This is a genomic window from Erythrobacter sp. BLCC-B19 (assembly GCF_028621955.1).
GTDB lineage: Bacteria > Pseudomonadota > Alphaproteobacteria > Sphingomonadales > Sphingomonadaceae > Erythrobacter.
This window is the reverse complement of record NZ_CP117516.1, coordinates 2,210,632-2,265,878: the sequence shown is the minus strand read 5'-3', so window position 1 is coordinate 2,265,878 and position 55,247 is coordinate 2,210,632. Positions and strand designations below refer to the sequence as shown.

The 55,247-nt window shown below is 67.9% G+C and carries 59 protein-coding genes, 1 tRNA gene and 1 riboswitch (2 of these 61 only partly in view); of the genes, 21 read left to right on the top strand and 39 right to left on the bottom strand.

Annotation, left to right across the window (positions count from 1 at the left end; all coding sequences use genetic code 11):
- Window positions 1–606, top strand: the 3' portion of a protein-coding gene (locus PS060_RS10455; protein WP_273983008.1) for a putative bifunctional diguanylate cyclase/phosphodiesterase. The gene continues 1,578 nt to the left of window position 1, outside the view; 606 of the gene's 2,184 nt are visible here — the last part of the coding sequence; its start codon lies beyond the left edge, outside the window; it ends in the stop codon at window positions 604–606.
- Between the two features lie 109 nt (window positions 607–715).
- Here the strand turns inward: PS060_RS10455 and queF are convergent, their stop codons facing one another.
- Window positions 716–1,189 (bottom strand): preQ(1) synthase, encoded by a 474-nt coding sequence (queF, locus tag PS060_RS10450; protein WP_273983007.1) that lies wholly within the window; start codon window positions 1,187–1,189, stop codon window positions 716–718.
- A gap of 157 nt (window positions 1,190–1,346) precedes the next feature.
- Between queF and PS060_RS10445 the strand changes: the two genes are divergently transcribed.
- The 11 genes from PS060_RS10445 (at window position 1,347) to PS060_RS10395 (ending at window position 10,597) form a co-directional block, all read left to right on the top strand.
- Complete coding sequence (locus PS060_RS10445) at window positions 1,347–2,486, top strand: hypothetical protein (RefSeq protein WP_273983005.1); 1,140 nt, start codon at window positions 1,347–1,349, stop codon at window positions 2,484–2,486.
- 59 nt (window positions 2,487–2,545) lie between these two features.
- Window positions 2,546–3,403: a sulfurtransferase gene (locus PS060_RS10440; protein WP_273983004.1), complete on the top strand. Its 858-nt coding sequence runs from the start codon at window positions 2,546–2,548 to the stop codon at window positions 3,401–3,403.
- Window positions 3,400–4,587 (top strand): cystathionine beta-lyase, encoded by a 1,188-nt coding sequence (metC, locus tag PS060_RS10435; RefSeq protein ID WP_273983003.1) that lies wholly within the window; start codon window positions 3,400–3,402, stop codon window positions 4,585–4,587. The genes PS060_RS10440 and metC overlap by 4 nt, the downstream gene beginning before the upstream one ends.
- Window positions 4,588–4,592: 5 nt before the next feature.
- Window positions 4,593–5,564 carry a mechanosensitive ion channel family protein gene (locus tag PS060_RS10430; protein ID WP_273983001.1) on the top strand — a complete coding sequence of 324 codons (972 nt, stop codon included), beginning with the start codon at window positions 4,593–4,595 and terminating at the stop codon, window positions 5,562–5,564.
- Window positions 5,565–5,631: 67 nt separating this feature from the next.
- A complete protein-coding gene (gene cobA, locus PS060_RS10425) occupies window positions 5,632–6,390 on the top strand; it encodes a uroporphyrinogen-III C-methyltransferase (protein WP_273982999.1) in 759 nt (252 codons plus the stop codon).
- On the top strand, window positions 6,387–6,686 hold the full coding sequence (locus tag PS060_RS10420; RefSeq protein WP_273982998.1) for a DUF2849 domain-containing protein: 300 nt from the start codon (window positions 6,387–6,389) through the stop codon (window positions 6,684–6,686). Before cobA ends, PS060_RS10420 begins: the two co-directional genes overlap by 4 nt.
- On the top strand, window positions 6,686–7,144 hold the full coding sequence (locus PS060_RS10415; RefSeq protein ID WP_273982996.1) for a hypothetical protein: 459 nt from the start codon (window positions 6,686–6,688) through the stop codon (window positions 7,142–7,144). The genes PS060_RS10420 and PS060_RS10415 overlap by 1 nt, the downstream gene beginning before the upstream one ends.
- Window positions 7,144–8,772 carry a nitrite/sulfite reductase gene (locus PS060_RS10410; RefSeq protein WP_273982995.1) on the top strand — a complete coding sequence of 543 codons (1,629 nt, stop codon included), beginning with the start codon at window positions 7,144–7,146 and terminating at the stop codon, window positions 8,770–8,772. The genes PS060_RS10415 and PS060_RS10410 overlap by 1 nt, the downstream gene beginning before the upstream one ends.
- A complete protein-coding gene (locus tag PS060_RS10405; protein WP_273982993.1) occupies window positions 8,765–9,220 on the top strand; it encodes a DUF934 domain-containing protein in 456 nt (151 codons plus the stop codon). The genes PS060_RS10410 and PS060_RS10405 overlap by 8 nt, the downstream gene beginning before the upstream one ends.
- Window positions 9,210–9,986 (top strand): phosphoadenylyl-sulfate reductase, encoded by a 777-nt coding sequence (locus PS060_RS10400; RefSeq protein ID WP_273982992.1) that lies wholly within the window; start codon window positions 9,210–9,212, stop codon window positions 9,984–9,986. The genes PS060_RS10405 and PS060_RS10400 overlap by 11 nt, the downstream gene beginning before the upstream one ends.
- A gap of 41 nt (window positions 9,987–10,027) precedes the next feature.
- Window positions 10,028–10,597: a hypothetical protein gene (locus PS060_RS10395; protein WP_273982990.1), complete on the top strand. Its 570-nt coding sequence runs from the start codon at window positions 10,028–10,030 to the stop codon at window positions 10,595–10,597.
- Here the strand turns inward: PS060_RS10395 and PS060_RS10390 are convergent.
- The 33 genes from PS060_RS10390 to PS060_RS10230 all read right to left on the bottom strand — a co-directional run bounded on the left by PS060_RS10390 (window position 10,594) and on the right by PS060_RS10230 (window position 45,312).
- Entirely contained in the window at window positions 10,594–11,511 is a 918-nt protein-coding gene (locus PS060_RS10390) for an NAD-dependent epimerase/dehydratase family protein (RefSeq protein ID WP_273982988.1), read from the bottom strand. The genes PS060_RS10395 and PS060_RS10390 overlap by 4 nt on opposite strands.
- Complete coding sequence (gene proB / locus PS060_RS10385; RefSeq protein WP_273982987.1) at window positions 11,508–12,626, bottom strand: glutamate 5-kinase; 1,119 nt, start codon at window positions 12,624–12,626, stop codon at window positions 11,508–11,510. The genes PS060_RS10390 and proB overlap by 4 nt, the downstream gene beginning before the upstream one ends.
- A 7-nt stretch (window positions 12,627–12,633) precedes the next feature.
- The gene (cgtA, locus tag PS060_RS10380; protein WP_273982986.1) at window positions 12,634–13,710 is read right to left on the bottom strand and encodes an Obg family GTPase CgtA; all 1,077 of its coding nucleotides are present in this window, start codon (window positions 13,708–13,710) and stop codon (window positions 12,634–12,636) included.
- 48 nt (window positions 13,711–13,758) lie between these two features.
- A complete protein-coding gene (locus tag PS060_RS10375; protein WP_273982985.1) occupies window positions 13,759–14,673 on the bottom strand; it encodes a cobalamin-binding protein in 915 nt (304 codons plus the stop codon).
- Window positions 14,670–15,179: a hypothetical protein gene (locus tag PS060_RS10370; protein WP_273982983.1), complete on the bottom strand. Its 510-nt coding sequence runs from the start codon at window positions 15,177–15,179 to the stop codon at window positions 14,670–14,672. The genes PS060_RS10375 and PS060_RS10370 overlap by 4 nt, the downstream gene beginning before the upstream one ends.
- A gap of 13 nt (window positions 15,180–15,192) precedes the next feature.
- A complete protein-coding gene (locus PS060_RS10365) occupies window positions 15,193–17,130 on the bottom strand; it encodes a TonB-dependent receptor plug domain-containing protein (RefSeq protein ID WP_273982981.1) in 1,938 nt (645 codons plus the stop codon).
- Between the two features lie 117 nt (window positions 17,131–17,247).
- Window positions 17,248–17,439: riboswitch (cobalamin riboswitch) on the bottom strand.
- Window positions 17,440–17,639: 200 nt separating this feature from the next.
- Window positions 17,640–17,715 (bottom strand) — tRNA-Ala (locus tag PS060_RS10360).
- 116 nt (window positions 17,716–17,831) lie between these two features.
- Complete coding sequence (locus PS060_RS10355) at window positions 17,832–18,749, bottom strand: hypothetical protein (protein ID WP_273982980.1); 918 nt, start codon at window positions 18,747–18,749, stop codon at window positions 17,832–17,834.
- A gap of 190 nt (window positions 18,750–18,939) precedes the next feature.
- Entirely contained in the window at window positions 18,940–19,683 is a 744-nt protein-coding gene (locus PS060_RS10350; protein ID WP_273982978.1) for a Bax inhibitor-1/YccA family protein, read from the bottom strand.
- Window positions 19,684–19,825: 142 nt separating this feature from the next.
- Window positions 19,826–20,617: a pyrroline-5-carboxylate reductase family protein gene (locus PS060_RS10345; RefSeq protein WP_273982976.1), complete on the bottom strand. Its 792-nt coding sequence runs from the start codon at window positions 20,615–20,617 to the stop codon at window positions 19,826–19,828.
- A 13-nt stretch (window positions 20,618–20,630) separates the two neighbouring features.
- Window positions 20,631–21,137 (bottom strand): YbjN domain-containing protein, encoded by a 507-nt coding sequence (locus PS060_RS10340; protein WP_273982975.1) that lies wholly within the window; start codon window positions 21,135–21,137, stop codon window positions 20,631–20,633.
- Between the two features lie 158 nt (window positions 21,138–21,295).
- A complete protein-coding gene (locus PS060_RS10335; RefSeq protein ID WP_273986902.1) occupies window positions 21,296–22,711 on the bottom strand; it encodes an SPOR domain-containing protein in 1,416 nt (471 codons plus the stop codon).
- Between the two features lie 93 nt (window positions 22,712–22,804).
- On the bottom strand, window positions 22,805–24,523 hold the full coding sequence (gene ftsZ / locus PS060_RS10330) for a cell division protein FtsZ (RefSeq protein ID WP_273982974.1): 1,719 nt from the start codon (window positions 24,521–24,523) through the stop codon (window positions 22,805–22,807).
- A 155-nt stretch (window positions 24,524–24,678) separates the two neighbouring features.
- Window positions 24,679–26,013, bottom strand: a complete 1,335-nt coding sequence (gene ftsA, locus PS060_RS10325) for a cell division protein FtsA (protein WP_273982972.1) — start codon at window positions 26,011–26,013, stop codon at window positions 24,679–24,681.
- Window positions 26,013–26,939: a cell division protein FtsQ/DivIB gene (locus PS060_RS10320; protein WP_273982970.1), complete on the bottom strand. Its 927-nt coding sequence runs from the start codon at window positions 26,937–26,939 to the stop codon at window positions 26,013–26,015. The genes ftsA and PS060_RS10320 overlap by 1 nt, the downstream gene beginning before the upstream one ends.
- A complete protein-coding gene (locus PS060_RS10315; protein ID WP_273982969.1) occupies window positions 26,917–27,909 on the bottom strand; it encodes a D-alanine--D-alanine ligase in 993 nt (330 codons plus the stop codon). Before PS060_RS10315 ends, PS060_RS10320 begins: the two co-directional genes overlap by 23 nt.
- On the bottom strand, window positions 27,906–28,871 hold the full coding sequence (murB, locus tag PS060_RS10310) for a UDP-N-acetylmuramate dehydrogenase (protein ID WP_273982967.1): 966 nt from the start codon (window positions 28,869–28,871) through the stop codon (window positions 27,906–27,908). Before murB ends, PS060_RS10315 begins: the two co-directional genes overlap by 4 nt.
- A complete protein-coding gene (gene murC / locus PS060_RS10305) occupies window positions 28,868–30,301 on the bottom strand; it encodes a UDP-N-acetylmuramate--L-alanine ligase (protein WP_273982965.1) in 1,434 nt (477 codons plus the stop codon). Before murC ends, murB begins: the two co-directional genes overlap by 4 nt.
- Window positions 30,298–31,530, bottom strand: coding sequence for an undecaprenyldiphospho-muramoylpentapeptide beta-N-acetylglucosaminyltransferase (murG, locus tag PS060_RS10300; RefSeq protein ID WP_273982963.1), 1,233 nt, complete (start codon window positions 31,528–31,530; stop codon window positions 30,298–30,300). Before murG ends, murC begins: the two co-directional genes overlap by 4 nt.
- The gene (locus PS060_RS10295) at window positions 31,527–32,756 is read right to left on the bottom strand and encodes an FtsW/RodA/SpoVE family cell cycle protein (RefSeq protein ID WP_273982961.1); all 1,230 of its coding nucleotides are present in this window, start codon (window positions 32,754–32,756) and stop codon (window positions 31,527–31,529) included. Before PS060_RS10295 ends, murG begins: the two co-directional genes overlap by 4 nt.
- Window positions 32,753–34,117 (bottom strand): UDP-N-acetylmuramoyl-L-alanine--D-glutamate ligase, encoded by a 1,365-nt coding sequence (murD, locus tag PS060_RS10290; RefSeq protein ID WP_273982960.1) that lies wholly within the window; start codon window positions 34,115–34,117, stop codon window positions 32,753–32,755. Before murD ends, PS060_RS10295 begins: the two co-directional genes overlap by 4 nt.
- A gap of 15 nt (window positions 34,118–34,132) precedes the next feature.
- Window positions 34,133–35,203: a phospho-N-acetylmuramoyl-pentapeptide-transferase gene (mraY, locus tag PS060_RS10285; protein ID WP_273982958.1), complete on the bottom strand. Its 1,071-nt coding sequence runs from the start codon at window positions 35,201–35,203 to the stop codon at window positions 34,133–34,135.
- 33 nt (window positions 35,204–35,236) lie between these two features.
- Window positions 35,237–36,715 (bottom strand): UDP-N-acetylmuramoyl-tripeptide--D-alanyl-D-alanine ligase, encoded by a 1,479-nt coding sequence (locus tag PS060_RS10280; protein ID WP_273982957.1) that lies wholly within the window; start codon window positions 36,713–36,715, stop codon window positions 35,237–35,239.
- Window positions 36,715–38,190 carry a UDP-N-acetylmuramoyl-L-alanyl-D-glutamate--2,6-diaminopimelate ligase gene (locus PS060_RS10275; RefSeq protein WP_273982955.1) on the bottom strand — a complete coding sequence of 492 codons (1,476 nt, stop codon included), beginning with the start codon at window positions 38,188–38,190 and terminating at the stop codon, window positions 36,715–36,717. Before PS060_RS10275 ends, PS060_RS10280 begins: the two co-directional genes overlap by 1 nt.
- Complete coding sequence (locus tag PS060_RS10270) at window positions 38,187–39,935, bottom strand: peptidoglycan D,D-transpeptidase FtsI family protein (protein WP_273982954.1); 1,749 nt, start codon at window positions 39,933–39,935, stop codon at window positions 38,187–38,189. The genes PS060_RS10275 and PS060_RS10270 overlap by 4 nt, the downstream gene beginning before the upstream one ends.
- On the bottom strand, window positions 39,932–40,480 hold the full coding sequence (locus tag PS060_RS10265) for a hypothetical protein (RefSeq protein WP_273982953.1): 549 nt from the start codon (window positions 40,478–40,480) through the stop codon (window positions 39,932–39,934). Before PS060_RS10265 ends, PS060_RS10270 begins: the two co-directional genes overlap by 4 nt.
- Window positions 40,477–41,421, bottom strand: a complete 945-nt coding sequence (gene rsmH / locus PS060_RS10260; RefSeq protein WP_273982952.1) for a 16S rRNA (cytosine(1402)-N(4))-methyltransferase RsmH — start codon at window positions 41,419–41,421, stop codon at window positions 40,477–40,479. The genes PS060_RS10265 and rsmH overlap by 4 nt, the downstream gene beginning before the upstream one ends.
- Window positions 41,418–41,918 carry a division/cell wall cluster transcriptional repressor MraZ gene (locus tag PS060_RS10255; protein ID WP_273982950.1) on the bottom strand — a complete coding sequence of 167 codons (501 nt, stop codon included), beginning with the start codon at window positions 41,916–41,918 and terminating at the stop codon, window positions 41,418–41,420. The genes rsmH and PS060_RS10255 overlap by 4 nt, the downstream gene beginning before the upstream one ends.
- A gap of 422 nt (window positions 41,919–42,340) precedes the next feature.
- Window positions 42,341–43,141, bottom strand: a complete 801-nt coding sequence (locus PS060_RS10250; protein WP_273982948.1) for a DUF4350 domain-containing protein — start codon at window positions 43,139–43,141, stop codon at window positions 42,341–42,343.
- Window positions 43,122–43,538, bottom strand: coding sequence for a hypothetical protein (locus PS060_RS10245; protein ID WP_273982946.1), 417 nt, complete (start codon window positions 43,536–43,538; stop codon window positions 43,122–43,124). Before PS060_RS10245 ends, PS060_RS10250 begins: the two co-directional genes overlap by 20 nt.
- A complete protein-coding gene (locus PS060_RS10240; RefSeq protein ID WP_273982944.1) occupies window positions 43,535–44,557 on the bottom strand; it encodes a cysteine synthase A in 1,023 nt (340 codons plus the stop codon). Before PS060_RS10240 ends, PS060_RS10245 begins: the two co-directional genes overlap by 4 nt.
- 47 nt (window positions 44,558–44,604) lie before the next feature.
- Complete coding sequence (locus PS060_RS10235) at window positions 44,605–44,976, bottom strand: DUF1905 domain-containing protein (protein WP_273982942.1); 372 nt, start codon at window positions 44,974–44,976, stop codon at window positions 44,605–44,607.
- A gap of 18 nt (window positions 44,977–44,994) precedes the next feature.
- Window positions 44,995–45,312 carry a 2Fe-2S iron-sulfur cluster-binding protein gene (locus PS060_RS10230; RefSeq protein WP_273982941.1) on the bottom strand — a complete coding sequence of 106 codons (318 nt, stop codon included), beginning with the start codon at window positions 45,310–45,312 and terminating at the stop codon, window positions 44,995–44,997.
- Between the two features lie 107 nt (window positions 45,313–45,419).
- Here PS060_RS10230 and PS060_RS10225 point away from each other — a divergent pair, with 107 nt between their 5' ends.
- The 6 genes from PS060_RS10225 to PS060_RS10200 all read left to right on the top strand — a co-directional run bounded on the left by PS060_RS10225 (window position 45,420) and on the right by PS060_RS10200 (window position 49,819).
- Entirely contained in the window at window positions 45,420–46,043 is a 624-nt protein-coding gene (locus PS060_RS10225; protein ID WP_273986901.1) for a DNA-3-methyladenine glycosylase family protein, read from the top strand.
- A 99-nt stretch (window positions 46,044–46,142) separates the two neighbouring features.
- Window positions 46,143–47,078, top strand: a complete 936-nt coding sequence (locus tag PS060_RS10220; RefSeq protein ID WP_273982940.1) for a ribose-phosphate pyrophosphokinase — start codon at window positions 46,143–46,145, stop codon at window positions 47,076–47,078.
- A 98-nt stretch (window positions 47,079–47,176) separates the two neighbouring features.
- The gene (locus PS060_RS10215) at window positions 47,177–47,551 is read left to right on the top strand and encodes a ribose-phosphate pyrophosphokinase (protein WP_273982937.1); all 375 of its coding nucleotides are present in this window, start codon (window positions 47,177–47,179) and stop codon (window positions 47,549–47,551) included.
- The gene (locus tag PS060_RS10210) at window positions 47,538–48,143 is read left to right on the top strand and encodes a hypothetical protein (protein WP_273982933.1); all 606 of its coding nucleotides are present in this window, start codon (window positions 47,538–47,540) and stop codon (window positions 48,141–48,143) included. The genes PS060_RS10215 and PS060_RS10210 overlap by 14 nt, the downstream gene beginning before the upstream one ends.
- Window positions 48,140–48,910 carry a histidinol-phosphatase gene (gene hisN, locus PS060_RS10205; protein WP_273982931.1) on the top strand — a complete coding sequence of 257 codons (771 nt, stop codon included), beginning with the start codon at window positions 48,140–48,142 and terminating at the stop codon, window positions 48,908–48,910. The genes PS060_RS10210 and hisN overlap by 4 nt, the downstream gene beginning before the upstream one ends.
- 105 nt (window positions 48,911–49,015) lie before the next feature.
- Entirely contained in the window at window positions 49,016–49,819 is an 804-nt protein-coding gene (locus tag PS060_RS10200) for an SDR family oxidoreductase (RefSeq protein ID WP_273982930.1), read from the top strand.
- 99 nt (window positions 49,820–49,918) lie between these two features.
- On the opposite strand, the gene PS060_RS10195 is transcribed toward PS060_RS10200, so the two are convergent.
- Both PS060_RS10195 and PS060_RS10190 read right to left on the bottom strand, forming a co-directional pair.
- Complete coding sequence (locus PS060_RS10195) at window positions 49,919–51,079, bottom strand: hypothetical protein (protein ID WP_273982928.1); 1,161 nt, start codon at window positions 51,077–51,079, stop codon at window positions 49,919–49,921.
- Window positions 51,079–51,378, bottom strand: a complete 300-nt coding sequence (locus PS060_RS10190) for a 4a-hydroxytetrahydrobiopterin dehydratase (protein WP_273982927.1) — start codon at window positions 51,376–51,378, stop codon at window positions 51,079–51,081. The genes PS060_RS10195 and PS060_RS10190 overlap by 1 nt, the downstream gene beginning before the upstream one ends.
- A gap of 66 nt (window positions 51,379–51,444) precedes the next feature.
- On the opposite strand from PS060_RS10190, the gene ccmA reads away from it, so the two are divergent.
- From ccmA to PS060_RS10175, 3 genes are all read left to right on the top strand, one after another.
- Entirely contained in the window at window positions 51,445–52,065 is a 621-nt protein-coding gene (gene ccmA, locus PS060_RS10185; protein ID WP_273982924.1) for a heme ABC exporter ATP-binding protein CcmA, read from the top strand.
- Entirely contained in the window at window positions 52,062–52,712 is a 651-nt protein-coding gene (locus PS060_RS10180; protein WP_273982923.1) for a heme exporter protein CcmB, read from the top strand. Before ccmA ends, PS060_RS10180 begins: the two co-directional genes overlap by 4 nt.
- A 266-nt stretch (window positions 52,713–52,978) precedes the next feature.
- Window positions 52,979–53,641: a hypothetical protein gene (locus PS060_RS10175; protein ID WP_273982921.1), complete on the top strand. Its 663-nt coding sequence runs from the start codon at window positions 52,979–52,981 to the stop codon at window positions 53,639–53,641.
- Between the two features lie 40 nt (window positions 53,642–53,681).
- Here the strand turns inward: PS060_RS10175 and PS060_RS10170 are convergent, their stop codons facing one another.
- The 3 genes from PS060_RS10170 to PS060_RS10160 all read right to left on the bottom strand — a co-directional run.
- Window positions 53,682–53,984: a GIY-YIG nuclease family protein gene (locus PS060_RS10170; protein WP_273982919.1), complete on the bottom strand. Its 303-nt coding sequence runs from the start codon at window positions 53,982–53,984 to the stop codon at window positions 53,682–53,684.
- Between the two features lie 67 nt (window positions 53,985–54,051).
- Window positions 54,052–54,879: a type I methionyl aminopeptidase gene (gene map / locus PS060_RS10165; RefSeq protein ID WP_273982917.1), complete on the bottom strand. Its 828-nt coding sequence runs from the start codon at window positions 54,877–54,879 to the stop codon at window positions 54,052–54,054.
- A 32-nt stretch (window positions 54,880–54,911) separates the two neighbouring features.
- A protein-coding gene (locus PS060_RS10160; protein WP_273982915.1) for a DUF4163 domain-containing protein crosses the window boundary here: on the bottom strand, window positions 54,912–55,247 show its 3' portion. Its footprint extends 483 nt past the window's final position; the window shows 336 of its 819 coding nt (coding positions 484–819); its start codon lies off the right edge, out of view; the stop codon is at window positions 54,912–54,914.

Sequence of the window (55,247 nt, the reverse complement as noted above, 5' to 3'; positions counted from 1 at the left end):
ACCGCGATCGTCGCGCTGGCCAAGGCGCTGGGGATGGAGACCGTCGCCGAGGGGGTCGAGGCGATGGACGAGCTTGAACTGGTGCGCGAGCGCGGCGCTGATCTGGTGCAGGGCTACATCTATTCGCGCCCGCTGACGCAGGAACAGGTGCTCACCCAGATCGCCGACGGGACGATGAAGTGCAACCCCGATGGCCCCCCGCGCCACCGGGCCGAGCGCATCACCATCTTCCGCAAGGTCGGGCTGATCCACGAGGATCACTATTACGACGTGATCCTGCGCAACCTGTCCAAGACCGGCGCGCGGATCACCGGTCTCGCCGGGGTTCCGGTCGGCACCGATGTCGTGCTCGATCTCGGGCACGGACAGCTGGTGGTGAGCAAGGTCGTCAACGCGACCGAGAACAGCCAAGGTCTGAAGTTCGAGACCCCGCTGATCTCGGACGGGAGCGGCGGGTTCATGACCCGGCACCGCATCTCGCCCTATTCGCTGGCCGAGGCGGGCATTCCGCTGGCGGCGCTGGGCGCAGGGGCTTTCCCGCTCGCCAAATGGCGCGAGGCGCACAAGTCCGTGCCCAAATTCGTGCAGATGGATCTCAGCATCTAGCAGCCAGAGCCCGGCACGGCCGCCGGTTTGGCGCGCTGATGTTTCACGTGAAACACCGCAGCGCGCGACAACGCGCGCCTAAAACCCGCTAACAGCGCGCGCGCGCCGTTCAGCCGCGCCCGCGATAGCCCGGCACGCCCTGATCGGGCAGCCACAGGCCTTCGGGCGGCGCGCCCGATTGCCAGAACACGTCGATCGGAATGCCGCCGCGCGGATACCAGTAACCGCCGATGCGCAGCCATTGCGGGCGCATTTCCTCGAACAGGCGCACCCCGATGCCGACCGTCACATCCTCGTGGAAGCCGTTGTGATTGCGGAACGAGCCGAGGAACAGCTTCAGGCTCTTGCTCTCGACGATGGTCTCGCCCGGCACATAGTCGATCACCAGATGGGCAAAGTCCGGCTGGTTCGTCACCGGGCACAGCGAGGTGAACTCGGGGCTGACGAAGCGCACCATGTAGGTCAGGCCCGGGCGCGGATTGGGGACGTAGTCGAGCACCGCCTCCTCTGGCGAGGCGGGCAGCGGGGTCTCACGCCCGAGAAACTGGGGTTGCGGCTTGGTGGGATCAGGTGTGCTTTCCATGCCGCGCTGTTGCCCCGATCCGCCGCAGCGCGCAAGGCCGGAACTGGACGGAGCGCCCCTCGCCTCACTATGGGGAGACCTCGAGGGACGATAGAGCCGGTTCACCCCGGTTCGCCGCGCCTTCCCCCGCAGCCTTCGCAACCGAGCCTTTCGCGCCATGACCCGCCTGTCCGCCCGCCTGATCCGCTTCGCCGCCCCCGCTTTTGCCGTGGCGCTGGCCCCTGCGCTCGCCGCGCAGCAGACCTTCGAGCTGCCACCCGCCAGCCCTTCGCCGACCCCCGCCCCGGCCGGCCCGGCTGACGAGCGCGCAGGCGTCGCCATCCCGCCGCGCGCCCAGCCGAGCAGCGCGCCGGAGGTCATCGCCACCCCTGTGATTCAGCCGCTGCCCTCGCCCACTGCGGGCGCGCGGGCGGGCGAGCGTCCCACCCCGCGCGCGAGCACGCCGCAGCCGCAGCCGGGCGCGACCGCCACGACCCAGCCCACCCCGGTTCCCGCCGGGGCCGGGGACGGGGCCGAGACCGGAGAAGCGCCCGCGCCTGCGGTTACAGGCGTACTGCCAACGCTGCCGGGTGCCACCGGCACACCTGCGGCTGCGCCGGGCTTCGGCACCGCGCTCGATCCGGCCACACCGATGACGGGCGCTTTGGTGCTGCCCGACTGGTGGCCCTATGCGGCAGGCGGGCTTGGCGCTCTGGTGCTGCTGGGCGGCGGCCTTGTCTGGCAACGGCGCCGAGGGCGCAAGCCGCTGCGCCTCGCGGCCCCGCCTGCCGGGGCAGACGCGGGACAGCCTCAGCTTGCATCAGGCGAGCAGCCCCGGCTCGATCTGACGCTGGAGATCACCTCGGCGACCCGCAGCGTGATGATGTTCTCGGTCGGCTGGCGGCTGACCATCGCCAATCGCTCGGACCGCGCGGTCAATGATGTGTCGGCAGCGGTGCAGCTGGCTTGCGCGCGCGCCAGCGCCGGAGCGGGCAACGCCCCCTCCCCCGGAGCCGCGCAAGGGCTTGCCGCCATCGACCGCATCGGCCCGCAGCAGGCGCGCAGCCTGACCGGCACGGTGCAGCTGCCGCTCTCTGCCATCGCCCCGCTGCGGCAGGGCACCACCCCGCTGTTCGTCCCGCTTGCCCATGTCACGCTGGAGGGCGAAGGCCTGCGCGCCATGACCCGCAGCTTCGTGATCGGCCCGCGCAGCCCGAGCGGGCGGGTGCATCCGATTGCGCTCGACCAGCCGCCCGGCAGCATTGCAGGGCTGGTGGCGCAGATCATCGCGACCGCGCCGGAAACGGCCGCCGCCTGAACGCAAGGCGCGGGGACGGCGCTTGGCAGGGCTTGCGCAATGCGGCTAGGGTCAGGCGCATGACCACGCTTCCCGCCTCGCTCGTCTCGACCCAATGGCTCGCCGACCACATCGCCAGCCCCGGCCTTGTGGTGCTCGATGCCTCCTACCACCTGCCCGCCGCCGCCCGCGACGCGGGTGCCGAGTTTGCCGCCGCGCATATTCCGGGGGCGCGGTTTCTCGAACTGGGGAGCCTCTACGATCCCGCCTCGCCGGTGCCCTATGCCTTCCCCACCCCCGATCAGCTGGCGGCTCGCCTTGCCAGCCTCGGCGTCGGGCCGGAGGATGCCATCATCATCTACGACGACAGCGCGATCCGCACCGCGGCGCGCGCGTGGTTTGTGCTGACGGCAAGCGGGCGCGGCAATGTCGCGATTCTTGATGGCGGGCTGGGCAAGTGGCGGGCCGAGGGCCGGGCGCTGGAAGGCGGTGCCCCTGCCGCCGCGCCTGCCGCACCCGCCACCTTCTCCGCGCCCAGCCGGGTGCGCAGCAAGGCCGATATGCTCGCCAATCTCGATCATCCCGCCACGCAGGTGCTCGACGCGCGCTCGGCTGACCGGGTGTTCGGCACCGGGGTCGATCCGGTGCATGGCGGGCCGAACGGACGCATCCCCGGCGCGCTCAACCTGCCCTTTACCGCCGTGCTGAATGCCGATGGCACCTACCGCTCGCCCGCCGAACTGCGCGCCGCCTTTGAAGGCGCAGGGATCGACCTCGCCCAGCCGATCACCGCCACCTGCGGCAGCGGGGTGACCGCGAGCGTGCTGCTGTTCGCGCTGCACCTGATCGGGGTGGACGAGGCCGCGCTCTATGACGGCAGCTGGAGCGAATGGAGCGCCGATCCTGCCACCCCCAAGGCGCAGGGGCCGGCTGAATGAGCGGGGGCGACGACGACAAGCATCTGAGGCCCGCCAGCCGCCTCGTGCGCGGTGGGCGGCGCAAGGAATGGACGGGGCCGGTGGTCAACCCGCCGGTCTGGCGCGGCTCGACCCACCTCTACGACACCGACGCCGATCGCCACGCGGCAGGCGGCAACAATGCCGACGGGCAGTTCTTCTACGGCCGCCGCGGTGCGCCGACTCAATGGGCGCTCGCCGAGGCGCTGACCCAGCTGGAGGCCGGGGCTTACGGCACCCAGCTCTATCCCAGCGGCGTGGCGGCGATTGCGGGCTGTATGTTCGCCGTGCTGAAGCCCGGTGACCGGCTGCTGATGGCCGACAATGCCTATGATCCTTCGCGCAGCATGGCGACAGGCCTGCTGGCGCGGATGGGGGTGGAGACGACCTTCTTCGATCCGCGCGATCTTGATGGCTTCACCGCCGCCGTGCCGGGCGCGAAGGCGGTGTGGCTTGAAGCCCCCGGCAGCCTCACCTTCGAGATGTGCGATGTGCCTGCCCTCGCCGCCGCCGCGCGCGCGGCAGGGGCGGTGACGATGATCGACAACACCTGGGCCAGCCCCCTTGGCTTTGCCGCGCTCGACCACGGCTGCGACATCGTGATGATGAGCCTGTCGAAACACGTCGGCGGCCATTCCGATCTGATGATGGGCAGCGCGAGCGCGGGCAAGCGCTGGTACACGGCCCTGCGCCGCACCGCGCAGGAGCTGGGGCAGGTCGTCTCGCCCGATGATGCCGCGCTCGCCGCGCGCGGATTGCGCACGATGGGCGTGCGGCTAGAAGCGCAGACCCGCTCGGCCTTGCAGATTGCCGCGTGGCTGGAGTCCCAGCCGCAGGTCGCGCGCGTGCTGTGCCCGATGCTGCCCTCCGACCCCGGCCATGCCCTGTGGCAGCGCGACTTCACCGGCGGCTGCGGGCTGTTCGCCTTCGTGCTGGCGAGCAATGATCCCGCCGCCTCGGCGCGCGTGGCCGATGCCTTGCAGATGTTCGGGATCGGCTATTCGTGGGGCGGGTTTGAAAGCCTCGCGCTCCCCATCGCGCCTGCCACCTATCGCTCGGTCATGCCCTGCGGCACCGGCGGCGCGCCGGCATTGCGGCTCGCCATCGGGCTGGAGGATGCAGACGATCTGATCGCCGATCTCGCTCAAGCCCTGGCGCTGGTGTGACGGGCATGGCGACCGAACCCGTCAGCGGTGCCGACGCCCTGCGTGACGACATCGCCGAACGCAGTGCGACCGTGGGCGGCTTTCTCGACCGGCTCGATGCCCTGGCGCTCGAAGTCGGGCAGTGGCGGATCTCGGCCTTCGACGTGCTGTTCGCGCTGGCCGCGGTGCTGGCCGCGCTCGCCTTTGCCTGGATCGCCACGCGCCTCACCCGCGCGATGCTGCGCCGGTTGACCGCGCTCGACGGCACGCAGGCCGTGCTGGCCGACAAGATCGCCACCATCGTGATCTGGATCGTCACCTTCTTCATCGGGGTCGACCTGCTGGGGATCGACCTCACCGCGCTCACCGTGTTTTCGGGCGCGTTCGGGCTGGCCATCGGCTTTGGCCTGCAGAAGACCTTCGGCAACCTGATCTCGGGTATCATCCTGCTGATGGACAAGTCGATCAAGCCGGGCGACGTGATCGCGATTGCCGACCAGAGCGGGCAGCAGACCTTCGGCCAGATCCGCAAGATCGGCATCCGCGCGGTCTCGGTCACCACGCGGGACGAGCGCGAATATTTGATCCCCAACGAAAACCTGATGATCAACCAGGTCGAAAACTGGTCCTATTCCTCGCGCAATGTGCGGGTGCAGGTGCCGGTGGGGGTGAGTTATGATGCGGACATGGCTCTGGCCGAGCGGCTGATGCTGGAGGCCGCGGCCAAGGCCCGCAGGGTGCTCGCCACCCCGCCGCCGAGCGTGTGGTGGAACGCCTTTGGCGACAACGCGGTGACCTTCACCATCCACTGCTGGATCAACGATCCCGAGGAAGGCGTGGGCAATGTGCGCAGCGATGTGCTCAAACACCTGTGGGCGTTGTTCAAGGAGCACGGCATCACCCTGCCCTACCCCCAGCGCGACCTCAACCTGCGGTCGACCGAAGCGCTCGACAAGGTGATCGCCGCGCTGGAGAACCGCGACAGCGAGCCGCAATAGCTGGGCTTCACCCCGGCCAACCCATTCTCGCTGGCACCTGCGCGCAGGGCGGGCCATGTGCGCTGTCATGCGAAAGACCGGCACCATCTATCTCGTCGGCGCGGGGCCGGGTCCGGTGGACCTGCTCACCCTGCGCGCCGCCCGCCTGATCGAGGGCGCGGGGGTGATCGTCCATGACGGACTGATCGGCCCGGACATCCTCGGCCTTGCCCGTGCAGATGCACGGCTGATCTCGGTCGCCAAACAACGCGCGCGCCACACCCTGCCGCAAGAGGGGATCAACGCACTGCTCGTGGCGGAAGCCTTGCAGGGCCACGATGTCGTGCGGTTGAAGGGCGGCGATCCCTTCATCTTCGGGCGCGGCGGCGAAGAAGCCGAAGCCGCGCGCGCCGCAGGGGTTCCGGTCGAGGTCGTCCCCGGCATCAGCGCCGCGCAGGGCGCGGGCGCGGCGGCACAGATCGCCCTCACCCACCGCGACGCCTCCAGCATCGTCAGCTTTGTCGCGGGCCAGTGCAAGGGTCTCTCCGAACAGAACTGGTCGGGGCTTGCCGGCAAGGGCCGCACGCTGGTGATCTACATGGGCGTCTCGACCGCAGCCCAGATCGCCGAAAAGCTGATGGCCGACGGCCTTGCCCCGGAAATGCCCGTCGCGGTGATCGAGAATGCCGCCCGCCCCGAAATGCGGGTGCTGCGCGGGCTGCTGGCGGGCCTGCCCGATCTGGTGGAAGCCAACGCCGTCAAGAGCCCTGCGCTCATCATCATCGGCGAAGTGACCGCGCGCGAGGACGCTGCCGTGGCCGCCTTCGCGCAGGAGAGCGTGCAATGAAAATCCTCACCGGCAACGACCTGCGCACCGGCGCGGTGACATGGTGGAACGGCACCGGCTGGTCGCTGTTCGTCGACGATGCGGTCGACGTGGGCGAGGAGGCCGAGGAAATCCTCGCCCGCGAAACCGCCGCGCGCCGGGTCAACGTGCCCTACGCCATCGAAGCCAGCATTGACGCAGGCGGCCACGTCCGCCCCGCCCACATCAAGGACCGCGTGCGCGCACTCGGCCCGACCGTGCGGCGCGACCTGGCCGTGCCGACCGCCAACAAGACCGGCTGGGATTGGGTGATCTGATGCGCGCGCCCGCCATCACCGTCGCGTCCGCATTCGCCTTCGCCGCCGCGCCGGCCGCCCTGCACGCCGCGCCCGCGCCCGCACCCGCGCCGGCGCCCGCTGAAGCGCGCGCGACGATGGTGGTCGAATGGACCCGCCTCAAGGCGCTCCCCGGCGAGCGTGCCAACCTCACCGCCTTCATCCATCTCAACTGGTTCGCGATGGACGCCAAGGCGGTCGAACAAGGCCTGTTCACCTCCTACCGCCTGATCGCCAACCCCGCCGCAGATGGCGAATGGGATCTCCTCGTCGAAGTCGGCTACCCCACCCCCGCAGGCTATGACGATCCCGCCACCCGCGCCGCCTTCGAGGCGATCCGCGCCGCGCACAAGACCGTGCCGGTCGAAGGCAAAACCCTGCGCGAGCTCGGCACCATCCTCGGCACCGAACGCCTCCCCGTTCTGACTGGAACCCGCTGATGTACCGCTATGACCAATACGACCAGGCGATGGTCGATGCCCGCGTCGCCGAATTCCGCGACCAGGCCCGCCGCCGCCTCGAAGGCAAGCTGACCGAAGACCAGTTCAAGCCGCTACGGCTGATGAACGGGCTCTACCTGCAACTCCACGCCTATATGCTGCGCGTCGCCATCCCCTATGGCACATTGGACGCGCGGCAGATGGAGATGCTCGCCGACATCGCCGACAGGTACGATCGCGGCTACGGCCACTTCACCACGCGGCAGAACATCCAGTACAACTGGATCAAGCTGGAAGACTGTGCCGATGCCCTCGCGGACCTCGCGACGGTCGAGATGCACGCGATCCAGACCAGCGGCAACTGCATCCGCAACATCTCGTCCGATCACTTCGCGGGCGCGGCGGCGGATGAAGTGGTCGACCCCCGCCCCTATGCCGAGCTGATGCGCCAGTGGTCGAGCTTCCACCCGGAGTTCACCTACCTCCCGCGCAAGTTCAAGATCGCGGTGATCGCGTCGGAGAAAGACCGCGCGGCGATGCGGCTGCACGATATCGGCGTGCGCATCGTCAAGCGTGACGGCGAAGTGGGCGCGGAGTTCTATGCGGGCGGCGGCATGGGCCGCACCCCGATGATCGCGCCGCTGATCCGCGACTTCGTGCCGATCGACCAGTTCATCACCTATGCCGAGGCCTGCCTGCGCGTCTACAACCGCTACGGCCGGCGCGACAACAAGTACAAGGCGCGGATCAAGATCCTCGTCCATGAACTGGGCGCGGCGGAATATATCCGCCAGGTCGAGGAGGAATTCGCGCACCTGCTCAGCGTGGGCGTCGAGCCGCCGCGCGAGGAACTGGCGCGGATCACCGAGTATTTCGCCCCGCCCGCCTTCGTCGACGGACCCAAGACGGTGGATCGCTCGGACCCCGATTTCGCGCTCTGGGTCGACCGCAACACGCATCGCCACAAGCACGACGCCTATGTCTCCGCCGTCATCAGCCTCAAGCCAGCTGGCGGCATTCCGGGCGATGCGACCTCGGAGCAGATGCGCGTCGTGGCGCGGCTCGCGCGCGAATACTCCTTCGACGAGCTGCGGGTGATGCACACCCAGAACCTGCTGCTGCCCCACGTCGCCATCGCCGATCTTCCGGCGGTGTGGCGGGCGCTCGACGGAGCGGGTCTCGGCAGTCCCAACATGGACACGATCGAGGATATCATCGCCTGCCCGGGCCTTGATTACTGCTCGCTCGCCAACGCCCGCTCGATCCCCCTCGCCCAGCGCATTTCCGAGCGCTTTGCCGAAACCGGTCGCACCGAAGTGGTCGGCGAATTGAAGCTGAAGATCTCCGGCTGCATCAACGCCTGCGGGCACCACCATGCGGGCCACATCGGCATCCTTGGCGTCGACAAGAAGGGGGTGGAGAACTACCAGCTCTCGCTCGGCGGATCGGAGGCCGAGGACGTCAGCCTCGCCAAGATCACCGGCCCCGGCTTCGACGAGGACGGCGTGATCGCCGCGGTCGAGAAAGTCACCGACGTCTATCTCGCGTCGCGCGCCGAGGGCGAACGCTTCCTCGACACCTACCGCCGTATCGGCATGGAGCCGTTCAAGGAGGCCTTGTATGGGTAATGACCTCGGCACCTCCCCCGACGAGGTGCAGTTCCGCTTCCGCGATGACGAGCCGGTCGATCATGCGACCGTCACGGTCGATTCCTGCTGCGACCAGACCAACGCCACCGCCGTCCGCATCGAGCCGGGTGACGATGCGCGGCTGCTGCTGCCCTTCCTCGATCGCCTTGCGCTGGTGGAGGTCAACTTCCCCGGCTTCGGCGACGGGCGCGGCTATTCGGCGGCGCGCATCCTGCGCGAAGCGGGCTACACCGGCGAGTTGCGCGCGGTCGGCGATGTGCTGATCGACCAGCTTTCGCATATGCGCCGCTGCGGTTTCGACAGCTTCGCCCCCGACAAGCGCCTCGACGAGGAGGACGCAGCCCGCGCCTTCGCGACGTGGGAGAATGTCTACCAGCGTGCGGCCGATGCGCGGCGCACCATTGCGGACAAGCGCCATGAAGCCTGAGCTTTCCATCGGCAGCGCGCCGCGCGCCCGCGACACGCTCAACCTCGCCCCGCGCTTTACCGAGCATGATGCCTTGCGCCTCAACCGGATGTTTCGGGGGAGCAGCACGCAGGAGATGCTGGAAGCGGTGATCCGCGACAATCTCGCGGGCGATCTGGCGGTGGTCTCCAGCTTCGGTGCGGAAAGCGCGGTGCTGCTGCATCTGGTCGCCAGCGTCGATCCCAAGGTGCCGGTGCTGTTCCTCGACACGGGCAAGCATTTCCCCGAGACGCTGGCCTATCGCGACCTGCTGGTGGAGCGCCTCGGCCTCAATCTGGTGGTGCTGACCCCGGATGCAGACGAACTGGCGAAGAAGGACGAGACCGGCCTCAGGTGGTCTTATGATCCCGATGGCTGCTGCGAGATCCGCAAGGTGAGGCCGCTGGAAAAGGCGCTGGTGAGCTATGATGCCAGCTTCACCGGACGCAAGGCGTTCCAGGCGGCGACCCGCGCCAATCTGCCGCGCTTCGAGGTCGATACCTCGGACGCGCAAGGGCGGCTCAAGATCAACCCGCTGATCGACTGGGATGCGGGTCAGATCGAGGGCTATTTCATCCAGCACGATCTCCCCCGCCATCCGCTGATCGCGCAAGGCTATCCCTCGATCGGCTGCTCGCCCTGCACCTCGCAGGTGCTGCCGGGCGAAGACCCGCGTTCGGGCCGGTGGAAGGGCTGGGACAAGACCGAATGCGGCATCCACAAGCCGGGCGAGGAGCCGTTCCTGTAAGAGCGCTTTCGCAAGGCACGACAATGCGTTAGCCTGACGCCATGTTCGCCCTGCTCCTCGCCGCCGCCCAACCCGCCGAACCGGCGCCCGCACCCGATTGCTCCTATGACCTTGAGGCGATGCTGGCGCTGGACCGCAACGCCTTCGATCAGGACATGGATGGTGGTTGGCGGGCGCTGGCGAACAAGGACGGCTGCGAAATCGCTGCCGCCGAGCTGATCCGTGCCTGGCGGCACGAAAAGCGCGATCACGCGCATATCCTCTATTGGCACGAAGGCCAGATGCGGGCGTTCGGCGGGCAGACCGCCGAAGCGATTGCGCTATTCCGGTTGACCTACAAACCCGCCGAGGAGGATGCCGACTTTGGCTGGAACCACTATGTTTCCGGCTCCATCGCCTTTCTCACCGGTGATCGCGACATTTTGCGCAAGTCGATCGAGGGGCTGAAGACAATTCCAAAACCGGCCGGAGAAATGTTTGGCCCCGATGGCAAGCCCATTACCATCATTTGGCCGCCCAATCTCAATGTGCTGGAGGCCTTTGAACGCTGCTGGGGCAAGTCCTACAAGGAAGCCTATGGCACCGCTGCCTGCGCCGCGCCCGGGTTCTAAAGCCACCCCTCGCGCCTGTACCACTCGGCGGTGGCCTTCAGCCCTTCCTCTCCGGTGATTGTCGGCTGCCACAGGCCCGGCGGGGGCTTGCGGTCGAAGCGGGCGACCCAGTTGGGGTGCGCCATGTAGCCCACCCGGTCGGCGGTGAGTTTCGCCCGGTCGCCCCGCGCAATGCGGTCGGCGGCGGCGGCGGCTTCGAGCACTGTCTTCGGCAGATGCGGGGCGAAGACGCGGCTGCGCCCCACTGCCCGGCCAATCGCGGCGGCCAGTTCCTTGTGGCTCCACCCGCCCTCGCGCCCGTCGTCGGGCTCGTAGGTCTGCTTCTTCGTGGCAGCGGCGTTGCTGGCTGCAAGGGCGACCAGCAGCCGCGCGAGATCATCGGCATGGATGATCGAACTCGCCCCGCCCGGCGGCAGGGGAACGAAGCCCAGCTTGGCGGTGCGGAACATCTCGAGATAGTCGACATCGCGCGGGCCATAGACGCCGGGGGGGCGCACCGTGGTCCAGTCGAGCTTGCTCGCCTCGACCAGCGCCTCGGCCTTGGCCTTGGAGGCGCCATAGGCCGACAAGGCGGGCATCCGCGCCGAGAGCGAGGAGACGAACACCAGTCGCTTCACCCCCGCCTCGGCCATGGCGGCCAGCACATTGGCGGTGCCGGTGACATTGGCGACTTCGAACTGCGCCGGATCGGGGGTGTTGGTCAGCCCCGCGACATGGATGACCGCATCCGCCCCCGCCACCAGCGCCGCAAGCGCCGCCGTGTCGGAAAGATCGCCGCGCACCCATGTGACGCCTTCGCGCTCCGCCTGATCGCGGCGGGCGAGCGCGCGCACCTGATGGCCCTGCGCCAAGGCTTCATTCAAAACCGCACTGCCGACAAAGCCGGTCGCTCCGGTGATCGCGAGGGTTGTCACAGCAGCACCATGTGATCGCGGTGGATCACGCAGGAGCGCGGCGCATAACCCAGCCGCTCGGCCTGATCCTCGGCGCGCTTGCCTGCGATCAGCTGCATTTCGGCCGCGTCATATTCGGCGAGGCCTTGCGCCAGCCGCTCGCCCCGCAGCGACAGCACGCTGACGAGGTCGCCGCGCCGGAACTGGCCGGAGACGCCGACCACGCCCGCCGCGAGCAGGCTCGCCCCGCCCTTCAGCGCCTCGGCACAGCCCTTGTCGACGCGCAGTTCGCCTGCGGGGGCGAGCCGCCCGCCGAGCCATGCCTTCCTCGCTGAAGCCGCGCTGACGGGGAGGAACAGCGTCCCCGTTCCGGCCGCCAGGGCATGGGTGATCGGTGCGTCGTGCGTGCCGTTGAGGATGCCGAGCGCAATCCCGGCGCGGGTCGCGATCTGCGCGGCTTGCAGTTTGGAGATCATGCCCCCCGACCCAAGGCCCGAGGACGAAGCCCCGCTCGCCATCGCCATGACTTCGGGCGTCACCGCCTCCACCACCGGCACCAGCGCCGCGCCTTCCGCGCGCGGGTCGCGGTCGTAAAGCCCGTCAACATCTGACAAAAGCAGCACAATATCGGCATTGGCCGCCTGCGCCACACGCGCGGCGAGGCGGTCGTTGTCGCCGAAGCGGATTTCCTCTGTGGCGACAGAGTCGTTTTCGTTGATGACGGGGATCACCCCCGCTTCGAGCAGCCGGTCCAAAGTCGCCGAGGCGTTGAGATAACGCCGCCGGTCTTCGAGATCGCCCAGCGTCAGCAGCATCTGCGCGGCGGTGATGCCCTCGGCGCACAGCGCACGGCTCCACAGGTCGGCGAGCGCGATCTGGCCCACGGCAGCGGCGGCCTGTGCATCGGCAAGGCTCCCGCGCCCGCCCTTTGCCAGCCCCAGGCGCGCCGCGCCCAGCGCAATCGCGCCCGAACTCACCACGATCACCTGCGCGCCTGCCTGCCGCAGCATCGCCAGATCGCCCGCCATGCGCGTCAGCCAGCCCTCACGCGCCTGCCCGCCGCCGACCAGCAGCGCGGAGCCGATCTTGACCACGATCCGCCGCGCGGTGGTGATGTCGGCAAGGGTCGTCAGCATAGGCGAGTTACAGCGGCGACCACGCGGGCGCGTCGCCGTCGTCCTCAATTTCTTCCGCCTTGGTCTCGGTCGCGGTCGAGGCAGGAAGGTAGCCGAGCACCGCGTCGAGCAATTCGGGGATGCCCGCGCCGGTCGCGCCCGACACGGCAAAGACCTGCTCCGCGCCCGCCGCCAGCAGTTCGTCGCGGAAGCCTTCGACCAGTTCGGCATCGGCCAGATCGAGCTTGTTCAGCACAACCAGCCGGGGCTTTTCATCAAGCCGCGTGTGTTCCTTGTCGCCATAGGCCGCCAGCTCTTCCTCGACGATGCGCATCGCCTCGGCGGGGTCGGCGTCCTCGGTGCCGGTGATGTCGATGAGGTGGATCAGCACACGGCAACGCTCGATATGCCCGAGGAAACGGTCGCCGATCCCGACGCCCTCCGCCGCGCCCTCGATCAGGCCGGGGATGTCGGCGAGCACGAATTCGCGGCCCTTGTGGCGCACCACCCCGAGCTTGGGCACCAGCGTGGTGAAGGCATAGTCGCCGACCTTGGCCTGCGCGTTGGAGACGGCGTTGATGAAGGTCGATTTGCCCGCATTGGGCAGGCCGACGAGGCCCACATCGGCAAGCAGCTTGAGCCGCAGCCAAACCCAGGCTTCCTCGCCGGGAATGCCCGGCTGGTGCTGGCGCGGGGCGCGGTTGGTGGAGGTCTTGTAGGAAGCGTTGCCACGCCCGCCCATCCCGCCTTCGAGGAAGACGACGCGCTGGCCCACTTCGGTGAAGTCGGCGAGCACGTCTTCCTTGTCCTCCGAGAGGATCTGCGTGCCCACCGGCACCTTGATGACGAGCGGCTCGGCCGAGGCGCCAGTGCGGTCCTTGCCCATGCCGTGGCCGCCGCGCGGCGCCTTGAAGTGCTGCGAATAGCGGAAGTCGATCAGCGTGTTGAGGCCCGCGACGGCTTCAAACACGATGTCGCCCCCGCGCCCGCCATTGCCGCCATCGGGGCCGCCGTACTCGACGTATTTCTCACGCCGGAACGAGACAGCGCCGGGGCCGCCTCCGCCGGACTTCACATAGATCTTGGCTTGGTCGAGGAAATGCATGGCGGCCCCCTACGCAAATTCTGCTGCAAATGCGAGGGGAATGGCAGGCTAGACCTTCGCGATGAAGGGCTGGAGCCTTTCCGGCACCGCGTCCGGCGTGTGGATCAGGCAGGCCAGCACCTCGGCGCTTTCCACCAGACGCGGGCCGGGGCGGTTGAACAGGTGGTGGCCATCGACCGAGAACACCCGTCCCTCGCGCACCGCCCGCAAGTCCTGCCACTGCGGCTGTGCGAGCAGCGCGCGGGCCTCGGGCATGGTCTGGGCGAGCTGGTAGCCGCAGGGCATCAGCGCGATGATATCGGGATCGGCGGCGGCAATCGCGTCGAAGGTGATCCAGTGCGAATGGGTGCCGGGATCGGCGAGCAGTGGATCGGCTCCGGCCGCGGTGATGAGTTCGGGCACCCAGTTGCCCGCGACCATCAGCGGCTCGATCCACTCGATCGCCAGCATCCGGGGGCGGGTCGCCGGTGCGGCGGGCAGCGCGCCCAGCCCCGCCTGCATCTGCGCCGCCGCCTCGGGCGCACGCTCGGGCACACCTGCGGCCTCGGCAACGCGCTCCAGATCGCCGAATACGTCCGCCAGATCATCGGGTGCGAGACTGACCAGCCGGGGCGGCGTGCCCACCCATGTCGCCAGCGCTTCTTCCAGATCGGCAGGTGTCACCGCGCAGACCGCGCATTGCGCCTGCGTCAGGATCACGTCGGGCCTCAAGGATTTCAGCAGCGGCGCATCGACATCATAGACTGACAGCCCCTTCTCGACGATCGCCTTGACCCGGTCCTCGATGGCTTGCGAGGTCAGGCCTTTCTCCAGCTTGGTCGATGTGCAGACGGGAAGCGCCTTCACGGCGGGCGGAAAATCGCATTCGTGGCTGCGGCCCACGAGGTTGTCCTGCAATCCCAGCGCCACCGCGATTTCGGTGGCGCTGGGGAGCAGCGAGACGATGCGCAGCGGCGCGCTCATCGGGCCGTCTGCACGGCCAGCGCGGGGATGCGCGCAAGCACCTGCCAGCCGAGCCACAACCCGGCGAACCACAGCGCGTCATTCAGCGCGATCTGCGCGACGATGCCCGGCACAAACAGCGACGGGTCGCCGAAGGGCAGGGCATAGGCAAAGAGGCTCGCCTCGAAGGCCGCGAAGGCGGCGAGGAAAGCGAGCACCGGCCCTCCCCGCACAGCCGCCCGCGCCGCTGCAAAGGCGATCAGGCTCGCGGCCAGCAGCGAGAGCCCGGCGGCAAAAGTCGGCCCGTCCCACGGGAAGCCCATGAGGCCGAAGCCGAGCACCTGATTGCCGAGCCAGCACAGCCCCACCGCCGCCGCCCCGCGCCGCGCCGGCATCGCGAGCGCAGCAATCGTGGCAATGGCGGCAAAGGGCATCATGCAGGCCAGCACCACCGTGCCCGACAGCGTCGTTGCCGCAAGGATCGCGGGAAGCGCTGCGGGAGCGAGCGATTTGTGAAGATCGGTCATGCCCATCGCTCCCTCAGAACCGCGCCTCGACACCCACCACGGCAGAGCGCCCCGGCGAGACGAAGCTGAAGACCTGTTCGTAGGTCTCATCCAGCAGGTTCTCCACCCGGGCAAAGGCGCTGAGGCTGTCCGTCAGTTTCACCCGCGCATTGAGGTTGACCAGCGTGTAATCATCGAGCTGCACCCGCACCGGCACGAAGCTGGGATCGGTGAAGGCGACATCGGGTGTGGCCCCATTGTGCCGCACGACGAGCGTGGCAGAGGCCTTGTCGCCGGGCGCGGTCCATGTCAGCGCGGCGCTGGCGATGTGCTGCGGGCGGCGCACTTCCTCGACCCCGTTCTCCTCGGCATCGAGGTAGCTGTAGGCCGCATCGAGGCTCCACTGGTCAGCGAGGCGCGCATTGAGCGACACTTCCACCCCGCGCTGCTGGCTTTCGGTGGCGCGATTGGCGGGGGTGGCGATGAAGGTCGGCGGCGGGAAGGTGGTGAAGATCTCGCCCTCCAGCTCGCTGTCGAAATAGGTCACGGCCACGCTGGCATAGTCGCCGAGCTGCTGATCGAGGCCCACTTCCCAGCCCGTGGACTTCTCGGGACGCAGGGCGGCATTGCCAATGAAGCGCCCGTCGACAAAGCCATAGAGCTCGAAGAAGCCGGGGTTCTTGACACCCGATCCCGCCGCCGCGCGAAGGCGGGTGGTTTCAGTGATGCGATACCCCGCGCCCACGCGGAAGGTGGTCGCGTCCTGAAACAGGTCGTTGATGTCGTGCCGCAGGGCCGCGCTGAAATCGAAGGCCTCGCCGGCATAGCGATACTCGCCTACCAGCCCGACCTGCTCGATCTCGCGCCGCCCGTTGAAGGCAAAGCCGCCCGGCGTGGTGTTGCGGAAGCCTTCGACCTCGTAATCGGCGGCGAAGGTGAGGTTGTGTTCGCCCGCGATCCGCAAGGCGCTGACGTAGGAGGCCTTGACGCGGTCGCCCTCGCTGCTGCTCGAAGTGCCGAAGGGGCCGAAGGTCTCGCGGCTCACATCGGCAATCTGGGCGGAGAGGTCATGCGTCCAGCGCCCCTCCAGCGTCTCCAGCCGCGCGCCGACGAGGGCATAGACCGCCTCGTTGGTGAAGCCGGTGCCGGGGCTGTCGATGATGAAGCCGAAGGTGGGACTGGTGGTATCGAAGTTGCTGTCGTTCGACTGGCCCTCGGTGCGGATGAAGCGGGCCGCGGCGCGCAGGGTGAGGGTGTCGCTCACCGCCACGCTGCCCTTGCCCGCAAGGGTGTAGCTGTCGCGGCCGATGTCGCGGGTGCCATTGCGGGCGTTGGGCTGGCCGTCGGTGCTGACGACGACGGCAGAAAGCGCCGCGTCCCAGCTGTCTCCGTAAGCGCCGTAACGCAGCGCGCCGTTGATGGTGTTGTCGAGCCCGCCTTCGAGCCGCGCGGCAAAGCCCGGTCGCCCACGCCCGCTGGCGCTTTCATAGGCGACCACCCCGCCGATCGCGTCGGGGCCATAGAGCGCGGACTGCTGGCCGCGCAGCACCTCGACCCGCGCGCCGGGTTCGGCTTGCAAGGTGCCCACATCGAACTCGCCCGCAAAGGGATCGGACACCTCGATCCCGTCGACCAGCACCAGCACATGATTGGCCTCGCTGCCGCGCAGACGGATCTGGGTCTGGCCCGCGACGCCCGCGACAGCCACGCCGGGGACATCGCGCAGCACGTCGGCGATGTCGCGGGTCTGGCGAGCTTCGAGCTCATCGGCGGTTATGACAAGGGCCGAGCCGGTGAAGCTGTCCCGCACTAGCGATCCGTCCCGGCTGGCAGAGACAAGGATTTCAGCCGGCAAGCGATAATCGGCAAAGGTGATTGTCTCTTCGCGCTCGCTCTCGTCCTGCGCCACCACCGGCGCAGCCCAAACCAGCGCCGCCGCAGCGACGCTTCCCAATAATGCAAAATTCTTCACGGATTCCTCCCGTCATCAGCAACATGGTGGCCGCGAGGGGTTTCGATCCCCCACGGCCCAGCGATGTCGCTCACAACGAAAGTCTGTTTCCGCGCCTGGCCAACCCCTGAACCCGGCATAGAGCGACACGCCCCGGTCGGTCTCCTGGCTCACGGATCGCCGCGTGGGATGCTCGCCTTCCCGGATGGCCCGAAGACCCCCAGTGGCTGCCCTTCGAAAAGGGAGCGCACCCCACACTCACCGCTTACAGTTGCAGGGACAGCTGCGGAATCGAACCGCATTCCCGTTACCTTGGCGCGGGGAGGTGGATAGCGTCAGGCGAGGCTGACGGCAAGCGGTGTAAAGGCTGCCAAGAATGAGGGCGCCATAACGGCCCAAAGGGCCGCAAGGCCGACCGGCCGCCCGAGCTTATGCGAGGAAAGCCAAGCAGCGCGGACGCGCTGCGCCCGGCGCTTGAGGGCGAAAACAAAAAAGCCTTCCCCATCGTGGGAAGGCCTTTTGCGTTTAACTGGTGGAGCCGAGGGGGATCGAACCCCTGACCTCGTCATTGCGAACGACGCGCTCTCCCATCTGAGCTACGGCCCCGTTCCAGTTTTCGTGCACCGCGCAGTCCCGGAAGGCGGCGGGCAGGCGCGCGCATTAGCGGGAAGAGCGGGTGCTTGCAACGCCCGATTTTGCCCGAAATGCGCGCTGGCGGCGGGCTACTTGCCCGACTTGCCACCCGCAGGCGGCGCAATCGGCTGCACCACGGGGAGCGAGGTGACGTCCTCGTTCACCGGGATGACCGGAACCGGCAGGCCGGTGACCGGGTCGATCACGGTCTGCACCATATCGGACTGCACCTGTCCGGCGCGCGCCTGCTGCACTGCGACCCAGCCCGGCTGCGAGGGGCCATATTGCGCGCCCCACTTGGCATCCCACGCCGCCGAGGCCTGCTGATAGGCTTCATACTCGTTGAAGAACTGCTCGAAAGGCATCAGCAAGCCATCGAAATTCGCCCGCGCCAGCGCCAGCGGATCGGCCACCGGAGCCACGGCAAGGCGGTTCGACATATCGAGCACCGCGCGGCAGAAGCCGGCACGGGCGCCCGGTTCGGCGAAGAAGTTGTAGACCTGCGTGGTGTAGGCATCGCGCGCGACAATCGCATCGCGGCGCACCCTGTGCTTGCTGGCGTATTTCTTCTCCAGCCGGTCGTTGACCGCCTTCAGCGACTTGACGTTCTTGTTGAGGAAGGTGCGATAGCCCTCGACGATCGGCTCGTATTCGGGCGCGTTGCAATTGAGCGCGGCGACGTTCCAGGCCGAGCGCAGGTTCCAGACCAGCTGATCGTCGCTGAGGTCGCTGTTGACGGTGATGCGCCGCCCGTCAGGCCCGCGCGCGGGCACGTCCATCACATAATGCGCGCCGCCAGGAGGGAGCGGGCGATAGGGCACGGCTTCGACCACAGCCACCGGTGCCGGAGGCGGCGGCGGCGGGGGCGGGGGCGGAGGCGGTGCAGGCGTGGCGCAGGCTGCCAGCAGCGCGCTGCCCACCGCAAGCGTGGTGATCGCAAGGCCGAACGGCGTGCGGATCGTGGTGCCGGCGGGCGTGGTATCGGGCGTGTGCGAGGCCGCGCTCATTGAAACATCTCTCCTGCTGCGTGTCTGTGCTGCCGCTTGGCGACCAGAATGGGACGCCCCGGCTTGCTCCAGCCTTAAGGGCACGGCGATAGCTGCCTCGCCTTACAAAGCAAATGCCCGGAACCTCAGGAAGGCTCCGGGCATCCGACATTTCAACATCTTCGATCCGTGGCCTGATCAGGCCGCAGGCTTACTCGCGGTTGCCGAGGAAGCTGAGCAGGAACTGGAACATATTGATGAAGTCCAGATACAGCGTCAGCGCGCCGAGGATCACGGCCTTGCCCGCGAATTCGGTGTTGCGCAGATACTGGTATTCTTCCTTCAGCCGCTGCGTGTCATAGGCGGTGAGGCCTGCGAAGATCAGCACGCCGATGAAGCTGATCGCGTAGTAGAACGCCGGGCTCTGCAGGAACAGGTTGATCAGCGAGGCGACGATCAGGCCGATCACGCCCATGATCAGGAAGCTGCCCATGCCCGACAGGCTCTTCTTCGTGGTGTAGCCAAACAGCGACAGGCCGGCAAAGGCCGCCGCCGTGGCGAAGAAGGTCGTGGCGATCGAGCTACCGGTGAAGACCAGGAAGATCGACGACAGCGACAGACCCATCAGCACCGCGAAGGCCCAGAACATCAGCTGGAGCGTGCCGGTGCTGAAGCGGTTGGCGCCAAAACTCATCGCGAAGACGATCGCGAGCGGCGACAGGCCCACCACCCAGCGCAGGGCGCTGAAGTGAATCGTTTCAGCCATGCCGCTGTTGAACGCCAGCAGCGCGACGATCCCGGTCAGCAGGATGCCCGAGGTCATGTAGTTGTAGATCGCAAGCATATGCTTGCGCAGGCCCTCGTCAAAGCTCACGCGCCCGGTGACATCGCCTCCGGCGCGGGGCACGGAGCCAAACCGCTGCGCATTGCGCGAGGAGTCATTCCAGTCAGCCATTGTGAAACCCTTAGCCTTTCATCTTGGAGCGCGGAAAAAGCCCGCGCTCTCCAATGGGGGGAATATCGGGGTTTCGTTCGGGCTTTTCAAGCGAAACCGGCTTGCAAAGGGTGCAATTTGTTCAGCTGAACAGCCGTTAATCTTAACCACCCTTCGAGAGCGCTGCGCCCTTGTCGGCGGTGGCCCGCAAGGTCGCGGTGAGCAGGCGGCGCAGCGCTTGCCCCTCATCGAGCACATTCAATCCTTCGCGGGTCATGCCGCCGGGGCTGGCCACGCGGTCAGCGAGCGTCGCGGGCGCTGCGTCGGAGGCAGCGGCAAGCGCGGCAGCCCCCTCGACCGTGGCGAGCGCCAGTGCCGACGCAGTGCCTTGATCCAGCCCGAGGTCGGTGGCCGCGCCAGCGAGCGCGTCGATGAAGCGATAGACGAAGCCCGGCCCCGATCCGGCGAGCGCGGTGACAAGATCGAACTGCGCCTCGTCCTCAAGCCACACCGCGCTGCCGAGCTGGTCGAACAGCGCGAAGGCGGCGGTGCGCGCAGGCTCGTCCAGCCCGCGCTGGCTGAGGATCACCGGCGACTTGTTGATCCGCGCGGCAAGGTTGGGCATCACCCGCACATGGCCCGCGCCTTGCGGAAAGGCCGCAGCGAGCTGATCGAGCGTGATCCCGGCGAGCAGCGAGAACACCGTCCGACCCGCCGTCAACCCCTGCAAGCCCGGCCCCAAGGCGCCCAATTGCTGCGGCTTGAACCCGAGGAGCACAGCATCATGCACACCCGGCACTTCGGCGGCATCACGATAAAGCGCCACGCCTGCCGGGGCTTCGGGCAAGGCCGGATCGAGCACGCTGAACTGGCCAGCAGACACACCTGCCGCCAACCATCCGGCGAGCATCGCTCCGCCCATATTGCCGCAACCGATGATGAGGAGGTGGCTCATGGCAGCCTCGCGCTCAGGCCTCGCCCGCCGCGTCGACCATCGCCGCTTCCAGCGCCGCGCGCGGGGTCTTGCCGCCCCACAGCACGAACTGGAACGCGGGGTAGAAGCGGTCGCACTCGTCGATCGCGCTTTCGACCAGCGCCTGCGCCATGTCGAGGCTCAAGCGCCCGTGATCGCCGAGCAGCGCGCCGTGGCGGTAGAGCAGCACATCGCCGTTCGACCAGATGTCGAAATGCCCGAGCCACATCTGCTCGTTGACGAGACACAGCAACTCATACGCCGCCGCGCGCTTGTCGTCGGTGACGCGGATGTCGGGCAGGCACAGGAACTGGAGCACGCCGTCCTCTGCCCGCCAGATCGCGCGCAGCTGGTAATTGGCCCAGCTGCCCTGCACCTCGCCGGTCATCTCGTCGTCCGAGACCAGCTCGCACGGCCACCCGCGCGCGGCGAACAGGCTGGCGAGCATTTCGACGGGGGCGGCATCGTCCTCGGCGGAATAGTCCATGTCGTGCGCTCTCATCGGCGGGCGTTCGGGCGGGAGGGGGTCGTGAGCACCATTGGCGAACGTGTGGACGCGTTTCCCCGCGCTTGGCAATCACCCGCATCGGAGCGGCTGGGGAGAACCAGACAAGCCTGTGCAAAGCCTGTGCAAAGAAAGTGGGGGACGAGCCGGAACCCTCACTTAATCGGCTGAATTTCCTCGCCTTCGGGGCTGACATACATGAAGGTGTCAAGTCCCTTGGCCTTCAGCTCGCGCACTAGCGCCTGAGCCTTCTCGCGATTGTCCAGCGGCCCGGCCAGCAGGCGGTTGGCCTCACCCCAGCGGGTCGTGAAGGGCTTGAGCTTGGCGAGCGGCGCGCCGCCCTTCTGGGCAATCTTCTTCCAGTCGAGCCCCAGCGCCTTGAGGTTCTTGCCGGTTGCCACCTGCACCCACACGCGGCTGGGGTGGACGGGCTTGGCCGGCTCCTTGGGCTTGGCCTTCTCGGCCGTCTTCTCCGCAGCAGGCTTGGCGACGGGTGGCGGCGGTGCCTCGCGCTTGATCGCGATTCGCGACAGATCGACTGCATCGCCGCTCACCCGCGCCTCGGGCAGTGGCGCGGCGAGGAGATCGGCAAAGGCATCGGCCACGCGCGGCTGCGGCGCGGGCGCAGGTGGCGGAGCCGCGCTGACCGCAACGGGCGTGACCGTCGCGACCCGCGCGGCGGCAGGCGCCGGTGTGGTAACGGGTGCGGGGGTCGCAGGGCGCGCGTCGAGCGGCGGGCCGGCCGGCGCGAGGCGGGACTCGGCGCGCTCCTCGGCAGCAAAGCGCGCCAGCCGCGGATCGTCGCGCCCGATATCAGCCGCGCGCGGAAACAGTCCGAGATTGGCAGCCGCGGCCTGCTGCGGCTTGGTGAGGCGCGGCATATAGCCGAGATAGGGCACCAGCCGGGTCGCCAGATCGCGCGGCATCACCTGCTCGACAATCGCCGCCGCCCGGTCGCTCTCGCCCATGATGGCAAGGCCAAAGGCGCGGGCGCGCTGCGCGGCCATGTCGCGCCGATCGAGCAGCGGGCGCAGCGTTTCTTCAAAGCGGGCGCGGTTACCCGAGATGGCATAGCTGACCGCCAGCCGTCGGCGGGCCTCGTCATTCTCGGGATCGAGCACGAGCGCGCGGGCATAGGCGCCCTGGGCCGCAGCGTTCTCGCCCACCAGATCGAGCGTCAGCGCCTGATCGGGGAGCAGCAGTCGCTCATCCGCACCGCCAGCGAGCGCGCGCTCGAACTGCACCAGAGCTTCGCCCGCACGGCCGGCGCGCAGATAGACAGAGCCCAGACCCTGCGCCACGATCGGGTTGCCCGGATCAATCTCAGCCGCGCGGCCAAAAAAGCCGATCGCCGCTTCAAGATCATCGACGCCAAGCGCGGCCTGCCCGGCCTCGATCAGCGCATCCCTGTCGCGGGGCGCCTTGGCGAGTTCCACCAGCGCGCGGTTCAACCGCTGCACCTCGGGCGCTGGCAAGGCCTGCACCACCGGCTGCGAGACGGTCTCCTGCGCGGCCAGCGGCACGGCGGCCGTGCCGATCAACAGACCAAGCGTGAGGGACAAGCGCGACACCATGGCTTCCGGCTCTAACGTGCTCACCGTCACCCGCCAGAGGCAGGCGCGGCGCGCGCGGCCAGCAGCGCCGGGCGCGCGCCAGATGGCGGATTACTGGTTGTTCTGGCGGCCGAGAAAGCGCGGAATGCTGAGAGCCGGGCTGTCCTCGCCGTCGCCGTCTTCATCCTCTTCGTCATCGCGCGAGGTGCTGCGCGACAGGTTGGCCATGCGCTCGAACAGGGTGCTGCCGCCCCCCGCGCCGCCGCCACCGCCGCTGCCGCCTTCGTCACCCCCACCGCCGAGCAAGGCGCGGCGACGGCCGCCGCCGAGCTTGGCTTCAACCGGGCGGTCTTCCGCTGCCAGACGGTCGGCGCTGGCGAGCAGATCGTCCTGTTCGGGGCCGGCAGGCTCATAGACATCGCCGAGGTCGAGCGTCCCGTCATCCTCGTCGGCGGTCGGCGTGGCGGAACCCGCGCCGTAACCGAAACCCGCACCATCATCCGCGCCGCGCAGGCCTGCGAGCGGATCGACGATGTCATCGACATCATCCTCATACTCGTCGCCGTAATCGTCCCCGGCCTGCATCCCGGTGAGATCGAACGGGGTCGGCGTGACACCGTCGTCTTCGTCCTCGTCCTCGTCCATCGCGCCGAGATCGAGCGTGTCGTCGTCATAGCTGACCGAAGCGGTGGCAGCCGCGGCTGCCGGAGGCGCAAAGCCATAGTCGGAGGTCGGCGCAGGGGCTGGCTCGACCGGCGGAAGCGCGCTCAGCCCTTCGTCATCCGAGAGCTCCAGCACCGGCCGCTTGGGCGCGCGCGCCCCGCCGAGCGAAACCGGCTGCGAACGATCAATATGGCCGATGGCGCTCTGCTCGATGCCCGTCGCGACCACCGAAACGCGGATCTTGCCCTTGAGGTCGGGGTTGAAGGCCGAACCCCAGATGATGTTCGCATCCTCATCCACCAGCTCGCGGATGTGATTGGCGGCCTCGTCGACTTCGAGCAGGCGCATATCCTCGCCGCCGATGATCGAGATGATGACGCCCTTGGCGCCGGCCATGCTGACGCCGTCGAGCAGCGGGTTGGCGATCGCCTGCTCCGCCGCGTCGAGCGCGCGGTTCTCGCCCTCGCCCTCGCCCGTGCCCATCATCGCCTTGCCCATCTCGCTCATCACCGAGCGCACGTCGGCAAAGTCGAGGTTGATGAGGCCGGGCATGACCATCAGGTCGGTGATCGAACGCACGCCCTGCTGGAGCACTTCGTCAGCCAGCTGGAAGGCTTCCTTGAAGGTGGTCTCCGCCTTGGCGACGAGGAACAGGTTCTGGTTGGGAATGACGATCAGCGTGTCGACGTGCTGCTGAAGCTCGTCGATCCCGGCCTCGGCGGCGCGCATCCGGCGGGTGCCTTCGAACAGGAACGGCTTGGTGACGACGCCCACGGTCAGCACGCCCATGCGGCGCGCGGCTTCGGCGATGACAGGCGCGGCGCCGGTGCCGGTGCCCCCGCCCATGCCGGCTGCGATGAAGCACATATTGACGCCTTCGAGCGCCTTTTCGATTTCCGCGACGGTTTCTTCCGCGGCCGCCTTGCCCACTTCAGGCCGCGCGCCTGCGCCGAGGCCGCCGGTGATGTCCGGGCCAAGCTGGATGCGCTTTTCGGCAGGCGAGGTGCTGAGCGCCTGAGCATCGGTGTTGGCGACTATGAACTCGACACCCTCGATCTCGGCAGCAATCATGTTGGCAATCGCGTTGCCCCCGGCCCCGCCGATCCCGATGACGGTGATGCGCGGGCGCAGATCGTCGCTCGCTGCGGGTCCGATATTGATGCTCATCAGCTTGTCCTCCAGGTGCGGGGGCAGGGATTTCTCATGCTATCCTCCCGCATTTAGCGTCTCTGACATAATCAAGGTGTACATTTTATACCGACAGAGCCCTTATCCACAGCGCAAGGTCGGAAAATGACACCGGGCGCGCCCCTACGGCACCGCTAGAAATACTCGCGCAACGACCGCAGCAGCCGCTGGACATAGGCCCACAGGCCTTGTTCGCGGGTGAACGGGCGATAGACTCCGCCGCGCTTGGCGCCGACTGCACGGATATCGATCGGGTCTTCGGCAGCGTAGAGGCACAGGCCTGCCAGCGTCGCAAAGCCGGGCGCATGATGGGCCTCGGGCATACCGGTGAGCTGCGGCGGTCGGCCCAGCCGCACCGGCTGGCCAAGCGCGCCCTGCATGAAGTCCGCCATCCCGGCAAGCTCTGCCCCGCCGCCGGTGAGCACCACCTGCCCCGCGCGCGGGCCGGCAAAGCCCATCGTCTTCAGCGCCTTGCCGATCTCGCCCGTCAGCACCGACAGCTGCTGGGTGACCACCGCGATCAGCTCTGCGCGCACGATCCGGTTCTTGTCATCGGCCCCGCGCGCGAGCGGGCCTGCGACGGCAGCCTCCCCGCCCTCGCCGACCATCTCGCCCGGCCCGCTGACCGGGATCAGCTCGCGGTGATCGGCCGGGCTCGCAATCGCCGAGCCTGCCACGCATTTCAGCCGTTCGGCCTGGCTGCGGCGGATGCCGAAGCTCGACGCGATCGCATCGGTGATCGACCCCGATCCCATCGGCACGGCATGGAGGCCCAGCAGCATCCCGCCCGCAAACACCGCGACATTGGTGATGTCGGCCCCGATCTCGACCAGCGCCACACCCAGCTCGCGCTCCTCGGGTGTCAGGCAGGCGTGTCCTGCGGCGAGCGGCGCTGCAACCACGCCCTCGACATCGAGATGCGCATTCTGCACCGCTTCGGTGAGGTTCCTGACCGGCGCACCGTCAGCGAGCATGACGTGGATATCGACCCCCAACCGCTCGGCATGAAGCCCGCGCGGATTGGCGACGCCGTGCGCGCCATCAAGGGTGTAATGGGCCGGCTGGGCGTGGAGCACCTTGCGGCCATCGGGCTGGATCATGTCCTGCGCCTCGATCAGCAGCGCCTCGACGTCCTCGTCCTCGATCCGCCCCCCGCCGATCTCGATATCGACCGATACCACATGGCTCGCCAGCCCTGCACCGGCGCAGGCGATCCAGACGGAGCGCACCGGCGTGCTGGCGCTCTTTTCCGCGCGTTCGACGGCGTCACGGATCGCATGGGCGGCGGCGGTCATGTCGGTGACATAGCCGCGTTTGACCCCGGCACTGGCCCGGTGGCCCGAACCGAGCACCTGCAAGTCGCCATTCTCGGTCTCGCCCATGATCATCGCCGAGATGCGGAACGACCCGATGTTCACCGCCGCGTAAGTGCGGGCAAGACGGCGCGGGCTGGCGGGCTTGGATGCCATCAGGTGGTCTCCCCGTCATCCTCGGCAGCGACCACCTTGGGCCCGCCGACCGGCTGGGGCAGGCGCAGGTAAAGCCGCGGCGGATTGCGCATATCGAAGGCGAGCACCTTGCCGCCGAGCAGCCGGTTCTTCCCGTCCAGTCGTGCGAACTTGACCAGCGCGCTCGCCGCCACATCCGCGCCTTCGGGCAGCGCGAGCAACTGGCCGGTGTTGAAGGTCAGGTTCCAGCGGCGGTTGCCGACCCATTCGGCCGCTTCGACCTTGGGCGCCAGCGCAGGCGCGGCCGCGAGCAGCGTTTCAAGCGCGCGCGCCTGCTTGGCCGCCCCCGGCCCTGCGAGCCGCAACATTCCCTTGGCCTTCTCGGCGCTGACGGGCTCCAGTTCGACCCCGGTCGCGTCGACCAGCATCAGGCGGTCGGCCCGTTCGAGCACGGCGTGGGGCGTGCGCTCGACGATGTCGATGGCGAGCGTGTGCGGCAGCTGGATCGAAACCCGCGCGTCCTTGACCCACGGCAGCGCGCGCAGCTCGGTGCGCAGCTTGGCAAGATCGACATCCGGCATCGCCTGATTGCGGGTGGCGAGCGCGCGGGCATAGACCTCCTGCTCGTCCATCCGGTTGGTTCCGGTGACGCGGACATGGCGCACCTCGAACCCGGCATCGGCAGCAATCGCGGCAACCTGCGCCTGCGCCAGTGCGGGAACGCCGGCAAGGCTGGCGATGATAAAGGCGATCCCCACCCCGCCGCCGATGATCGTGGCGAGCCAGACGCGGCTCCACTGCTCCTCGGTGAAGGGCAGCGCACCCATCACCTTGTCGATGATCCCGCTGGCCGACCCACGCGCCTTGCGCGCGGTGACCGCGCGGCTCTGCGCCTTGGCCGCGCGCCGCACGCCGGTGGTGGTGTTACGCCTGATCTTCTGTGCCATGCGTGCCCCCCTTCGCTTGCTTGCCTGCGTGAACCCGGAGCGCCTCGGCTACCAGCATCTCGACCAGATCGGCATAAGGAATACCCCGGCCTGCCGCCTGCTCGGGCACGAGGCTGAGCGGCGTCATGCCCGGCTGGGTGTTGGTTTCGAGCACGAACAGCCCGTCCTCGCCCGCTTCCTCGTCCCAGCGGAAATCGGTGCGGCTGGTGCCGTGGCAGCCCAGCACCTGATGCGCCTTGACCGCGTATTGCTCGCAAAGCGCGGTGATTTCGGGCGGCAGCTTCGCGGGGAAGATATGTTCGGTGCGCCCGGCGGTGTACTTGTTCTCGTAATCGTAGAAGCCGCTCGCCACCACCAGTTCGGTGACGCCCAATGCGCGCGGGCCATCGGGGCCATCGAGCACGGCGGCGGTCAGCTCGCGGCCCTTGATGAAGGGTTCGGCGAGCAATTCGGCGAATTCCTGCCACGGCCCGCGCGCGTCCGGGCTGATCGGGTTGCCGACATTGCTGTCCGCCGTGACGATCGCGACACCGACCGAGGAGCCCTCGTTCACCGGCTTCAGCACATAGGGGCGCGGCAGCGGGTCGCGCTGGTAGAGCTCATCGCGCGTCACGATCCGCCCGCCGGGCATCGGGATGCCATGCGGCACCAGCGCCTGCTTGGTCAGCTGCTTGTCGATCGCGATCACCGAGGTGGCGAGGCCGGAGTGGGTATAGGCGAGGCCCATCAGGTCGAGCATCCCCTGCACCGTCCCGTCCTCACCCGGCACCCCGTGGAGCGCGTTGAACACGACATCGGGCTTGGCCTCATGCAGCCTGAGCGCAACGTCGCGCCCCATGTCGATGCGGGTGACGCGGTGGCCCTTGCTTTCGAGCGCATCGGCCACGCCCGCGCCGCTGGTCAGCGAGACGGGGCGTTCATTGGCCCAGCCGCCCATCAGGACAGCGACGTGGAGTTTAGGAAGGCTCACGGACGTCCCACTCTCTGGATTTCCCACTCAAGGCTCACGCCGGTCGCGGCATAGACCTTGTCGCGCACCAGCTCGCCCAGACCTTCGATGTCGGCGCTGGTGGCAGTGCCGGTGTTGATGAGGAAGTTGGTGTGCTTCTCGCTGACCTGCGCGCCGCCCAAGGTGAGACCGCGGCAGCCCGCCTGATCGACAAGCTGCCAAGCCTTGTGGCCCTCGGGGTTCTTGAAGGTCGATCCGCCGGTCTTGGTGCGCAGCGGCTGGCTGGCCTCGCGCGCGGCGGCGATGCGGTCCATCTCGGCGCCGATAGCGGCAGGCTCGCCCGGATGGCCCCGGAACCGGGCCGAAACGACAATCGCGCCTTCGGGCAGGGCCGAATGGCGGTAGGAATACTCGAGTTCGGCCGCGTTCAGGGTGATGAAGCTGCCATCGTGCAGGATCACCGCGCAGTCGAGCAGCACATCGGCCACCTCGCGCCCGTAAGCGCCGCCATTCATGCGCACGAAGCCGCCCACCGTGCCGGGGATCCCGCGCAGGAATTCGAGGCCCGCAATGCCGAGATCGCGCGCGGTGGAGGCGACCAGAATCCCGCTTGCCCCGCCGCCGCAGGTGAGTTCCAGCTCGCCCGTGTGCTCGACCTTGGCGAAGCTCTTGCCGAGCCGCACCACCACGCCGGGCACTCCGCCGTCGCGCACGATCATGTTCGAGCCGAGGCCCAATGCCATCACCGGGATCTCGCCCGCCAGCCGTTCGAGAAACAGCTTCAGGTCTTCCAGGTCGGCCGGCTCGAACAGCCAGTCGGCCGGGCCGCCGGTCTTGAACCAGGTATAGGGCGCGAGCGGGGCCTTGCAGGTGAGCTTGCCGCGAATGCCCTCGAGCGGCACAGGGGCGGAGACGGCACCTTCCACCGCGCAGGTGGGGGCGCTGCCGTCATCGAAGTCGTAGCTGTCGCCGGGCTGGTTCATGCCGCGCCCCGCTTGGCCGTGATCGCCGGGGCGAGCCCTGCCGCCCACTTGGTGATATCGCCCGCGCCAAGGCACACCACGAGGTCACCCGGCGCAATCTCGCCCGACAGCGTTTGCGCCAGCGCGTCGGCCCCGGCGATTTCGCGCGCGGCACGGTGCCCGCGCGCCTTCATCCCCGCCACCAGCGCGGCGTGATCGACCCCCGGGATCGGCTCCTCGCCCGCCGGATAGACCGGGGCGACATAGGCGATATCGGCATCGTCGAAGCACGACTGGAAATCGTCCATCAGGTCATTGAGGCGCGAATAGCGGTGCGGCTGGGCGACCGCGATAACCCGGCCTCCGCTGCTGCCGACAGCCTCGCGCGCGGCGGCGAGCACGGCGCGGATTTCGACCGGGTGGTGGGCGTAGTCGTCGATCACGGTGACTGTGCCGCCCGAAACGTCGACACTGCCGACCTTGGTGAACCGCCGCCGCACGCCGCCGAAGCGGGCAAAGCCGGTGCGGATCACATCGTCGCTGCAACCCATCTCGATCGCGACGGCAATCGCGGCCAAGGCGTTCTGGACATTGTGGCGGCCGGGCATGGGCAGGTGCACGCCCTCGATCCGGCGATCCTCAAGTCCGCGCTGGCGCACGATCACGTCGAAGGTGTTGCCCCCGTCCTCGCTTCGCACGTTCACACCGCAGATATCGGCCTGGAGCGAGAAGCCATAGGTCACGACCTTGCGGTCGCGCACCGCGCCGATCACCGCCTGCACCACCGGATGATCGACACACAGCACCGCCGCGCCATAGAAGGGGACGTTGTGGATGAACTCCACAAACGCCTTCTTCACGCCCTCGAAATCGCCGTAGTGATCGAGGTGCTCGGGATCGATATTGGTGACGACCGCGATGGTGCCATCAAGGCGCAGGAAGCTGCCGTCGCTCTCGTCAGCCTCGACCACCATCCAGTCGGAATCGCCAAGGCGGGCGTTGGAGCCATATTGCTCGATGATCCCGCCATTAATGACGGTGGGGTCGATCCCGCCCGCATCGAGCAGGGTCGCGATCATCGAGGTGGTCGTCGTTTTGCCGTGCGTGCCCGCCACCGCGACGGTCGACTTCAGCCGCATCAGCTCGGCGAGCATTTCCGCGCGGCGCACCACGGGGACGCGGGCTTCGAGCGCCGCTGCGACTTCGGGGTTGGTGCGGCGCACGGCGGTGGAGGTGACAACCACCGCCACGCCCGCGACATTCTCGGCGCGGTGGCCGATGTGGACGGTGATCCCGCGCGCGCGCAAACGCTCGACGCTCGGCCCTTCGGCGATGTCGCTGCCCTGCACCTGATAGCCCAGGTTATGCATCACCTCGGCGATGCCCGACATCCCGATCCCGCCGATGCCGACGAAGTGGATAATGCCGATATCGGTGCCGACGCCCTTCATGCTGCGTTCTGTTCCTCGGTCTTTTCGCCGCCCGCCGCAGCGGTGGAGGCACGGGTGCGCAGCCGGGTTGTGGCGGGCACTGCCTCACCGACCCGGATAACGTCCATCAGGTCAATCCCGCTCATGCTCTCGACAAGGTCAGCGAGCGCTTGCGCCGCATCGGGCCGACCACAGTTGAAGGCGCAATGCGCGGCGTTTGCGAGGCTGGCGGGGTTCATCGCCATCGCCTGAATCTGCTTGGCCAGCTCCTTGGGCTGGAACGCATCCTGCCGGATCATCCGCGCGCCGCCCGCCTTGACCATCTCGCGGGTGTTGACCGCCTGGTGATCGTCAGTCGCGATGGGAAGCGGCACCAGGATCGCGGGGCGGCCGACTGCGGTCAGTTCCGCAATCGTCGAAGCGCCCGCGCGGCCGATGAACAGGTGCGCGTCGGCGAGGCGTTCGTGCATATCCTCGAAATAGGTGCCGAGTTCGGCCGGGATGTCATGCTCGGCATAGCGCTTGCGCACCGCGTCGAGATCCTCCGGGCGGCATTGCTGGGTGACCTGCAAGCGCTGGCGCAGCGCGGGCGGGAGCATGGCAAGGCCATCGGGCACCACATCCGAGAGAACCCGCGCACCCTGCGATCCGCCGGTGACCAGAATGCGCAGCAGGCTCTCTTCGGTGAAGGCCGGGAAATCCTGTTCGCGCAAGGCAAGCACCTCGGCGCGCACCGGATTGCCGACAAGGTGAACCTTCCCCGCATATTTGGGCTTCAGCCGATCGACCTTCTCGTAGGAGGTCGCAATCGCATCGACCCGGCCCGCGAGAAGCCGGTTGACCCGGCCGAGCACGGCGTTCTGTTCGTGGACGATGCTCGGTAGCTTTGCCGCCGTGGCGGCGAGCAGAGCGGGCAGCGCCGGATAGCCGCCGAAGCCGACGATGGCTGAAGGCTGGAACGTCTCGAACAGGCGCAGCGCCATCGCCCGGCCTTCCAGCACGGCGCTGACCCCGGCGGGCCAGCCGAGCGGGTTCTTGCCGAAGCGGCCTGCGGGCAGGACGTGTGCCGTCAGGAAATCGGGCTTTCCGGGGATCGCGGCGCCGCGATCATCGGTGATCAGCGCGACATGATGCCCCCGCAGGTGCAGCTCCGTCGCCAGCGCAAAGGCCGGGATCAGGTGCCCGCCGGTGCCGCCTGCGGCAAGCACATAGTGGCGGGATGCGCCGGTGGGAGAGGGGCTGCTCGTCATGCGGGCGTGTCCTTGCGTTCGATCAGTTCGCGCAGTCCCCCGCCTTCGCGGGCGAGGAACGGGTTGCGCCGGGTGATCGCCAGCAATAGCCCAAGCGTGAAGCACACCGCCAGTGTCGATGAACCGCCGTAGGAAATCAGTGGCAGGGTCATCCCCTTGGACGGGAACAGCTTGAGGTTCACAAGGATGTTGATGAAGGCCTGCCCGCCGAACTGGGTGATGAGGCCCGCCGCCGCCAGCAGCGCGAAGAGGTTGTCCTCCCCCACCAGCCGCAGCAGCGCGCGCAGCACCAGCCCGCAATAGAGCAGCACCACAAGGCCGCACATCAGCAGGCCGAATTCCTCGCCGATCACCGAGAAGATGTAATCGGTATGCGCCTCGGGCAGGTTCATCTTGCGCGTGCCGAGCCACAGGCCGGTGCCCGTCCACCCGCCCGCGGTGATGGTGCGCTGGGCAAGGTCAACCTGATCGAAGGCGGTGCCGCCGCCCAGAAAGCCGTCAATGCGGTGGCGGGCGTTGTCGTAGAACAGGTAAGCGAGGATCAGCCCCCCTGCGCCAATCCCGCCCAGCGCGGCAAGGCGCTGCCACGGCATCCCGGCCAGCAGCACCATCACCAGCCAGATCCCGCCGAACAGGATCGCATCGCCAAGGTTGGGCTGCAGCATCAGCAGGCCCGCAATCAGCCCGAAGAAGCCCGTGACGTACCACACCACCGGCAGCCCCGGATCGCGCAGCCGCCAGCTGAGGATCCAGGCGCAGATGATGGCAAAGCCGGGCTTCAAGAACTCCGACGGCTGCAGGCTCATGCCGACATTGATCCAGCGCCGCGCGCCGTTTTTTTCCTCGCCGATGAAGGGCACCACGAACAGCAGCGCCAGCATGATCGCACCGACCACGATCCCCAATTGCCGTGCCTTGTCGCGGCTGAGGAAGCTGAGGCCGATCATCAGCCCAAGGCCCATCAGCTGGAAGATGATGTGGCGCTTGAAGAACATGAACTCGTCGAGCGTCACCTTCGCGGTCGACAGCTGGTCGGCGCTGGCGGGCGAGGCGGCGGCGACCGCAATCGTCCCGAGCGCCATCAGCAGCCCGATCAGCAGCAGCAGCACCTTGTCGATTTCGCGCCACCAGATGCGCAGGGAATCGCGCCAGCGCTTGCTGACCGGAGCAGGCGGGAGGTAGCTTCCCGGGCCTCTGGTCATTGGGGTATAGGCAGGCGCGGTCATGGCAGGATGCTCCGCCCGTCATCGCCCGTATCGCAGCCCGTGATCACGCCGACCATCTGCCGGAAGTGGTGGCCGCGCTTCTCGTAATCGCGGAACTGATCGTAACTGGCACAGGCGGGCGAGAGCAGCACGACCTCGCCCGGGCGCGCGACCTCGGCGGCGCGGCGCACGGCTTCGCTGATGAGCTCGCAGCGTTCGACCTTGACCTGAGCCTCGAGCAGATCGGCAAACATCGGTCCGGCCTCACCCACGGTGTAGGCGGCCGCAATGTTGGCGAGATGATCGGCGCAGGCGCCAAGGCCGTCTTCCTTGGGCAGTCCGCCGACGATCCAGTGAATCCGGGGGCTCCCCGCATTGATCGCAGGATCAGGCGGGAAGGCAGCGAGCGCCGGCGCCGCCGAAGCCGCATTGGTCGCCTTGCTGTCGTTGATATAGGTGACCCCGTCTACCTCGCACACCCGCTCCATCCGGTGTGGGAGGCCGCGATAGGTGGCAAGGCCTGCGGCAATCTGCGCGTCGGCAAGGCCCAGCTGGCGGCAGATCGCCACCGCGACGGCGGCGTTCTGGGCGTTGTGCGGCCCGGCGAGCGAGGGCGAGCGGCCGTCTGCCAGCCCCGCCGCATCGAGATCAGCCGTCGCCACCCGCACCAGCGGCTTGCCCGCCGTCTCCAGCCCCTCGGCGATGCCGATGCTCGGCTCGTCCTCGGCGCAGATCACCGCGGTGCCGGCCTGCTGCATCTGGAACAGCCGCTCCTTCGAGGCGGCATAGGCGGCGAAACTGGCATAGCGATCGAGGTGGTCCGGCGTGATATTGGTCAGCGCCGCGACATCGCAATCGAGCGTGAAGGTGAGGTCGATCTGGAAGCTCGACAGTTCCAGCACATAGACGCCCCCTTCGGGCAGCGGATCCTGCCCCAGGATCGGATCGCCGATATTGCCGCCCATCAGGCTCGGCACGCCTGCGGTCTGGAGGATATGGTGGACCAGCGCGGTGGTGGTCGACTTGCCGTTGGTGCCGGTGATCCCGACCACGCGGTGCGGCGGCAGGCTGGCGCGGGCGCTGGCGAACAATTCGATGTCGCCGATCACGGGCAGGCCATATTGCCATGTGTGCGGCCCGATGGGGTGCGCGTTGAGCGGCACGCCGGGCGAGACCACGACGCCGGCAAAGCCGGTGAGGTCAAGTTCGAGCGGATCGATCAGCCGGCAGCGCCCCTCGAACGGTTCGCGCGCGTGCGGCTGGCGATCCCACGCGATCACCTCTGCCCCGCTCGCCAGCAGCGCCTCAGCCGCCGCCGCGCCCGAGCGCGCGAGGCCGAGCACCGCGTAACGCTTGGACTTGAAGGCGGGTGAGGTGATCACGGGGAGCGGCTCTCCCTATCGCAGCTTGAGCGTCGACAGCCCGATCAGCGCGAGCACGATGGCGATGATCCAGAAGCGGATCACGACCTTGCTCTCGCTCCATCCGAGCTGTTCGAAGTGGTGGTGGATCGGCGCCATCTTGAACACGCGGCGGCCCGTGCGCTTGAACCAGAACACCTGAACGATCACGCTCACTGCTTCAAGAACGAACAGCCCGCCAACAATGCCGAGCACGACTTCATGGTGCGAAGCGACCGCAATCGCCCCCAGCGCCCCGCCAAGGGCAAGGCTGCCGGTGTCACCCATGAACACGGCAGCAGGCGGCGCGTTGAACCACAGGAAGGCAAGCCCTGCCCCCATGATCGCGGCACAGAAAATCGCCAGCTCCCCTGCGCCCGGAACGTGGGGGATGCCGAGGTAGTTCGAGAAATCCGCCCGGTCCACCAGATAGGCGATGATCGCAAAGGTGCCTGCCGCGATGATCACCGGCATGATCGCAAGACCATCCAGCCCGTCGGTCAGGTTCACCGCATTGCCCGCGCCCACGATCACGAAGGCGGCAAAGACATAATAGGCCGGCCCCAGCGGAATGCTCACGCCGGTGAGGAAAGGGAGGTAGAGGTTGGTGTTGATCTGGCTGACGATCAGCCAGCTGGCGACGCCCGCCACCACGAACTCGCCCAGCAGCCGCACCCGCGCGGGCACGCCTGCGTGACTGTTCTTGGAGACCTTGTCGTAATCGTCGAGGAAGCCGATCACCCCGAAACCGATCGTCACGGCCATGCACGCCCAGACGAACGGACTGGTGAGATCCATCCACAGCAGCATCGAAGCCGTCAGCGCGGTCAGGATCAAGAGGCCGCCCATCGTCGGCGTGCCGCGCTTGGCGAGGTGCGATTGCGGGCCGTCCAGGCGGATCGGCTGCCCCTTGCCCTGGCGCACGCGCAGAAAATTGATGAAGCGCTCGCCGATCACAAGGCCGATCACCAGCGCTGTCATCAGCGTCGCGCCCGCGCGAAAGCTCTGGTAGCGCACCAGATTGAGGATGCCTTCGAAGCCAAGCCACTCGGCAAGAAGATAGAGCATTCAGTCGTCCCTTGGCGCCCGGAGCGTCGGGCCTCAGCCTTGGCTATGCGCCTTGTCGGTAAAGTGTGACACCAGCCGGCCCAACCCGACCGAATTGGATCCCTTGACCAGCACCGCATCCCCTTGCGTCAGGCCGAATTGCCCGAGCGCCGCAATCGCCTCGGCTGGCCCTTCGCAATGGGCGAAGCCGGGTGCCTTGCCAAGCGAGGCGCTGCCGACTTTCCCCAGTTCCTCGGCCAGCGCGCCCATCTCGGGGCCGACGAGGATGACATGGGTAACGCCCGCCTCGATGATCGGCTCGGCCAGCTGGCGGTGGAAGGCATCGCTGAAATCGCCGAGCTCCTTCATCGCACCCAGCACAGCCAGCCGCCGGGTGGCGGGCGTGGCGGCCAGCGCCTTGAGGGTCGCGCGCATCGAGGCGGGATTGGCGTTGTAGCTTTCGTCGATCAGCAGCGCGGTGCCGCCGGGGACAGAGAGGGTATGGCGCGCGCCGCGGCCCTTCAGCCCACCCATCTCGGCCAGCGCCAGCCCCGCGCTGGCGAGGTCGCCGCCCGCCGCGCGCACAGCCGCCATCACGCCCAATGAGTTGACGATCCAGTGCTCGCCCGGTTCGGCGATGGTGTAACAGATGCGCCGGTCGCCGAGATCGGCGGTGACGAGCGAGCCGCCGCCCGGTGCCGGAATGGCATCGAGCAGCCGCACGTCGGCACCCTTGGCGCGCCCGAAGGTGACGATCTTGGCGCCGCAGGCGCGGGCGTGGCCGATCATGCGGTCGGCCCACTCGCTATCCGCCGGAATGATCGCCACCCCGCCGGGCACGAGGCCGGTGAAGATCTGCGCCTTCTCGTCGGCGATCGCCTCAAGGCTGCCGAGGTTCTCGATATGGGCAGGGGCGATGGTGGTAATCAGGGCGACGTGCGGGCGGGCATGGGCGGCCAGCGGCGCGATTTCGCCGGAATGGTTCATCCCCATCTCGAACACGCCGAACTTTGCGCGGGCGGGCAGGCGGGCGAGGCTCAGGGGCACGCCGACATGGTTGTTGTAGCTGCGCACCGAACGATGCGCTGCGCCCCGGCTGGCGCGGTCGAGGCAAGCGAAGATCGCCTCCTTCATCCCTGTCTTGCCGACCGATCCGGTGATCGCGATCCGCACAGCCTCGACCGCGCGGTCGCGGGCAGCGTGGGCGAGATCGTGAAGCGCCTGCGTCGTGTCGCTGACCAGCACATGGGGATATTCCACGGGGCGATCGACGATTGCGGCAACAGCCCCCTTGGCAAAGGCGGCGTCGATAAAGCGGTGGCCGTCCATCGCCTCGCCCTTGAGGGCGACGAAAACATCCCCCGGCTTCACATCGCGCGAGTCCATTTCGACGCCGCTCGCCTGAAAGTCGTGGCTGGCCGCGCCTCGGCACGCCGCCGCGATTTCAGCCGCGCTCCACAGCGCCAAGGGCAGCGCATCGCGCGTCATAACCGGCCAATGGTGCAACAAGGGATGCGCAACAGGTGCGTTCATCACAGCTGCCCTCCGGCACATTCGCGCGCAACCTCGACATCGTCGAAAGCTTCGATCCGCATGGTGTCTCCAGACCCGAATATCTGACCTTGCTCGTGGCCTTTGCCCGCGATCAGCACAATATCGCGCGGCCCGGCTTCCCCAATTGCGGCAGCGATGGCCGCGCGGCGGCCTGCGATGTCGCGGGTGTTGGGGCCAGCGCCTGCCATGATGGCTGCGCGGATGGCCGCGGGGTCTTCGGAGCGCGGATTGTCGTCGGTGACGATGGCGATGTCGGCGGCGCGCGCGGCGACTTCGCCCATCTGCGGGCGCTTGCCCGCATCGCGGTCGCCGCCTGCGCCGAACACGACGATCAGCTTGCCGCCGGCCGCAACGTGCGGGCGCAAGGCGGCGATGGCCGCTTCAAGCGCATCGGGGGTGTGGGCATAGTCGACATAGGCGGGTGCGCCCGCGGCATTGAGCGCCGCGCGCTCCAGCCGCCCGCGCACGGGCTGCAGACGGGTCAGCGCGTCAAACACGCCTGATGCCGGAACCCCCGTCCCCAGCGCCAGCCCCGCCGCAACCAGCGCATTGGCCGCCTGATAGGCGCCGATCAGCGGCAGGTTGATCTTCCGCACCGTGCCTTCATGCTCGATGTGAAGAAGCTGGCCCAACTGGCCGGGTTCACGCGCGATCAGCCTGAGGAAGCTGCCCCCCTCGCCCACGGTCAGCACAGAGAGCCCGCGCGCCGATGCCGCGGCAATCGCTTTGGCCGTCCACTCGGACCCATCGCCCGCATCATGGATCACCGCCAGACTGCCGGGCGCGACAACCTCGGTGAACAGCCGCATCTTGGCCGCGAAATAGACCTCCATCGTGCCGTGGTAGTCGAGATGGTCGCGGCTGAAATTGGTGAAGGCGCTGGCCGAAACCACCGGCCCCTCGCCCCGATACTGGTCGAGGCCGTGGCTGGAAGCTTCGTAGGCAACATGGGTCACGCCTTCACGCGCGAGGCCGGCCATGTTGGCGAGGAAGGTGACGATGTCGGGCGTGGTCAGCCCGGTCGAGACGCTCCCGTCAGGCGTTGTCACGCCCAGCGTGCCGATGCTCGCTGCGCGCTCGCCCGCCATGCGCCAGATCTGGCGCGTCATCTCGACAGTCGAAGTCTTGCCGTTGGTCCCCGTCACCGCTGCGATGGTGGCCGGGTAGGGAGAAAAAAAGCCCGCGGCGAGGCGCGCAAAGGCGCGTCGGGGGGTGACGTCGATAATGTGCAGCGCACCCTCGACGCGGGCTTGAGGGCGGGCGACGACGGCAACCGCGCCCGCTTCGATGGCGGGGCGGATGAAGTCCTCGCCATTGACTGTTGCGCCTTCAAAGGCGCCGAAGATGGTTCCGGGGGCGACCTTGCGATGGTCGATGGCAAAGCCGGTCACGGTCACGTCCGCCGCACCCGCGCTGTCCAGCCCCGCCTGGGCAAGCAGATCAGCCAGTTTCATTCCGCGTCGCCCACGAGATATTTGAGATCCGAGATGTCGACATCGCGCGTCTCGTCCGGCTGCACGCCGAGGATCGGGCCGATGCGCGGCACCAGCTTGCCGACGATCGGGGCCGATGTGAAGGCAGCGGTGCGCTGGAAGCTGCTGGCGATGGTGCCCTTGGGCTCGTCGACCACCACCACCACCACATAGCGCGGCGCATCCATCGGGAAGGCGGCAGCAAAGGAGGACACCAGCGAGGTCTTGTTATACCCGCCGCGCCCGGCCTTTTCGGCCGAACCGGTCTTGCCACCGACACGGTAGCCCGGGGAATCCGCGCTCCTGCCGGTGCCGTAGAGCGAAATCATCCGCAAGAGCTGGCGCATCCGCGAGGAGGTCGATTCCTTGAACACCCGCCGCCCGCGCGGCACATCGGCAGGGGCCAGCTTCATCAGGGTCGAAGGCCGCCAGATGCCGCCATTGACCATCGCCGCATAGGCGCTGGCAAGGTGCAGCGGGGTCACGGCAAGGCCGTGGCCGAAACCGACAGTCATGTTGGTGACACGGCTCCAGTTGCCCTTGGGCCAGAGCGGCTTGGAACGCGCGGGCAGTTCGATGAAGGGGGGGCTGTCCATGCCCAGATCCATCATCGCCCGGCGCATCTTGTCCGCACCCAGCTCGTCCGCCACGCGCGCGGTCACGGTGTTGGACGAATGCACCAACGCCTGCGGCACGTTGAGGCTGGCGCCCATATCGTGCGAATCCTTGATCGTGCGGCGGCCAACCGGCACCGGCGCAGCATTCCACTGCCGTCCCAGATCGCGCACGACGCCCGCATCAATCGCAGCGGCCACCGTCAGCGGCTTGAAGGTCGATCCGAGTTCATAGACCCCATTGGTCACGCGGTTGGTGACATTGACGCTCCCGCTGGCAGGAACGGCGTTGGGGTCGAAATCGGGGAGCGAGGCGAGCGCCATGATCTCGCCGGTGTCGACATCGAGGACGATGCCGGCCGCGCCGATCGCATTGGTCGCCAGCATCCCGCGCCGCAATTCGTCCTCGAGCGCGCCCTGCACCCGGACATCGATCGACAGCGCCACCGGTTCGCCGCGCTTGACGGGGTGGGTCAGGCGCTCTTCCAGCACCCGCTCCATGCCGATCTGCCCGCCGGTGCGCTCCTTGGTTTCCGCGACATAGCCCAGCACGTGCGCGGCCAGCGAGCCTTGCGGATAGTAGCGATCGGTCTCGCGCGGGATTTCGAGCGCGATTTCGCCCAGCGCAAAGACCTTGTTGGCTTCTTCGGGCAGGATCCGGCGGCGCAGGTAGCCTGCCTTGCCCGAAGCGAGGCGGCGCGCCATGCGGGCCTCGTCGATATCGGGGAAGATCGCCTTCAGCTCCTTGGCGATCGTTTCGGGATCACGCACCAGCGGCGCGCCGCTGTCGCCCATCGCCGCCGGGTTGAAGCGCAGCGCATAGGCGGGAAAGGCACGCGCCAGCGGCGCGCCGTTGCGGTCGGTAATCTCGCCGCGCGGCGGCAGCAGCGCGTCTTCGAGGCTCGCGTGTTCGGGTGCCTGCCCGTCAAGCCCGAGCGAAGCGATCCGCAGCAAGGCAACCGAGGCAACCGCGGCAAAGCCGCCCAGCAGCCACAGGGCTCTGAGCTTGGCGGTGTTGAGCGCCTGCGCGCGCAGGCTGACACCGGGCAGGCGTCCGGCGGGAATGACGGGGGTAGCAGCGTGTGCGGCGCGCGGCGCCGCCAGCGCGATCATTCCGCAGTTCCCTTCACCGGCAGCGTCTTGGGGGTCTCCGCCCGCGCCGGGCGGATCGGCGAGGCTTCGATCAGAAAGTCGCCGAAGGCCTCGGCAAAGACTTCGCCCGAAGCCTTCTCAGGCTCGGCGCGGGCCATCGCGACCTTGGCACCCGACACCGGCGAGCGCATCGGCGCGTCTTCGGCCGCGGCGGCCGCGTCGCTGGCATCGGCGCGGGCGAGGCGGATCGGCGCAGGCGCATCCGGGCCAAGCTGTTCGCCGAGGCTAGCAAGCTGGCGCTCGCCATCGAGGAACTGCCCGGCGCGCGGGGCCGCATAGCCGAACTCGACCGCGTTCCATTCGGCCAGCTGGCGCTGGTTGGCGCGGGTCTGGAATTCGGTTTCGAGCAGCATCGTCTCGCGCTCGAGCGCGATAAGGGTGCGTTCGGCGAGCAAGACCTCGCTCTTGACCGCGTGCACCTTGAAGCTGAGCACCACCAACATCGCAAGGCACACCGCCAGAACGGCGGCCCAACCCAGCGAACGGGCCTGAGAGCGGTTCATCATGCGGCTATGCTCCTCGCTGGCGCGCCGGTGCGGATCGCGTGGCGCAGGGTGGATGAACGGGCGCGCGGGTTGCGGGCGATTTCGGCCTCTGAGGGACGAATAGCCTTGGAAACCTGCGCGAAGGTGGGCGGCGGCCCCGGGATTTCCCCGGGCAGATGGCGCGAGACCGCACGGCCTGCGCCGCTTGCCGCCTTGAAGAACTGCTTGCAGATGCGGTCTTCGAGGCTGTGGAAGCTGACCACGGCGAGCACGCCGCCCTCGCCCAGCAGCGCCTCGGCGGCAGCGAGCCCGGCTTCGAGCTCGCCCAGCTCGTCGTTCACGTGGATGCGCACCGCCTGGAAGGTGCGGGTCGCGGGGTCCTTCTTGTCGTGAGGCTTGTGGCCGAGCGCGCGGCGCACCACGCGGGCGAGCTCGCCCGTGGTGGTCAGCGGGCGCGCTGCGACGATCGCGCGGGCGACGCGGCGCGACTGGCGCTCCTCGCCATAGGTGTAGAGCACGTTGGCGATGGCTTCCTCGTCGGCGGTGTTGAGGAAATCGGCGGCGCTCTCGCCAGCCTGGCTCATGCGCATATCGAGCGGGCCGTCATGCATGAAGGCAAAGCCACGCTCGCCCTGATCGAGCTGCATCGAGGAGACGCCGATGTCCATGACGACAGCATCGACGCTGTGCACGCCGATGGCGGCAAGCTCTGCCCGCATCGCGGAAAAACGCGCCGGGTGCAGCACCAACCGGCCCTCGAAGCGGGCGACGAGCGCCTGCCCGGCGGCAATCGCGTCGGGATCGCGGTCGAAGGCATGGACCTGCGCGCCCGCTTCGAGCAGCGCGGTGGTATAGCCGCCCGCACCGAAGGTCGCGTCGACGATGGTCATGCCGGGGCGCGGGGCAATCGCGGCGATCACCTCGTCGAGCAGCACGGGGATGTGGGGTGCGATCTGGCTCATTCCGCCGTGCCCCCCTTCTTCGCTGCCGCCATCAGCTTGGCACAGGCGGCCTGCGCGCTCTTCCATTCGGGGCCCATCGCCTTGAGCTGATCGGGTGCCCAGACGAAGAAGAACCGGCCCGAGCCCTGGAAGTAGAGCCCATCCTCGACCTTGCCGAGATCGCGCAGGTAGTCGGGCATGACGAAGCGGCCGGAATCGTCGAAGGGCAGCTGCTCGAAGCCGAACAGCTGGGCGGCGCGCACATCGCGGTCGAAATCGGCGTTCTTGAGGGTCACGGCGTCGGCGGCTTCCTGATCGAGCTGCGCGTGCAGTTCCTCGATGCGCGAAAGGCCGAAGCCGACGAGGCAATCGAGCTTGGCGTGGGCGGCGAGGCACAGGGTGCGGCTCCCGCCCGAGCTTTCCTTCACCGCCTTGCGGAAGGCCGGAGGCAGGACAAAGCGGCCCTTGTCGCCAGCAGGCGAGAAGGCTTGGCCGTTATATCCCACAAAAGCAGACACGTGCCTGCGATCCCCTTCAACCCCCGCGACCGGCCCCTTTCGGGCTGACCGCGCATTGCCGCGCTCGAAACTCCCCCGGACACGCCCTCTGCGGCCCGGCAAGCGCGCAAGCGCCGCCGGTGCGCCGACCCCCACAGATCGGACGCAAGACATACAGGCATGTCTGATGGTCCCCGGTCATATCGGGGAAGCGGCGGGGATGGAAGGGATTTTCTAGGGATTCTTAGGGAAAAGGTGGGAAAATATTGATTTTCCTACAAATGACTCTCGTCACCAGCGCCCCACTCACCGTGACATTCATCGCCTAAACTCCGATTTTCGCGGAACAAACCGGGTATGTCCCGTGGTTTCCCCGGATCGGCGCGAATCCGAGTCCCGCGCGTCCCGCAATTTCCCGTGCCCTGATCGCCGCTCCGCCCGCATCATCCCAGCACCGCCTTCATCAGCGCCGCGAGCGCCGCCCCGCCCTCGCCCGCCAGTTCCGCGTGCTCGAAGATGGCCGCATCCGCGATCACGGTCACCTGCCCTGCCCCGACCTTGCAGCGCGCCGCCGCGCCTGCGGCCAGCAGCGTGCATTGCGCAGCGCCAGGATCGGTCACGGCAATCTGGCCCGCCAGCACGAGCGGAACCGTCGCCGTGCCGATGGACTGGGCCTTCGGCTCGGGCGCCTGCGCCTCATCAAAGGCAATCGCCAGTCCCCAGCGCGCCGCGACCGGCGGGATCAACGCGCTTTGCGCAGGGCGGCGCGGATCGCCGAGCGGCAGATCATATTCGCCGGTCAGCTGCGGATCGAGCACCAGCAGCAGCCGCCCCCCGGCGCGCACCCAATCATCGAGCGCGACATTGTCGGATGGCGAAAGCCCGCGTGGCTGGATCACCGCCAGCCGATCAAGGCCCACCAGCGGGTCGATCTCAGGCGCATCGGGCGCAAGGCCGGGCATGGGCGACAGCGTGTCGAGCGGGGTCAGGCGGAAGGCCTGCTCAAGCACGCCGCGCTGCCACGGCACAGGCGCGCTACCCGCAGCAATCGCGGCGATATCGGCACCCAGCGGCCAGTAGAGCGGAAGGCTGGTCATCACGCCCAGCGCCGGACGCGATGCCGCCGGTTCGGGCGTTGGCGGCGCGGCGGGAGAGGACGAAGCCCCGCAAGCGCTGAGGGCAAGACACAGCGCCCCGCACAGCAGCGCGCGTGCGGCGCGGCGGTTATTGCGCAGGCGCGGCATTGCCCGGCGCATCCGGCACGACCGGCGCTGCCGAAGGCGCCGCGCTCGGCTCGGCGGCAATATCGGGCACCACGCCCGCATCAGCGAGCGGATTGGCCTGCGCGGCGGCGGCACTCGGCTCGGTGGTGGGGGCCGCCTCGGGCGCGGCGAGCTGATCGTTGCGCTCGGCCTGTCCTCCGATGATGCTGGCAAGCCCCACCAGCAGCACCATCGCGCCGATGCCGAACAAGCCGACCTGAAGCCGTTGCACCGCCTCGGCGCGGGCCTGACCGGCAGGCGGGGACGCCTCGGACTCGTCCGGCGAGGCACCGGTCAGCACGCCTGCGGCCCGGCCCGGCGCAAACAGGCTGCGCTGGTTCATCCGCCGCACCCGCTCGCGCCACGACAGCCGGCTCACGCGGCGGCTCCCTTCGCCAGCCAATCGAACGGCGGCAAGCCCTTGGATGCCAGCCATTCGGGGTTGTAGAGGGTCGACAGATAGCGGAAGCCTGTGTCGCACAGGATCGTCACGACCTGCGGACGCTCGCGCCCCTCGGCCACCAGTTCGCGGCCCAGCGCCACGGCGCCTGCGACATTGATGCCCGACGACAGGCCAAGGCACAGCCCCTCCTCGCGCAGCAGCCGTTCGACCCAGACGAGGCCTTCCTCGTCGCCGATGCGGTATTGCGTGTCGATCGGTGCGCCTTCGAGATTGGCGGTGATGCGCCCCTGCCCGATACCTTCCGCGACCGAGGAGCCTTCGGCGAGCAATTCGCCCTTGGCGTAGTAGTTATACAGCGCCGCGCCGTGCGGGTCGGTGAGCGCGATGCGGATATCGGGATTCTTTTCCTTGAGGCCCATCCCCACCCCGGCAATCGTCCCGCCCGTGCCTGCCGCGCAGGTGAAGCCGTCGACGCGGCCCGCAAGCTGCTCCCAGATTTCCGGAGCGGTGCCTTCGATATGCGCCTTGCGGTTGGCGACATTGTCGAACTGCCCGGCCCACACCGCGCCCGGCGTCTCCTCGGCCATCCGGCGCGAGACGTGCTGGAAGTGGCCGGGATCGGAATATTTGGTCGGCGGCACCAGCACCAGCTCGGCACCCAGCGCGCGCAGCGTGTCCATCTTCTCCTTGGACTGGTTGTCGGGCATGACGATGATCGTCTTGTAGCCCAGCGCATTGGCGACGAGTGCGATCCCGATTCCGGTATTGCCCGCCGTGCCCTCGATCACCGTGCCGCCGGGCTTGAGGTCGCCCCGGCTTTCGGCATCGCGGATCATCCACAGCGCCGCCCGGTCTTTCACCGAGGAGCCGGGGTTGGCGAATTCGCACTTGCCATAGATGTCGCAGCCCGCCGCCTCGGAGGGGCCAGTCAGGCGCACGAGCGGGGTATTGCCGATCAGGGCGAGCGTATCGCCAAAGGGTCGGGTGATGTTCATTGCGGTGAATTAGGCGTTCGCATCACAGGTCGCAACGCCCAAGTCCCTCAGGCCAGCGCCAGCACCGCTTCGACCACCGTTCCTTCGGCGATTTTCTCGGCCTTGCGCACCACGGCCTTCAGGGGCAGCAGCCAGCCGCCGACCTGTTTGGAGGGGAACAGCGACGTCCGCCATGTCGTGCCGCCAACGGTCGCCTCGACATAGACCGATCCCCAGGCCGCAGCATTCACGGCACCGGCACGGATCGCGCCGGCGGTTTCGCCATCGATGGTGAGAAAATACCACGAGCCCTTGGCAGGCGCGCCGTCGCTGCCCTGCCACAGCCACACAGGGCCGGTCACGGTCCACGGCCCGGCGGCATTGCCTTCGGGCGCAAGGCCCAGTTCGTCGCGCAGGAACCGGGCGAGGTCAGCGTCCACCGGCCTCGCCCCACCCGATCAATCTTCCGGCGCGATGGTGACGTGCAGGCCGTCCAGATCGGCGGAGAAGGGAATCTGGCACGACAGACGGCTGGTCGCGACGCGATGATCGCTCGATTCCAGCAGATCGTCCTCGTCCTCGCTCATCTTCGGCAGCTTGTCGGCGAAGGCGGGATCGACGTGCACATGGCAGGTCGCACAAGAGCAGCACCCGCCGCACAGCGCCAGCAGCTCGTCAAAGCCATTGTCGCGGATCGCTTCCATCACCGTCAGGCCGTCGGCGACCTCGATCTCGCTGGTGGCGCCTTCGCGGTTGGTGACGACCAGTCTGGGCATGGATCGGAATTCCTTTTCGGCTATTGGGCGCAAGACTATGCGCTGTGAGAGTGCGAAAGCGGCTGCTAAGGTAGTCTCGGCCTCAAGGCAAGATGAGGAAAGTGGCAGTGGGGCTGACAGCGGAAAAGTTGCGCACAGACCTTGATGCGCTGGCCGTGCGCGAGCCGCGGTTGGCGATCGAGCTGGCCCGCATCGGCTATCCCGAACCGCGCCTGCGCGACCGCGGCTTCGTGACGATGCTGCGCACGATTGTCGGCCAACAGGTTTCGGTCGCGGCGGCGGCCTCGATGTGGCGCAAGCTGGAGGCGGAACTGGGCGAAGGCTTCACGCCCGCCTGCCTCCTCGAACGCGACTTCGACACCTTGCGCGCCTGCGGATTGTCGCGCCAGAAGCAGTCCTATGCCCGTTCGCTGTGCGAGCTGGTCGCGGCGGGCGAGCTCGATTTCGGCAGCCTGCCTGCGGACGACGAGGAAGCCATCGCGCTGCTCACACGGATCAAGGGGATCGGGCGCTGGTCGGCGGAGATCTATCTGCTGTTCGCCGAGGGTCGCCCCGACATCTGGCCCGCAGGGGATCTCGCCGTGCAGGAGGCGGTCAAGCGCCTGCTCGGGCTCGCCGAGCGTCCGGCCGAAAAGGCCACCCGCGCACTGGCTGAACCGTGGTCGCCCCAGCGCGGGGCGATGGCAATCTTCACCTGGCACTACTACGCGGTTGGCAGCGAGCCGGTCTGAGCCGCCCGCAAGCTGACGACAACCGCTCCCTCGCGCGTTGCAATTCCATGACGCATCGCTAGGCGGGGCGCATCACCTGCCTTCGGGGATTCGCGCGCCATGAAGATCATGTCCGGCAATTCAAACCTGCCGCTTGCCCGGGCCATTGCGGCCTATCTCGAAATCCCCCTGACCGATGCGAGCGTGCGGCGCTTCTCGGACGAGGAAGTCTTCGTCGAAATTCACGAGAACGTGCGCGGGGAGGACGTGTTCGTTGTCCAGCCGACCAATTTCCCGGCGAACGACAACCTGATGGAACTGCTGATCTGCATCGACGCGCTGCGCCGCGCTTCGGCCAAGCGGATCACGGCGGTGGTGCCCTATTTCGGCTACGCCCGGCAGGATCGCAAGCCGGGGCCGCGCACGCCGATCAGCGCCAAGCTGGTGGCGAACCTGATTACCGAAGCGGGCGCTGACCGCGTGCTGGCGGTCGATCTCCACGCCGGGCAGATCCAGGGCTTCTTCGATATCCCGACCGACAACCTCTATGCCGCGCCGGTGATGGCTGCGGACATTCAGGCCCGCTACGGCGACCAGCAGCTGATGGTGGTCTCGCCCGACGTGGGCGGCGTGGTGCGCGCCCGCGCGCTGGCGAAGCGCCTCGACAACGCCCCGCTCGCGATCGTCGACAAGCGCCGCGATCGTCCGGGCGAATCGGAGGTGATGAACATCATCGGCGACGTTTCTGGCCGCCACTGCATCCTGATCGACGACATCGTCGATTCGGGCGGCACGCTGTGCAACGCGGCCGAAGCGCTGCTGGAAGGCGGGGCCAAGTCGGTCGCGGCCTACATCACCCACGGGGTGCTCTCGGGCGGCGCAGTGGCGCGGATCAACGGCTCGGCGCTGAAGGAGCTGGTGATCACCGATTCGATCCGGCCCACCGAAGCGACCGAACAGTCCGACCGAATCCGCGTGCTGCCGATTGCCCCGCTGGTGGGCGAGGCGATCCGCCGGATTGCGGACGAGAGCAGCGTCAGCTCTCTGTTCGACTAACCTCGTCATTGCGAGGAGCGTAGCGACGCGGCAATCCATGAACTTCCGTCTCGATTGATGCGAGGTTCGACCATGGATTGCTTCGCCTTCGGCTCGCAATGACGAAATCTGGAAGCATATTCGACCCGCTCGAAGTCCGCGCGCTTCTCATCGAAGCAGCCCGCCAGCGCCAGACCTTCACCTACGGCGCACTGCTGAACATCCTCGGCCACACCTTCACGCGTCCGCTGATGCGGCAATTGTGCAAGGTGCTCGACCGGATCGACGAGGACGGGCGCGCTTGCGGGGAACCCGGCCTTGCAGTGCTGGTGGTGCGCCAGTCGGACGGTCTGCCGGGGCAAGGCTGGTTTGTCAGCCGCACCGGCCTCTACCACGACCTGCCACGCGAATGGGAAGGCCCGGAGGCGCGCCGCTATACCGAGGCTCGACAGGCGGACGCCTTTGCCTATTGGCAGATGCATGACCCCGCCTGACGACCGCAACCGCCGCCTGCGCCCGCTGCACCTTGCCAGCGGGCTGGCGATCGCGCTCTTCGTGATTGCGCATATCGGCAACCATCTGGCCATGTTTGCCGGGCAAGCGGCACACATCGCCGCAATGGAGGCGCTGCGGCCGTTCTACCGCCATCCGCTCGCCGAGACCCTGCTGATGCTGGCGCTCGCCTTTCAGCTGGGGACCGGCCTCTCCATGATCTGGCGCACTCGCAGGCAGCAACGGCAAGGGCTCGCCCGCTGGCAGGCGATCTCGGGGGTGATCTTGGCGCTGTTCATCCTCAACCATGTCGGCGCGGTGTGGGCCGGGCGACTGCTGCAGGGGCTCGACACCAATTACCACTTTGCCGCCGCCGGTTTCCATGCGGGCTATGCCGGGTTCTTCGTGCCCTACTATTTCCTCGGGGTCACAGCGGCCTTCGTCCACCTTGCCTGCGCGCTGGGATGGCGGGCGAAGAACAGGGCCATACCGCTCGCGATCAGCGCTGCTGGCATGGCTCTTGCGGCAGGGTTCGTGGGCGTTATGGCATCTGACCCCGCGATCCCGCCGCGCTATCTGGAAAGCTTCCCATGACCGATAAAGACCTCGCCCTTGCCCTGCGCCTTGCCGATGCGGCGGGCGCTGCCATCCGCCCGCTGTTCCGGGGCCAGTGGAGCCAGGAGCGCAAGGCCGACCGCTCTTTCGTCACCGAAGCCGACCGCGCCGCCGAGGCCGCCATGCGCGCGCTGATCGAGGCCGAATTCTCTGCCGACGGGATCATCGGCGAGGAATATGGCACCCGCAACGAAGGCGCAGGCCGCCAGTGGGTGCTCGATCCGATCGACGGCACCACCAGCTTCATCGCCGGGCGTCCGATCTTCGGCACGCTGATCGCGCTCTTGCAGGATGGCTGGCCGGTGCTCGGCATCATCGATCAGCCGATCTCCGGCGAACGCTGGGTGGGCCGCATCGGCCAGCCGACCCTGTTCAACGGCAAGCCCGCCGCCACCAAGCCCTTGAAGGAACTCGGCGACGCGGTGCTCGCCACCACCAGCCCGCACCTCTTCACCAACGAGGAGGCCGATGCTTTCATGTCGGTCGCCAAGACCGTGGCCGAGAAGAAGATCGTGTTCGGCGGGGACTGCTACAATTACGGCCTTGTCGCGAGCGGGCACGTCGATGTGGTGATCGAGGCGGGATTGAAGCTCTATGATTACGCCGCGCTGGTGCCGGTGGTCGAAGGCGCGGGCGGGATGATGGCCGACTGGCAGGGCAACCCGCTCGATGCGGGCAGCGACGGCACGGTGATCGCGCTGGGCGATCCGGCGCGGCTTGAAGACGTGCTCGACGCGATGGGGTGACGGGTGAGGCCCGGCCTTTCCCGAGGATCTCCGCGCATCCCCTGCTGACAAGCGTGTCAGTTGCCTCTAGACAGGTTGCAAACAGCAATCGGAAGAGGGATCGGAATGGCACAGCGCAGCATCTTCATCACCGGCGGGGGCTCGGGCATCGGGCGGGCGAGCGCGATCCATTTCGCCGCGCGCGGGTGGTTCGTGGGCGTCGCCGACATCAACGAGGGCGGGATGGCCGAAACCCTCGCGCTCATCAGCGGGGATGCCAAGTGGGCAGGACGGCTTGATGTGCGCGACCGCAAGGGGTGGGACGAAAGCCTTGCCGCCTTCGCCGCAGCCGCGGGAGGGCGGATCGACGCGATGGTCAACAATGCCGGGATCGGCACCGGCGGATCGCTGTCCGAGCTTGACCCGGAAGAGATCGACCGCTGCCTCGACATCAATCTGAAGGGCGTGCTTTACGGCGCGCAGGCGGTCTATCCCTACCTCAAGGCCGCAGCGCCCGGATCGGCTCTCGTCAACATGGCGAGCGCGGCGGGGATTGCGGGATCGGGCGGGATGAGCGTCTATTGCGCCACCAAGTTCGGGGTGCGCGCCGTGACCGAAAGCCTCGATGCCGAATGGGCGCCCGACGGGATCACGGTCGCCTCGGTGTGCCCGAGCTTCATCGAAACCCCGCTGCTCGCGGGCACCGGCAACCGCAAGTCGAACGAGACGATCCGCCAACGCGTGACCGCCGCGGGGCTCGAGATCACCCCGGTCGAACACGTCGCACAGGCGGTGTGGGACGCGGTGCATGGCGACAAGCTCGACTATTTCGTCGGGGCGACGAGCAAGCGCATGGCCTTTGCCAAGCGCTGGATGCCCGGACGGGTGCGCAAGCAACTACGCAACAGCCTCAGACCGCTGGGGCAGTAGTTTGTCCGCACGCCCTCCGGCGTGCGGTCCTCGCTAGACGCGCAGCAAGCTGCGCCCGCTGCGGGCGCGCAGTCGCGCTTGCGGCCCTGCGGGCCGATATCAGCGCGCTGACGCTGGCGGAGCTTGGCGCAGACCCTTCATCACCGCGCGCCCCTTTGCGGAGAGGAACGGGCGCGCGGCCTCCCATGGCAGGGTCACCTCCTCGGTGCAGGCGAACAGCACGTGGGGAAACTCCGGTTCGAACACCGGGCCTTCGCGGGTCAGGCCGATGTCCCAGCCCATGCCGCTGCGCGCGGCCTCCATGCATTCGGGATCGCGCGCGCCTTCGGGCCAGCGCGTCATCACTGCCTGCGTCAACGCATCGGACAGGGCTTCGATCAGGCGCGGGTTGCCGGGTTCGGGCTCCCAATCGTAGAACTTGAGCGCGCCGGGCTTGAACCATGCGGAGGCATCGACCTCGGCCCCGCTATGCCGGTCATAGACGACAAGGTTGCCGAAATTGTTGGGATGCGCGCCGCCGCAATAGCTGCTGCCGCCATGCCGCACCGCGAGCCAGCGCGGGGTGATCAGCATCGGCAGGCGCGTCTCGTCGATATAGCCCGGCATCCCCGCATTGGCGAGGCTGGGGGTCGCGCACAGGCCCATGTCGTGATTGGCGGAGCCATCGGGCAGCGCGGCGGCCAACCGGGCGTTGATCGCCGCATCGCCTGCCTGTTCGGCGCGAAGCGCGAAGGTGACGATGTGGTAATCCTCCAGCCCCGCGCGCGCCGGGCCGTCATAGGCGATCCGGGTATAGACCATGCCCTCAAGGCTCTCGTCGCGGCGTGTGGTGGTGCCGCCTGCCAGCAGCGGCTCCACGAATTGCCGGGCTTCGCAGGCCGAGCCATAGTCGGGCAGGTCGGCAGGAACGGCGGTGAGGCGGATCGGCAGGACAGCGGTGCCCTTGCGCCATACGCCGGTCATCGTCTCGCCCGTGGCAGAGGCCATCATCCACTGCGCGCCGGTCGCGTCTTCGATTCCGCTCGCCTCGGTCAGAACCAGCGGCGTGGCCGCATCGCGCAGCTCCAGCCGCACCGGTTCGAGCGCGGCATCGCGGTAATAGACGCCCGGAGAGCTGCCCGAGGGATCGAAGCACGCCGTAATCGGCGCATCGCCCAGCGTGCCTTTGAAGATGCGGCCTTGCTGCGTCACACCCTCCTGCGCCGCCCCAGTCACCGCCAGCGCGGCAAGGACGGCCCCGAGGGTTCTGGCAGAGCGCATCACAGCAGCGTGTCGATCGCCTGCGCCATGACGACATCGCGCTGCGAAAGGCCGCCGCTTTGCCCGGCGTCATGGGTGGTCAGCGTGACCTCGACCTTGGCATAGACGTTGAACCATTCGGGGTGGTGATCCTGCGTTTCCGCCAGCAGCGCGACCCGGCTCATGAAGCCCCAGGCCTCAGAGAAATCCTTGAACTGAAAGGTTCGCGTGATCGCCTTGCCCTCGCGCGCGCTCGCCCAGTCGGGGTGGGCCTTGAGCAGTTCGGCGATTTCCTCAGGCGTCAGTTCGGGCACGGTCATGGGCAGGAATTCCTCGACAAAGCGTCGCTTGTTTGCGCGCGCCCTTTTCCCTAACGCTTGGGGCCAATGCAAGCGCCCCCGAACCCCGGCCCCCTCCTCGCTGCCGATAACCTCGCTTGCCGCCGGGGCGAACGGCTGCTGTTCCGGCGGCTGTCGTTCCGGCTCGAGAGCGGTGCGGCGTGCCATGTGACCGGGGCGAACGGGGCGGGAAAGACGACGCTGATCCGCGCGCTGGCGGGGCTGACGACGCCCTATGCCGGAAGCGTGACGCGCGAAGGCGCGCTGGCGCTGCTGGACGAGCGCACCGGCCTTGACCCCGACCTGCCGCTGGGCAGGGCGCTCGCCTTCTGGTTCGCCGCCGACGGGGTGAGCGAGACCGCCGCGATCATGGCCCGCCTCAGGCTGGACACGCTGGCCGAGGTGCCGGTGGGCTATCTTTCCACCGGCCAGAAGAAACGCGCCGCGCTCGCCCGGGTGCTGGGGCAGAATGCAAGCGTGTGGCTGCTCGACGAGCCGCTGAGCGGTCTGGATGCGACCTCCCAAGCCCTCGTCAGCGCATTGGTGCGCGAGCATTGCGAAGGCGGCGGGATTGCCCTGATCGCCTCGCACCAGCCCTTGGACGTGCCGGGTATGGCCAGCTTCGCGATCGAGGACTTCGCGCCTGCTGCGGAAGAGGAGGACGCATGATCCTCGCCCTGCTCCGCCGCGATCTCGCGCAGTTCTTCCCGTTCACGGGAAGCGGGGCGGCGCTTCCGGTGGTGTTCTTCGTCGCGGTCGCCATGCTGTTTCCCTTCGCGGTCGGGCCGGATGCCAATGTGCTCGCGAAAACCGGCGGCGGGGTGGTGTGGATCGCGGCGCTGCTGGCGGCGATCCTGCCTTTGGAAAAGCTGGTGGCGCGCGACATTGCGCTGGGGTTCTTCGATCAGCTGCGGCTGCGCGGGATCGCCGAGGAAGCGATGATGGCGGTGCGGCTGCTGGCCCACTGGCTGAGCTTCGGCCCGCCGCTCTTGCTGGCAACCTTCCCGGCGGCCGCGCTGCTGAAGATCGAAGGCGAGAGTTTCTCCATCCTGCTGCTGGGGCTGCTGGCGGGCACGCCGGGCCTTGCCGCCATCGGGTTGATGATCGCCGCGCTGACCGCGAGCTTGCGTGCGGGCGCGGCGCTTTCGGGCCTGCTGCTGATCCCGCTGGCCCTGCCCATCCTGATTTTCGGCGCAGGCGCGCTCGCGCGGCTGGATCCCGTGAGCCTCGGCTTCGTTGGAGCGATAAGCCTCGGGCTGGTCGCGATCGCGCCCTTCGCCGCCGGGGCCGCCATAAGGGCCGCACGGGAGAATTGAGCCTACCCTGCCGGGGCGAAAGCCTTCGCACGGAGCCGATTTTGGCCCAGCGCAAGGAGTGAGGAGTGAGCCATGCCTGAGCATAGTGAGCGACGAAGGACGCGGCGATGGGCCAAAAGCGGCCCGCCCCGCAGGGGTCGCGTCAGGAAAGCCGCTAGCTCCGTCGCGGCCCTTGCAGGGGCAACCAGCCCCTGCTGCGCGCTGCTCCTATCCAGCGGCTTTCCTGTCGCGATGCGAAGGTTTTCGCCCCGGCAGGGTAGGCTCTAGTGAGAGCGCCAGAGAGCCACACCCGCGGGCATCTGCTGATGGGAAGGATCGCGCTGGGGCTGCTGGGCTTCACGCTGTTCGCCTTCGCGCTGAAGGCGGTGGCGCATCCGCAGGTGCAGGCGCGCTACACCCCCATCGTGGTGTTCCACGCCGGGAGCATGATCGCCTGGCTGATGATGCTCGCCAGCCAGAGCTTCCTCGCCGCGAAATACCGCCTCGCGGCCCACCGCGCGAGCGGGCGCGCCTCGATTGCACTTGTAGGGGCGATGCTGGTGAGCGGCGGGGTGATCTCGTGGCGCATCGGGGAGGAGCTGGGCCGCCCCGAGGTAACGGTGGTGAACCTCGCCGCCTTCGCGACCTTTGTGCCGCTCTATTTCCTGGCGATCCACTACGCCCGCCGCCGCGACATCGCCGCCCACCGGCAGGCAATGCTGATCGCGACCCTCGCGCTGATGACCCCGGCCTATGCCCGCGTGGTGCAGGTCTTGGGCCTGCCCGATCCGGTCGCGATTGCAGTGCAGGTGCCGATCACGGTCGCGGTTTCGGCGGGATATGACTGGGTGCTGCACGGGCGGGTGACAAGGCCGGTGCTGGCGATGCTGGGGTTTTCGGTCGGGCTAGTCGTGGTGATGAGCGCTGCTTTAGCTGCTCTTTTCCTATGACTCTTTCGTCTCCCCGGCCTTGAGCCGGGGCCCCGCTTCTTCACTTCAGGATATCGTCGAACAGATCACGCCAATCGGGATTACTCTTCTCGATCAGCGCGAACTTCCACTCCCGCCGCCAGCGCTTGATGCGCTTCTCCTGATCCATTGCCTCCTGCATGGACGGCAGAAGCTCCGCCCAGACAAGCCGCGTCAGGCCATATTGGACGCAGAGTTTCGAGCCCTGCCCTTCGCGATGCTGGATGATACGGGCCGACAAATCGGCGGTCGATCCGGCATAGATTGTGCCGCGATAGCGGTCGGCCATGATGTAGACCCAGCCGCCCTTTTGTTCACGATCCATGCCCCGAGCAAAGAAGAGGCGGGGCCCCGGGTCAAGCCCGGGGAGACGTAATGGTCAAACTGTCCGGTTACACATATGGCGGGCAATCGCGCCCCGTCGGGCTCTTCGTGAAGATCTCGTTGCCCGTTTCGGTGATCGCAATCGAATGCTCGAACTGCGCGCTCAGAGACTTGTCGCGCGTCACCGCCGTCCAGCCGTCGCCCAGCACCTTGGCCCAGGGCTTGCCGAGGTTGATCATCGGCTCGATGGTGAAGAACATCCCGGGCTTCAATTCCGGCCCTGTCCCTGCACGGGCGGCGTGGACCACCTCGGGGGCGTCGTGGAACAGCTTGCCGAGGCCGTGGCCGCAGAACTCGCGCACCACGCCGTAGCGGAACTGGTTGGCGTGGGCTTCAATCGCCGCGCCGATATCGCCCAGCCGCGCGCCGGGCTGGGCTGCCGCGATGCCCAGCATCAGGCATTCATAGGTCACCTCGACCAGCTTGCGCGCCTTCAAGGAAGGCTCGCCCGCGTAGAACATCCGCGACGTATCGCCATGCCAGCCATCGACCAAGGGCGTGACGTCGATATTGAGGATATCGCCATCCTTCAGCACCTTGTCGCCCGGAATGCCGTGGCAGATCACATGGTTGATCGAGATGCAGCTTGAGTGCGCATAGCCGCGATAGCCGAGCGTTGCGGGGATCGCGCCGGCATCCAGCATCATCCCCCGGATCGCATCGTCAAGCGCGCCGGTCGTCACCCCCGGCTTGACCATATCGGCCAGCGCATCGAGGATTTCGGCCGCCAGCCGCCCGGCCTTGCGCATCCCTTCGAAGCCCTCGGCGGTGTGGAGCTTGATGGAGCCATCGCGGTAGACGGTCGTATCGCCGTCAACGAGTTGATAATCGTGCATGGCCGCTACATAGCGACGGCCGCGCCAAAAAGCTACTTTGCGAGTGCGAAAGCCGCCCGGTATTGCGGCTTCACCGCCGCCAGCACTGCGGGCGTGACCGGCAGCGTCACCTCATAGACCCCCTCGGCATAAGAGCCTGCCACGTACGGCGCGGCCAGGAGGTCGATCCGGTCGAAGCGCTGGCCATCGGAAGAAGCGGGGTAGATCTGCAAGTCGGCAATCGGCGGGCAGGGGAAGATGCCGTCCTCCTCGATGGTGGCGCTCACCTCCTCGCCCATGCGGGCGCGGCGTTCGGCCTTGAGCCCGGCGCACCAGCCTTCGCCCAGCGCGGCTTGCAGCGCGGCTTTGGAGCGGAACAGGCGGCGGGA

Bases quoted from the DNA above. Each gene is read 5' to 3' on its own strand.
- queF (WP_273983007.1), bottom strand. From the start codon at position 1,189: ATGGAAAGCACACCTGATCCCACCAAGCCGCAACCCCAGTTTCTCGGG.
- PS060_RS10405 (WP_273982993.1), top strand. From the start codon at position 8,765: ATGGGTAATGACCTCGGCACCTCCCCCGACGAGGTGCAGTTCCGCTTC.
- PS060_RS10370 (WP_273982983.1), bottom strand. From the start codon at position 15,179: ATGACCGATCTTCACAAATCGCTCGCTCCCGCAGCGCTTCCCGCGATC.
- rsmH (WP_273982952.1), bottom strand. From the start codon at position 41,421: ATGAGCCAGATCGCACCCCACATCCCCGTGCTGCTCGACGAGGTGATC.
- PS060_RS10170 (WP_273982919.1), bottom strand. From the start codon at position 53,984: ATGGATCGTGAACAAAAGGGCGGCTGGGTCTACATCATGGCCGACCGC.
- ftsA (WP_273982972.1), bottom strand. From the start codon at position 26,013: ATGGCATCCAAGCCCGCCAGCCCGCGCCGTCTTGCCCGCACTTACGCG.
- PS060_RS10375 (WP_273982985.1), bottom strand. From the start codon at position 14,673: ATGAGCGCGCCGCTGCGCATCGTCTCGCTGCTCCCCAGCGCCACCGAA.
- PS060_RS10280 (WP_273982957.1), bottom strand. From the start codon at position 36,715: ATGAACGCACCTGTTGCGCATCCCTTGTTGCACCATTGGCCGGTTATG.
- PS060_RS10230 (WP_273982941.1), bottom strand. From the start codon at position 45,312: ATGCCCAGACTGGTCGTCACCAACCGCGAAGGCGCCACCAGCGAGATC.
- PS060_RS10395 (WP_273982990.1), top strand. From the start codon at position 10,028: ATGTTCGCCCTGCTCCTCGCCGCCGCCCAACCCGCCGAACCGGCGCCC.
- PS060_RS10400 (WP_273982992.1), top strand. From the start codon at position 9,210: ATGAAGCCTGAGCTTTCCATCGGCAGCGCGCCGCGCGCCCGCGACACG.
- hisN (WP_273982931.1), top strand. From the start codon at position 48,140: ATGACCGATAAAGACCTCGCCCTTGCCCTGCGCCTTGCCGATGCGGCG.
- PS060_RS10210 (WP_273982933.1), top strand. From the start codon at position 47,538: ATGACCCCGCCTGACGACCGCAACCGCCGCCTGCGCCCGCTGCACCTT.
- PS060_RS10270 (WP_273982954.1), bottom strand. From the start codon at position 39,935: ATGATCGCGCTGGCGGCGCCGCGCGCCGCACACGCTGCTACCCCCGTC.
- ccmA (WP_273982924.1), top strand. From the start codon at position 51,445: ATGCAAGCGCCCCCGAACCCCGGCCCCCTCCTCGCTGCCGATAACCTC.
- PS060_RS10250 (WP_273982948.1), bottom strand. From the start codon at position 43,141: ATGCCGCGCCTGCGCAATAACCGCCGCGCCGCACGCGCGCTGCTGTGC.
- PS060_RS10275 (WP_273982955.1), bottom strand. From the start codon at position 38,190: ATGAAACTGGCTGATCTGCTTGCCCAGGCGGGGCTGGACAGCGCGGGT.
- PS060_RS10215 (WP_273982937.1), top strand. From the start codon at position 47,177: ATGACGAAATCTGGAAGCATATTCGACCCGCTCGAAGTCCGCGCGCTT.
- PS060_RS10420 (WP_273982998.1), top strand. From the start codon at position 6,387: ATGAAAATCCTCACCGGCAACGACCTGCGCACCGGCGCGGTGACATGG.
- PS060_RS10200 (WP_273982930.1), top strand. From the start codon at position 49,016: ATGGCACAGCGCAGCATCTTCATCACCGGCGGGGGCTCGGGCATCGGG.
- PS060_RS10410 (WP_273982995.1), top strand. From the start codon at position 7,144: ATGTACCGCTATGACCAATACGACCAGGCGATGGTCGATGCCCGCGTC.
- PS060_RS10195 (WP_273982928.1), bottom strand. From the start codon at position 51,079: ATGCGCTCTGCCAGAACCCTCGGGGCCGTCCTTGCCGCGCTGGCGGTG.
- PS060_RS10415 (WP_273982996.1), top strand. From the start codon at position 6,686: ATGCGCGCGCCCGCCATCACCGTCGCGTCCGCATTCGCCTTCGCCGCC.
- PS060_RS10355 (WP_273982980.1), bottom strand. From the start codon at position 18,749: ATGAGCGCGGCCTCGCACACGCCCGATACCACGCCCGCCGGCACCACG.
- murB (WP_273982967.1), bottom strand. From the start codon at position 28,871: ATGAACCAGCCCGGCGACAGCTACGACTTCGATGACGGCAGCGCCCCC.
- mraY (WP_273982958.1), bottom strand. From the start codon at position 35,203: ATGCTCTATCTTCTTGCCGAGTGGCTTGGCTTCGAAGGCATCCTCAAT.
- PS060_RS10320 (WP_273982970.1), bottom strand. From the start codon at position 26,939: ATGGCACAGAAGATCAGGCGTAACACCACCACCGGCGTGCGGCGCGCG.
- map (WP_273982917.1), bottom strand. From the start codon at position 54,879: ATGCACGATTATCAACTCGTTGACGGCGATACGACCGTCTACCGCGAT.
- PS060_RS10180 (WP_273982923.1), top strand. From the start codon at position 52,062: ATGATCCTCGCCCTGCTCCGCCGCGATCTCGCGCAGTTCTTCCCGTTC.
- metC (WP_273983003.1), top strand. From the start codon at position 3,400: ATGAGCGGGGGCGACGACGACAAGCATCTGAGGCCCGCCAGCCGCCTC.
- PS060_RS10220 (WP_273982940.1), top strand. From the start codon at position 46,143: ATGAAGATCATGTCCGGCAATTCAAACCTGCCGCTTGCCCGGGCCATT.
- ftsZ (WP_273982974.1), bottom strand. From the start codon at position 24,523: ATGAGCATCAATATCGGACCCGCAGCGAGCGACGATCTGCGCCCGCGC.
- PS060_RS10345 (WP_273982976.1), bottom strand. From the start codon at position 20,617: ATGAGCCACCTCCTCATCATCGGTTGCGGCAATATGGGCGGAGCGATG.
- PS060_RS10190 (WP_273982927.1), bottom strand. From the start codon at position 51,378: ATGACCGTGCCCGAACTGACGCCTGAGGAAATCGCCGAACTGCTCAAG.
- cgtA (WP_273982986.1), bottom strand. From the start codon at position 13,710: ATGCATTTCCTCGACCAAGCCAAGATCTATGTGAAGTCCGGCGGAGGC.
- PS060_RS10295 (WP_273982961.1), bottom strand. From the start codon at position 32,756: ATGACCGCGCCTGCCTATACCCCAATGACCAGAGGCCCGGGAAGCTAC.
- PS060_RS10445 (WP_273983005.1), top strand. From the start codon at position 1,347: ATGACCCGCCTGTCCGCCCGCCTGATCCGCTTCGCCGCCCCCGCTTTT.
- PS060_RS10240 (WP_273982944.1), bottom strand. From the start codon at position 44,557: ATGAACATCACCCGACCCTTTGGCGATACGCTCGCCCTGATCGGCAAT.
- PS060_RS10430 (WP_273983001.1), top strand. From the start codon at position 4,593: ATGGCGACCGAACCCGTCAGCGGTGCCGACGCCCTGCGTGACGACATC.
- PS060_RS10350 (WP_273982978.1), bottom strand. From the start codon at position 19,683: ATGGCTGACTGGAATGACTCCTCGCGCAATGCGCAGCGGTTTGGCTCC.
- murC (WP_273982965.1), bottom strand. From the start codon at position 30,301: ATGAAGGGCGTCGGCACCGATATCGGCATTATCCACTTCGTCGGCATC.
- PS060_RS10440 (WP_273983004.1), top strand. From the start codon at position 2,546: ATGACCACGCTTCCCGCCTCGCTCGTCTCGACCCAATGGCTCGCCGAC.
- cobA (WP_273982999.1), top strand. From the start codon at position 5,632: ATGCGAAAGACCGGCACCATCTATCTCGTCGGCGCGGGGCCGGGTCCG.
- PS060_RS10340 (WP_273982975.1), bottom strand. From the start codon at position 21,137: ATGAGAGCGCACGACATGGACTATTCCGCCGAGGACGATGCCGCCCCC.
- PS060_RS10265 (WP_273982953.1), bottom strand. From the start codon at position 40,480: ATGATGAACCGCTCTCAGGCCCGTTCGCTGGGTTGGGCCGCCGTTCTG.
- murG (WP_273982963.1), bottom strand. From the start codon at position 31,530: ATGACGAGCAGCCCCTCTCCCACCGGCGCATCCCGCCACTATGTGCTT.
- proB (WP_273982987.1), bottom strand. From the start codon at position 12,626: ATGCTGACGACCCTTGCCGACATCACCACCGCGCGGCGGATCGTGGTC.